Here is a 57,671-nt window from a genome sequence, read left to right as displayed (position 1 = left end):
CTGACAATACTAACAAAGCATTGTTAGGTAATCCTTTATCATTAACTTTTCCTAAGAAACTTGGTAACAAACCGTCACGACCGAAGGCGTAAAGCAATCGTGAACCAGCCAGCATCATACCAATAATTGCTGTAAACATACCGATTAAGGCAACCACTGATAACAAATTAGATGTAAATTCATGACCTGAGTGCAATAATGCCCAGGCAGCAGGAGCGGCATTGTCTTTATACTCTGTATAGTGGAACATACCAACTAATACAAGCGCTACTGTCACGAAAAGGATTGTTGCTACAATTAATGAACCAATGATACCTCGAGGCATGGTCTTTTTGGGATCCTTTGCTTCAGCTGAACTAGCAGCAATTGAATCAAATCCAATGTAGGCTAAGAAAATTTGTGAAGCACCTGCGAATATACCCGACCAACCACCAAAATCAGTGCCTGCCTTATGAGCAGGTATAAATGGTACATAATTACCAGGGTGAATAGCTGTTAAACCAACACCAATAAAGATTAAGATAACTAATACTTTACCAACAACCAGCACATTTTCAACACGAGCCGTCGTGTTTGTTCCGCGCCATAGCAATACTGCGACAATCAAAACCGCAAATAGTGAAGCTATGTCGATGACACCGCCATTTCCAGCAGCAAATGAACCAGCCAAAGCCTTTGGCAATACTAAGTTATGTGAGCCAAGGAATAATTTGAAGTTTGCTGACCACCCTGAAGCCACGAAAGCGACAGCGATGAAATATTCCGCCAAAAGTGCCCAACCGGCAATCCAGCCAAATACTTCACCAAAGACAACGTTTGCCCAAGAATAGGCAGATCCGGCAAATGGTAATGCCGAAGCAAACTCCGCATAAGCAAACGCAGCAAGTCCTGAAACAATTGCCGCAATTACGAATGAAATTGCAACCGCTGGTCCAGCATGGTTAGCTGCAACAATACCTGGTAAGGTAAAGATAGCTGTAGATACGATAGTCCCAATACCTAAAGCTAACATTTCTTTAACACCTAACGTCTTACGTAGATGTCGATCACTAGTGGTAAAACTAGCAGGAGTCGCTTTATGTAGCCACCCTGTTCTTGTTTTTGATTCTGACATATGTTTATCCCTTCAACTCTATAAAAGTTACTTTAATATATTAACATTTTCTAATTTTATTGTCAACGTTTCCCATATAAGGAATGATTATGCCAATCAAATTATTATTTTCGTTGGATTTTGATAATAAAATAGCGTTTCGATAAAGTTTAATAGAATAAATCTGTTACTTACCACCTTTCCAAATTAAAAATGCTATTCCAATCGGAATAGCATTTTTAATTTAAGCAAATACTGACGTTAAAATCAAAATAATAATCAAACCAGTTACGGAAATAATTGTTTCCAAAACAGTCCAAATTTGGAATGTCTGCTTAACTGATAAGTCGAAAAATTCTTTAAAAATCCAAAATCCTGCATCGTTCACGTGTGAAGCTATTAATGACCCGGCACCAATAGCTAACGCTACGAATACTGGCAATAATGTGTTACCAGGATTGGCGGCTAAAATACCCGTAACAATCCCCGCCGCAGTCATACCAGCCACTGTAGCTGAACCAACTGAAACTCGTAAGACTGCCGCAACAGCCCAAGCAAACAACACAATAGCAATCGGGCTCATGGCACCACCAGCTTGGAAAATCGTCGCAATCTTGTCAGACAACCCCGAAGTAACCAAGACACCACGCAAGGCGCCACCACCACCAACAATTAACAAAATTCCAGCAACAGCTGACATTCCTTCGTTCAATGATTTTCCTACTTCAACCATTGTTTTCTTTTGCCAAATACCCATTGTAAAAATAGCAAAAACTAGTGCGATTGTCATAGCTACTGCAGGATTAGCCACAAACTCGACAATTTGATCAATTGTATTTGGGTTCTTTGGCGTTACACCACCTGTGTAAATTAACTTATAAATTGTAGCAATGATCATGAATATCAATGGAAAGACAGAAGTTAGTACGGACAAACCGAACTTTGGTGTCGCATCCAAGTCATACTTTTTTGCGGGTCCAACTGCTTCAATTTCTGTTTTAAATTGAAAAGCATCTGGTGCATATTTTTGTGCTAATTTTGTAAATGCTGGGCCGGCCACAACTGCAGTAATTACTGATACAATCAAACCAAAAATCAACATCATTCCAATATTAGCACCTAAAGCTGAGGCAACAGCTGTTGGCGCCGGCTGTGGTGGCAAAAATCCTTGTGCCGAACTTAAGGCAGCTGTCATTGAGATACCTAAGTAAAGCAATGGCACGCCAGCTTCAATAGCAACAGCAAATACGATTGGAATTAACAACACCATACCAACACCAAAAATCATTGAGATACCAATAATAAACGATGCGATCAATACTGCCCACTGCAGACGCTTAACACCAAACCAATCAATCAATGTTTTGGCAATACGGTATGATCCACCTGCATCAGCGACTAAACGACCAATCATACCACCAAAAATAAAGATTACCGAGTTTGGACCAAGAATATTTCCTACTCCTTCACTACCAAGCACGGCACTTGGTATCTCCATGGGCTTCATGCCAAGCAACAAGGCAAGAATAAAAGCAGTAATAATTAGTGAAACAAATGTGTTTAACTTTAACTTTGCAATCAAAATAAGCAAAATCAAAATTGACACAATCAACATAACAAATTCCATCTACTTGCATTAACGGTCTCTGACCGTTATCTCCTTTTCATTTACAAATACATTCTTCCCCCACTCATACTCAGTAACTATTTACTAAACTATTTTGAATGCTTCCTTTGATAATTAGCAATATTTTGATATTCTGTCTGCAATTGACGAGATAATCGGATAAAGATTGGTGCTAATTCTCGATAGGCTTCAAAGTTTTTTGGCTCAGGAAAATACGTATTAGCTGCCCCAATGTATTTCTCAATCTCATATAAACTATCAATTTTTCCTAGTGCTTTTTGTGCAACAATAACTGCGGCCAGCGCCCCAGATTCAAATGCCTCTGGAACTGTGACAGGTTGTTCAAAAATATCCGCAAACATTTGCCGCCATAGTGGTGAGCGTGCGAAGCCACCCGTTGCTTGGATTGATTTCAAATCACCTACAACTTCTTCGAGTGCCAAGCTAACCATAAATACATTAAAAGTAATACCTTCTAATACTGCGCGTAACATATGTGCACGCGTATGCCCATGATTAAGACCAAAGAACGAGCCTCGCGCATTGGCATCCCAAATTGGTGCACGTTCACCACCTAGGTATGGATGAAAAATCAACCCCTCGGACCCAGCCGGAATACGCTCGGCAATTTCCGTTAACAAATCATAGGAATCTTTTCCAAGTAACGCAGCTGTTGATTTTTCAGCATCAAACATATTATCACGTGCCCAACGGAAGACATCTCCACCATTATTAACAGGACCACCCACAACCCAATTATCTTTATCCAAAGCATAGGTGAACGTACGACCTTTAGGGTCGATAACCGGTTGCTCTGACACGACTCGAATAGCACCTGAAGTACCAATTGTAATTGCCGCAACACCAGGTTTAACTGCGTTAACACCTAGGTTTGAAAGCGGCCCATCACCGGCACCGTAAACAAATGGTGTGTTTGCTGGAAGACCAATCAACGCAGCATATTTTTCAAACATACTTGTTTCGTATTCATAAGGTTCAACTGGTTGTGGCAGCTGTTCTTTACGAACACCAGTTACTGACAAAGCTTGGTCATCCCAATCCAAATTAAAAATGTTGAACAAACCAGTGCCAGAAGCAATAGAAATGTCCATCTTATTTGAACCAAAAAGTCGATAGAATAAGTATTCCTTAATGCCCAAATAATGCGCTGCTTTTTGATAAATATCAGTATGTTCTGATTTTAACCATAATAGCTTGGACAATGGCGCCATTGGATGGATAGGTGTACCGGTATTTTTATAAATTTGTTGGCCTATACCGTTGGCCTTCAATTCTTCGGTGTATTTCACCGCACGCGTATCTGCCCAAGTAATGGCGCGTGTCAATGGGTTCCAATCTTCATCAAATGCAATTAATGAGTGCATTGCTGAACTAAATGATACGGCAGTAATCTGATTACCTTTATTCAAATCAGCTACACGTACAACCTCTGATAATGCGGAAACCAATGCCTCAAAAAGTTCATCAAGATCTTCTTCAGCCATATCAGGCAAATCACGGTACAAAGCATAACTTTTATTCGCACTTGCTACGACAACGTTCTTATCATCAAACAGAACTGCCTTCGTTGATGTCGTGCCGATATCAACTCCTATCATATACTCCATTTGTTTACCTCCAATCGATGTTAAGCGTTTAATATTTTCTCTCCTAAACAGAAAAAGCTCCCTTAAGCGGGAGCTTTGTTCATTAAGCTGAACAGTTTTTCTATTAATTACTTAGCTGCGTCCATTGCGTGACCGCCGAAGCCGTTACGCAAAGCTGAAACAACCTTACCAGTAAATGTGTCATCTTGCAATGAACGGTAACGCATTGCTAATGATAAGTAGATAACTGGTGCAGGTACGTCCAAGTCCAATGATTCTTGAACTGTCCACTTACCTTCACCTGAAGAATGCATACGACCAGCGATAGCATCCAAATGTGGATCCTTGGCGAATTGTTCTTCAGCCAATTCCATCAACCATGAACGGATAACTGATCCGTGGTTCCACAACTTTGAAACAGCTTCATAGTCGTAGTCAAATTGTGAGGCTTCCAATACTTCGAATCCTTCAGCAATTGCTTGCATCATACCGTATTCGATACCATTGTGAACCATCTTCAAGTAGTGACCTGAACCCAAACGACCTGTGTACAAGTAACCATCTTCTTCAGAAATTGACTTAAACAAAGGTTCGATGATCTTCCAAGCTTCGGCATCATCGCCACCAATCATGAAGTTACCACCATTACGGGCACCATTCATTCCACCAGAAGTTCCGGCATCAAAGAACTTAATACCAGCAGCAGATGTGCGCTTGTTTTGTTCCAAGTTATCCTTGTAGTTAGAGTTACCACCATCAATAATGATGTCACCCTTGTCCATCTTCTCAATCAATGTATCGATTGTTGAGTTAGTTGGTACACCAGCTGGCACCATAACCCAAACTGCCTTTGGAGATGGCAACTTTGACAACATATCATCAATGTCAGAAGCAGCTTCAACTGATGCTGAATAGTCAGTTGCTTCCTTAACAAAGTCAGCGTTTAAATCAAACGCAACAACTTCGTGACCGTTATCAACGGCGTTCTTTACCAAGTTCAAGCCCATCTTACCAAGGCCGATCATCGCAAACTTCATGTCTACTTACCTCTTTGTTTTTTGAGTTTTTAATACACTTTTATTATATGAAAATAATTTACACATTGCAACCTTATTATTGAAAATTGTTTTCTAATCTTGTATTATTAGTTTATTGGAGCATTAAAAATGGCAAATAACATCATAGCCCAATTACGGGCACAACGTAAACAATATAATACAACTGAACAAAAATTAATTGATTTCATTATTAATCATGTTAGTGAAGCTCGAGAGGCCAACATTCAGGAAATGTCTGAATTATCAGGTGTTTCTACCGCCACTATTTCACGTTTTGTCAAAAAAATCGGCTTAGAATCATTTCGTGAATTTTCTGTTTCACTAGCAAGTGCTGCCACGCAAATGGCAGCATCTGTCGATTTATTTGGAGAAATAGCTGATACGGATGATACCATTGCGGTTGCTCAAAAAGTTTTTGGCGGTGCAGAAAATGCTTTAGCAGCAACCGTTAGTAACTTAACAGCAACACAGTTGGACGAAGCCACATTAGCTTTAATATCAGCTCGTCGCGTTGGCTTTTTTGGTATCGGTGGATCATCTATTGTTGCTTTTAATGCTTACCATAAGTTCTTGCGTACTCCAATTGACGTCATCGCTCATCCAGATTACGATGTTCAATTAATGCAAGCCGTTAAACTTAATTCAAATGATACTGCAGTTGTTATTTCACATTCCGGTCGAAATAAAGACACACTTCTCATCGCAAAAAAGTTGCACGAACAACATGTTAAAATTATCGCAGTAACTTCATTTAAAGATTCGCCGCTAGCAAAACTAGCGGATCTAGTATTATTATCATTGGCAGAAGAAGTTAATTTCCGAAGTGAATCCATGAGTTCGTTAATCGCACAACTTACAATCATCGATACTTTATTTACTTTAGTTGGTTCACATTTATCGCAAGATACTCAGAGTGTTGTTGATACCATGCGCGATGTTATTGAAGAAACAAGATCACATTAAAAAGGAGCTCAATGAGCTCCTTTTTTTGATATTATTACTTTTCACATAGCATTCGCCAAAGGAAATACTGCTAATTTTTTCCGCCTTCACTGGCCTCAATGGCTTTATCCAAACCAGCTATATCCTGATTCATGCTTCTAAAGTCAGCATTATTAATAGGTAGATGTTGCAAAAAGTTATCAAAAACTTCTAAAGTACCATCGACATCTGTTGCTTCAAAATCTAAAACGTGCCCAGCAAAGGTTAAATCATCTGACAAAAAGTGTAAATGCCACCCTGCTGCGGTTGGACCGCCAAAAACTTTTGGTGCATAATATCCAACTAATGTACCAGTTATGTTGTCTGCTTTGAATTCAGGCTGCTGTTCAGCTACTTGTAACAAGCTTGGATATGGCTTCTCTTGTTTTGTTACAATACGAACCTGAACGTGGGCAAACTCACCATGCAGTTTTAAGGCAGAGAAAACGTTAAATAACTGCTTATCTTTCAAGTTCTGAGTCAAATTACTATATTTTATTTTTTTAAAAGGTAATTTTTGGCTTGCCTCTGGTTGATCAAAATGGATTGATGCAAAAGGTAATGTAATTTGTTTATCAGTAATGTGGTGAACTTTTCCTGTACTATCAGCTTGATAGGCTTCCCCGTTTAGAAAAATAGCTTCGCCGTTGAGACCCTCAAAAGTACCAATGCCAGTGTCCCCATGTTCCAACATTTCAGCGACTGTTATTGTCCCTGACATTTGGCGCGCTACTAATTGTGCTAATGTACCATGTTGATATATTGTTGTCATGTTTTGCCTCACTTCTTACCTATCATTTTAAGTTTATCAGTATAATAATGCAAATAAACCAGAAAAATTGAGCAAATACTTAATTTATTTTGGGATCACTAAGCCTTTTTTTAAAGATACGTTCGAGGGGTAAGCTGATTAAAAATATTGTTGAAATAATGAACAAGATTCCTAAAACTTGAAACATCCTTAAGTGAACGTGTAAAAGTGTCACCGACAAAAGAGTCGCCACCATCGGCTCAATGGTAGATAATAAACTTGCTGTAGTAGGTTTTAATTGGCTCAGGCTCATAACATATAAAGCATATGGTAGTAATGTGCCAGCTATAATAATAAACACCATGATAATCCAGTCTTTAGTGCTCACCTGAGATGGTATATACCAAATGGGATGAAAAAAGTTCTCAGCTGTTCCACCAACCAATAACCCCAAGCAACTACAACCAAGGGTGACTGTTTTTCAAGCAAAGGTTTTGGAATAAGTGTATACGCAGCTAAACCAAATGCAGATAGTATACCCCAAAATAAAGCTTTAGAGTTTACTACTAACTGATTGATGTTGCCATTAGTAATTAACAAAAATACACCAGTTAAGGCAATCAGAATTGACCAAATATCTAAGCGAGAAGGTAGCGTTCTCGTCGCTAAACTCAATAAAATAACAATGATAGTTGGGCCAAGTGATTGCAGAATGGTTGCTGTTGCTGCGTCACCAAAGTATACAGATAAAAAGAAACTGGATTGTGCTAACAAAACACCAACGATACCGTATAAAATAATTAGAACAACATCTTTTTTGTTCAACCATATTTCAAAAACCCGACGGCCTGAAAAACAAAATAATACAATTAACAAAATTATTCCTGACAAGCTCATTCTGACACCAACCAGCCACTCCGGATTAATATTTTGATTACGAAATAAAATACTTGCCAATATGCCACTAATCCCAAATAAAGTCGCACTTAAAACCCCACAAATTATGCCCTGCTTTTTCATCCCAATTGATCCCTTTCGAATACTAGTTATAATTTAGAATAACCTAATCGATGAGATTCGTATACCTATTTTGTCATTATATTCTTTTTTTAATATAAAATAAGCTTTTTATATGTTAGCAAATAATGGTTTCATTAAAATTGGCGCAATGAGCGTAGAAAAAATAATCACCAAGATAAGCTCTCCTGAGACTGCAGCGCTAATGACTTGTGATGATAAACCTATCTGTGTAATGACTAATGCCATTTCCCCTCTCGATACCATACCCGCACCAATAGCTTTTGCAGCTGTATCGTTCAAGCCAGATATTTTAGCTCCAATCCATGATCCAACAAATTTTGTGATAATCGCTAACAAAATAAATAAGACAATCGCTACAATTTTATTGTTCAATTGTCTTATCGAAACATTCAAGCCTATTGATCCAAAGAACATAGGATAAAAAATCCACTGTCCAACCCGATTTGTATTTTCGAATATTTGATCCGCAATCAATGTTTTCCTCAGAAAAATGCCGATAACAAAAGCAATTAATGGTAACAGGCTACTCATATTGAAGCCACCATTACCAATAAATACGGAAAATAAAGTAACGGCTAGCAATGAAATGACATCGTCAATTATGGCGGCTGACAATATTATTGCGCCAACTGCTGATGTTAATTTTTTTTGCTCAGCTAAAACAGCTAATGTAATTGATATTGATGTGGCAGAAAAAACTATACCCGAAAACAAAGAGACTGATACACTATATCCCATTAAAATAAACGCAATTGGAAATGCAATCATCGGAATAACAACACCCATGATTGCTATTAATGATGAAGCTTTGACATATTTTTTCATTGTTTTCATATCTGACGCCAATCCAGAACTTAGCATCAATATAAAAATACCAATTTCAGACAGCACATGAACTAAATGTGTGCTATGAACGACGTTTAAAAAGCTCATGCCCAAGACAATGCCAGCAAGTAATTGACCTATGACCTCTGAAAGGCCTAGTTTTACAGCTACTTTCCCGAAAAATAGAGTTACTGTGATTAATAATAGAACATTTATCATATCGTTTATTTCTCCTAAACAAAAAGAAAAAAGCTTCAAAAATCAACTAGCTCCCCGACTAGTTAACTTCTTGAAGCTTTCGCCCAACCGTTAATAATTTATTATATCCAATACTAGCATGCTTTATCGTGGAACGCAATCAAGTCGGCATCACATCTTCTCAACCGAATAGTTAATTCGACTTGATTCTGACTGTCAGTAGTAATCCAATGAGTGGCACAACAATAAACCAGCGACTTGTCATTAACAACGCATGTACAAATGATGAATTGGCATTAATTGCGGTGATTAAAATAGAAGCAACAACCACACTTCCTGCACCAATGACTTGACGCATCGTAGTAATAATCGCAGTACCATGACTAACTAAATTTTTAGGTAGTGCGTTATTTGCCGCAGTAATTGCGGGCATCATAATGAAAGCATTGCCACCTTCAAGTAACATAGCTGCTATCAAACACGCTATCCACGAATCTGACCCTAAAGTACCCAAAATTGCATACCCTACAAGCATCATTGCCATACCAATATAAACTAATTTTTTTAACCCAATTCTGTTAAGCATCGCCCCTGATCTTGGGTTCAATTGACTTAGAAAAATTGCTGCAGGTACCATGAGTAGTCCTGACCACAATGGGCTAAAATGAAAAACTTTTTGATAAAACAAAGGCATCAGAACCGTTGCAATAATTAGTCCTGAATATGATAATCCCGTTAAAAACATAGCTGGAACATAGCCTCTGTATTTGAGCACCGCTAAATCTAAAAACGGTTGAGGTAATTTTACTTGACGAACGATAAATATGGCTAATAAACTGACACTAATTATTAAAATCAACCACCATGAGAAGTTAATTCCTGATGTTGGAATTATTGAAATGTCATACAAAATGCCGCCAAATCCGAGTAAGGTTATAGCCGAAAACCAATCGAATTCAGATGGTTTCATAGTGTGCGTGTTTTCTATTTTATTTTGCAAAACAATAATCAAAATCAGCAATATGACAAAAAATAACATAAATAAAGCACGCCAAGAAATCCATTGCAGGACAACGCCAGAAATAATCGGACCAACAGCTAAGGCTGAACCCATAACTAAACCAACTACGCCCATAGCTACACCTCGTTGATTTTTATCAGTATTTTCCATGATGACACTTTGAAATGTTGGAAATAAGGCCCCCACCGCTAAACCTTCTAACAACCGACCGATAATAATACCTGTAAAGTTGGGTGTAACCATAGCCAAAAACGTTCCTAGTAAAAAGAGGGCTACAATTCCATTGAGTAATTTACGTAAGGACACATTATCCAAAAGCCAAGGACTTAGCGGCATGACTAGTGTCATTGCAACCATAAAACCTGTTGTTAACCACTGAACAGTGCTCGCGTTAACATTAAAACTTTTCATCAAAATCGGATAAGCCGTTGTCATAGTAGATTGACTAATCGACATGATAAATGCAATCGATAATAACGCAAGTGAAAATGGTGTTAATTTTCTGATGTTTTTAAACATAATACCCCCTCAAACACTTATTTATATTCATTCTAATATAAATAAGTATAAAATTCAACTTTTGACGGATAATTTATAATGATATTATGTTAAAACGTTGCATGCGCTAATTCTTACTTAGTTTTGTTCACATCACCTGTTTTTTCAACAATCAATCTGACGTAATTTCGTGCGCCAAGAGGTCCTTGGTGGACACCATCATCAGCGAACCAATCCGAATGTTTTTTTGCCAAACGATACCAGTCAATAATATGTAGATTTTTATAATCATTATTAGCTTTCGCCAACATATCATTGTTATCTTTCTGCCAAGGTTTACTCTGTACTAAATTATTAATCCAATAAACCTGTCGCTTTGTACCAAAGGTTTTCATCATGCAATCTAAATCTTGTCTTCTAATCTCACCATTTGTTCCTAATCCTACCAAGATGTTCGGTGCCAACTCATCGTTGCGAGCCATTTTTTTCACTAAATTCGGTGCCTCGTAGGCTTGGCGCCCCACCTTTGCGTCGACCACTATCTTGGGATTAATGTCTTGGAGATATGGTGCTGAATCTAACATAACCGAATCACCAATAGCTGTAAATGACATATTCTTGAAGCTCATGTATTGTGCAGCGTTTAAATCATATGTTGCAATTACTTTTTTATCAGCTGCCGACATGTTTTTATTACTTGATCGCTTAGAAGAGTGTTTAGCCGATTTTTGAGCGATTTGATTACTTTTTTTCACCGCCAACTTATTTTTGAGTAATTTCTTTTGTAATTCAGTCTGTGGTTGCGGTTGACCAGCATTTTGACTTGCCAATCCATGACCTATGAAAAACAAAAAAATCAGCGCAGGCGTTAAAATTAAGAAAAATCGATTACGTGATTGCACCAACCAATGACCAACTTGGCGCAGGTTTTCTCCATTACGACGGAACAAATTTTCAACATAGCGGTAGCTCAATTCACTTAGCAACAGAACAAGCGCAATTTCAATCAATATATTCAAAACATTTGGTTGATAATGTGGGATAAATTTTTCGTAAAACACAAAAACTGGTAATTGATATAAGTAGATACTATAGGAACGTTTCCCTAAATAATTTAAAAGTTTGTTATCCAATATTTTGGCATGCCAGGAAGCCGGATGAGCTGTTACAGCAACCAAAACAGTACTTGCTATAGTTAACAAGTACATTAATCCATAATAAGTCGCAGGATGTTGCCCATTCAACCACAATGTTCCTAATCCCCAAAGTAAAAAGGAACAGAATCCCGCAATATTAAGATAGCGTTGCACCTTGCTACTAACATGATTAGAGAGCTTAATCGAGGGCCAAACAAATGCTAGGGCTGTGCCCAATAGGATAGCAAATAGTCGGGTATCCGTGCCATAATATACTCGATTAATAGCAGTAGGATCATACAAAACAGCCATTAATGTTGCACTAATTAATGAAAGCAAAATTAGTACACTAGCAATATTTATTCGCTTCAAACCCAATCGTAAAATAGCCCAAACAACTATCGGCCAAATAAAATAAAATTGTCCCTCTATCGAAAGTGACCATAGATGTGTGAAAGGCGAAGCACCACCAAATTGTTGAAAATAGGACGGTCCATGGCCAATTGCCCAAAAGTTAAAGACATACAATAAATTAGTTTCAACAGTAGGACGTAAATTGTAGACTAACTGATGATCAAAAAGCAAAATCACCGCAGTCACTATCAACATCATGGCTACTAAAGCAGGATACAAACGCTTTAATCTGCGTTTATAAAACTTAAAAATTGCAATCTTGTGATTACGATCAAACTCTTGTATCAATTGATCAGTAATTAAATATCCTGAAATCACAAAAAAAAGTGGCACGCCAAACCAGCCACCGACAAATTTTGTGGGCATTAAGTGAAATAAAATAACACCAATGACAGCTAAAGCACGTAAGCCATCAAATCCCTTGATATAACGTCTTTTTGGACTTTCCATAATTTTGACCGTTATGTTCCCTCAATAATCTCAAATACACGAAATCTACATCATTTCTCTAATTTTACTTTTATTAACGTAACATGTCAAATATTTCAATATTATTTCTTAATTAATTGTTGTTCCTCGTTTTTCAAATGTATGTGGTAACGTAACTTGCATGTTATCCACCACTTCATTATTCATCAATTTAGTTAACATACGCATTGCGACTGCACCAATATCGTACTTAGGTTGACCGATTGATGTTAGAGCAGGACGCGTCACAATTGCAAATTTTGTATCATTTGATGTGATGATTTCAAAATCTTCAGGAACTGACTTCCCTTGATCGCGCATATAATTCATGATTCCTAATGCAACTTCATCATCATGAACAATAGCTGCTGTTGCATTAGTGGCAAAAATTTTATCAGCGATTTGATAGCCAGCAGAATAGTCCTGATGAGAGGCAAATAACAAATCCTCATCAAACTCTTGTCCGGCAGCTTCTAGACCTGCTTGGTAGCCAACTAAGCGATGTTGTTTGTTAATTGCATATTCCATTGGTCCGGTAACTAACGCTACACGTTCATGTCCATTTTTAACTACCATTTCAACCGCTTCTTTAGTAGCTGCAATATAGTCAATGTTAACACTTGGCAAAACCTTTTCAGCATCAATAGAACCAGCTAAAACAACCGGTGCATCAACAGAGGAGATTGTCTTTAAAACTTCACGATCCAATTCATTGCCCATAAAAATAATGCCATCAACTTGCTTGCTGGCAAGATTGTTAATAGCCATTGTTTCACGCACAGGATCTTCATCTGTATTTGTTAGCAAGACATCATAATGATACATATTAGCGACATCATCAATGCCTCGTGCCAGTTCTGAATAGTACATGTCTGTTACGTCTGGCATCACAACACCAATGGTAGTCGTCTTTTTTGAAGCCAGCCCACGTGCTACAGCATTGGGATGGTAACCTAATTCTTCAATCGCATCCAATACTTTACGTTTCGTAGATTCACGGACATTACTGTTGCCATTTACAACTCGCGATACTGTTGCTAGTGATACACCAACTCGACTAGCAACATCATAAATTGTAGCCGTTTGCTTTTTTTGCATAATTTATTCCTCTTTAATACATTTATTATTATTTTTTTTAGAAGTTATCTACACTATTATATCAAATCAGAATCAAATTGCAAACGCTTACAACATTAATTATAAGTGTTTTCACCATTGTTTCACTTTGTTACAAGAAAAGATTCATCATGATGAAAGTGATACAATGTATTTATATAAAATTTCACAGGAGTTAGTGTCATGAATGCAGAAAAAATCAGCGCATTAACTAGCTGGCTGACCAAACAAGAGTTGTCAGGCGCTATCATTACAAATTACCACAGTGTTGCCTATTTAAGCGGTTTTGAATCTGATCCAATAGAACGTGTTTTAGCGCTCGTTCTACTGGAAAATAGTGAACCTTTTTTGTTTGGACCGGCACTGGAAGTCAACAGTATGAAAGAAAGTGGCTGGCGCTATGCTGCTTTTGGCTATGAAGACCATGAAAATCCTTGGTTAAAATTAACTAACCATATTAGAACATTAACCAACGGTAAAAAGTTTGCCATTGAGGCCGATAATCTAACAGTTGCACGTCTTAAATTACTGCAAACCGCCTTTCCTGACGGAGAGTTTTCTATTGACATTACAGATCAAATTAATCAACTTCGCCTAATAAAAACACCAGACGAAATAGCACATATGAAGGCCGCTGGTCGTGATGCGGATCGCGCCTTTGAGATTGGCTTTAACGCTCTAGAGATTGGTATATCAGAGTTAGCCGTTGCCGCTGAATTAGAATATGAACTCAAAAAAGCAGGCGTAGCTAGCATGAGTTTTGAAACGCTAGTTCAATTTGGGGCCCACGCCGCTGACCCACATGGTTCAACATCAACAAATACACTCAATACTGGTGAAATGGCGTTGTTTGATTTAGGAACGATGACTGAAGGATATGCCTCAGATGCCACAAGGACAGTAGCTTTTGGAAACGTGAGCGACGAAGCCAAAAAAATACATGCTATTACGCTCGAAGCACAACTCACGGCCCAATCACAAGCTAAAATTGGTATGACAGCCAGCGAACTGGATGACATCGCACGAAATATCATTACAAAAGCTGGCTATGGTCAATATTTTAATCATCGACTCGGACATGGCTTAGGCTCATCAGTACATGAGTTTCCTTCAATCATGGCGGGAAATGATATGATTCTTGAAGAAGGCATGGTCTTTTCTATTGAACCTGGTATCTACGTTCCAGGTGTTGCTGGTGTCCGTATTGAAGATAGTGGTTATATGAGTAAAGAAGGTTTCATTCCTTATACGCACACAACCAAAGAACTACTACAATTCTGAAATAAATAAAAGACCAATGACTTAAGTCATTGGTCTTTTATTATATAGCATTCATAATTGCTACAACTAGCAATGGTATCATTGTTATACCATTATTCAACATATGAACGGCAATACTATTTTTCAAATCACCAGTTTTTTTGTAAATGTAGGCGAGCACCATCCCCATGCTAGCGTATATCACATAACTTAAGGTGTCGGCGAGATTAGTGGGAATCGTATCCATGTGTGGCAGTGCAAAAACTGCCCCCGACAAAATAATATTTGCCCACCACCAACTTTTGCGGAAAAAATAATTTAAAATAAGCCCACGAAAAACTAATTCTTCAACTACAGGTGCCAAAAACGTACCATAAATTACCATAGCAACCATTGTCACATTTAAATTTGAAGTTAGCTCATTAATAGCCTCTTGATTTTCGGTTGTGGTAACCCCTGTTAGTTGAACCCGTAATTGAGCTAGTATCATCTCGATGGCTATCATAACAAACCACATACCTACTAGCCACCAGAGGCCTCGCCAGTTTCGAATATCTGGTTTGGTAAAGACTGGGCCAGATACATTTTTTCTTAGTAGTCTATAAGCATAGAACCCAATGCCTATATAAAAAATGAACATTGTTGCGGCACACAATATTTGTAAAAATATATTATCTGTTTTTGTAGCAAGGACCAAAGGGATGGGTGCCACAACTATTAAAAATAGCGTAAAAACAACATTGATTATTCTAAGCAGTAAAGATTTTGGTCTTACTTCATTTGTCGTTTCAAGCATCGTCATCCTCATCCAGTGTGCGCTTTTTCTTTTGCCAATACAGCCATACAAAACAAATGTTAAACACGATGAACAAAACAGCAACAAGCGTTATCGTTACCCATAATGGCCAGTTTTGTTGGTCACTCAACAAGAATATTAGGACAAAAAGTGCGAAACTAACAACCGACAGTATGATTCTCGTAATTAAATTACCCATTTATTTTCCTGTATGTTCATTAATGAATTCCGCAACCGCGCCTTCATTATTTGTTTTTGACAATACCAAGTCAGCCATTTCTTTAATTTCCGGTTTAGCATTTGCCACGGCAACACCTACGCCTGCGGCTTTGATTTGAGCTGCATCATTCAAATTATCACCCAACGCAGCAACTTCGTTTCGTGATATTCCCAGCATGTCAGCTAATTCTAATCCGGCAGAACCCTTGTCACTCCCCTTGGGATTGAACTCAACATAACGATTGGAACTGAATGTTGTCAATACCCTATCAGCAAGCTGAGCATTAACCGTGTCAGCAATTTTTTGTAATACATCTGGATCACGATGTTCAAAAATAACTTTCATTATCGTTTTTTCATTCGAAAGAAAATCTAACTTATCGTCGGCCATTTCTTGATATGGCACACTACGTTCTCTCATGTATTGTTCATCATTTTTTGAAATATTATAAATGAATAGTGTATCTATCGTGTAGATGTGTGTATCAATGTCCGCCTGAATCTGGCCAAGAGAGAAAATTTTCTTGGCTAATTCCAAATCCATGCCGTGTTGGACAATAATCTTTTCGCCACCATCTTCATGGATTTCCACGATTGCACCACCGTTGTATGAAACCACGTACTGTTTGTTTTGCTTGTTTAAGCCTAGATCCTTTAATGTACCAAAAACAGACTTATAAGAACGCCCAGTATTAGGAACAAAATAGCTGCCATTTTTCACAAATTTTTGAACAGCAGTGACATTTTGAGAATTAATCGTACCATCATCATCGAGCAACGTTTCATCTAAATCTGAAAGAATCAATTTTATCATTATAATCTCCAATTGTGTTTGTACATTCATTATAACAAAACAGTTTATTTATTCGATAATTTACCAATAAATTTTATCCGTGCTTGACACTGACCACATCGATAGCGTTCAGTTTGAAATCGGCGTTTTCGAATAATATCATGCCCATTTTCACAACGATATAACCACTGACACTTAGGTGATTGTCTTTCACCAATATCAGGTGCATATCGAATACCGCCCACACGCACTAATAATTGTTTAAAATCGCTATCCTTGTGTTGATACCCTTGATGACTTAAATGTAGATGATAGTGTACCAATTCATGCTTGATAATTTTGTTAAAGTCTTCTAATGTAACCATTTTAGGATTGAATTCTAAATCATGTGTTTTCAAAAGATAGCGACCACCTGTTGTTCGTAGATGGCTATTGAATGTTGCATGATGTTGAAATGGACGATCAAAACTATCAAATGATATTTTCTCAACAAGATTTTGTAATTCGTTATCTGTCATTTTAACACATCGTTTCAATTAATATTTTGGCCAACCATACAAAAAGTCCCCAAACAAATAACAACTTGTGAGGACTTACTTTAACAAAAATATATCATGATTCAGTACAATGCCTGCAATCATTAAAACGTATCTATATTGTAAATGTTTGTTAGTCCAATGAATGACACAAAGTATTTAAACATTTAATTTTGGTGTTCAACAATGTAGTCGACTGTCTGTTGCAACGTAACCAAATTTTCAGCATCATCATCAGAAATTTCGACATTAAACATATCTTCTACTTCTAATACCAGCTCAACAAAGTCGATAGAATCCGCATCGATATCTGTCAAAAAATTCAAATCCGGCGTAATGGTATCTCTTTTCACATTAAATCGTTCTGCAATTTCATCCGCCATCATATTATAAATTGCTTCTTTTTCCATTGCCATCAGTAATTACTCCCAGAATCTTTAATCTAAAGAACTATTATACCATAACTTATTCACTAATTTGTGACTGCAATTCATTCTTCGCAGCTTGCAACTCATCCTTATGGTCTGCAATGTATGTTCGAATATCTGGTACTAGATTTTTTTCAATCATTTTTTTAATCTGTCCCATTGTATTAGCAACTGCATTAGCTTTGGCAGAACCATGCGTTTTAACGACAGGCGCATTAACACCTAAGATTACTGCACCACCAGCTTCATTATAGTCCAACTTCTTTTGAATATCTTTGAAAGCTGGCTTTAACAAGAGACCGCCCATCTTACCACGAAGCCCTGTTTGCATAATAGCCTGCTTAATTTGCTTCAACATCATCAATGCAGTGCCTTCCGTTGCTTTCAATGCTGCATTACCCGAAAAGCCATCAGCTACCACTACGTCTGCAGTTCCTTCTAATAATTCACGTGCCTCAACATTACCCAAAAAATTAAAAGATTGTGAGTTTTTCATCAGCTGATGCGCTATTTTATGAACCTCATCCCCTTTATCCTCTTCTGCGCCATTGTTCAATAAACGCACTCGTGCATCATTAATTCCTAAAACATGAGAAGCATAAAAGCTCCCTAATATTCCGTATTGATATAAATGTGAGGCTTTACTTTCAGCATTTGCACCCAAATCCATAAATACAAATTGATCATTTTCACCAGCAAAGCTTGGTAAAGCGGTGGCCAAAGCTGGACGGTCAACACCTTTGATACGACCAATCAAGAAAATAGCACTTGATAGTAGGGCCCCTGTATTTCCAGCACTAAATAAAGCATCGGCATCGCCAGCTTTAACGGCATTTGCGGCACGAACCATTGATGAGTCTTTTTTACGTCGCATTGCTTTAACCGGCTCATCACCCATCTCAATAACTTCAGTTGTGGGAATTAAGGTAATATGTGACCAATCCTTTACAAGTGGCTTAACCTGTTCACTTGTTCCAAAGAGTAAAAATTCAATATCTGGATAACGATCACGAGCTATTTCTACACCCTTGACTATTTCCATCGGTGCGTAATCGCCACCCATTGCATCTATTGCGATTTTCATATTTTTTAAATGTGTCAACTAATATTAGCTGAACACGTTCCTTTCCATTTTTAATCTCTATTCTTACGCCAACACTGCTTAATCTAAGTGCCGATAATGCGCCATTGTTCTTGATAAGTAATCCACTAGTTCCTGATTTTCAGAGGATTTATCCCAATCGTCAGTACTAACCATACTAATTGCTTCTTGCTGAGCGACTTCCATCATTTTCAAGTCTTTAATCGGATCCCCAACGGCAAATTCTGGTACACCAGACTGTTTGGTTCCTAATATATCGCCAGAACCGCGTAGTTCTAGGTCTTTTTGCGCTAAGAGAAAACCATCTGTTGTCTCAACCATTGCATCAAGCCTAGCACGGCCATAATCGGTCTTTGGATCTGCGACTAAAATCGTGTACGATTGTCTCGTACCACGACCAACTCGACCGCGCAATTGGTGTAATTGTGCCAATCCAAATCGATCTGCGTCCATAATTAACATGATACTAGCATTGGGTACATCAACACCCACTTCAATGACTGTAGTAGAAACTAAAACCTGAATTTTGTTTCTTTTAAAGTCGGCCATCAAAGCTTTTTTTTCGTCGTTCGAGAGCCGACCATGAAGTAAGCCAATTGTGTCATTTGGCAGTTCAAGTTGTAATGCTTCATACATTGCTTGCGCATTCTGCACATCTAATGCTTCTGACTCTTCAATCAGAGGCGTCACAACATATGCTTGCGCGCCCTCTGAGAGTTGTTGTTTAAGAAAATTAATTGCCGAGTCAATTTGATTATGACTAATCTTTCGTGTCTGAATTTGCTTGCGACCATTGGGTAGTTGATCAATTATTGATACATCCATTTCTCCATAGGCAGTGATAGATAAGGTACGAGGAATTGGCGTGGCCGTCATTGCTAGTATATCAGGATTCACACCATTTTCACGTAATTTTGCACGTTGATTGACACCAAATCGATGTTGTTCGTCAATCACTGCTAAACCTAGGTGATGAAACATTACATCCGGTTGTAACAACGCATGTGTGCCAACTAAGATATCTATTGTTCCGTCAGCTAAATCTTCTAATAGTTGACGTCGAGCTGCAGCTTTCATACCACTGGTCAATAGTTCAATGCGAATGTCAACGCCTGATTTTTCAAACATTAAAGCTAAATTAATGGCGTGTTGCTGAGCCAAAATTTCAGTCGGCGCCATCAATGCAGCTTGCATTCCTGCGGTGACAACAGCATATAATGCAATTGCTGCAACTACCGTTTTACCAGAACCTACATCACCTTGTAATAAGCGGTTCATGTGAACTGGACGTTTTTGATCTGTCAAAATTTCAGAAACAACTTTTTGTTGTGCCCCCGTCAATGTGAAAGGTAAGCCAGCTTCAAATTTGTTTAGCGCTTTACTATCATAATTAATACCTTCACCGGAAAAGTTCTTATCAGCTAATTTGAGCAATTGTAATCTCATTTGAAATATAAAAAATTCCTCAAAAGCTATACTTCGGCGTGCTAATTTAGCTTGCTCCATGTCAGCGGGAAAATGCATATTTTCAATTTGCGTATTTCTGTCTAGTAAACGGTATTTTTGACGAATTTTATCGGGCACTAACGAGCCAACTGTACCACGTACATCGGCCCACGCAATTTCTATCAAATGACGTATTGTTTTAGCGCTTATTTGTTTTGACGAAGGGTAAATTGGGTCAAGTTCATTGGAAGCCTTGGAGATCACTTTCATTCCTGTCAAGGACGCTTTAGCAGCATCATAAGTACCATAAACAGCAACTTCTTGGCCGACCTCGACATTTTGAGCAATCCATGGCTGATTAAAGAATGATACACGTACATTTTCATGCTCTATCATTAGTCCAAAACGTGTTTGAGATCGTTTGCCAAAACGAGTCACAACAGCGGGTGTACTCACAATTCCCTTAAAAGTAGCCTTTTCTCCATCCAATGTTTCAGAGGGTAGCCGTTCTCCTAAGTCTTCATAACGGAATGGAAAATAATTGATTAAATCCTCAATGGTAAAAATACCAATTTCATGTAACGCATCTAAGCGCTTAGGACCTACACCTGGCAAAATATTCACATTGTCATTTAGGGTTATCATCTTGAATATTATAACATATAAAAAAGTACCGATAGCGTGGCAACAGCAACAGCAGAGCAATGCTATCTATATCATTTCTTGACTTCATTTTAAAAAAAATAGTTGGCAGTGTCTGCCTGTATTTGCTCGTCAAACGCTAACATCAATTCAATGGTTGAAAGACATCAACAATATTTTTCATGTTATCTATTTTTTCACCAAATAGCTTTTTATTCGCTTGCAGGCAAAATCTTCAATCATAACTATTTCTTATATAAAAAACACTGCTAAAATTATAATGTCAGCTTGTTCAATTAAACTAGCATCCATAAAATTTTACAGCGTTTATCATATTTAGAAGGTAGTAACCGGAGTCGAACCGGCGATCACGGTTTTGCAGACCGTTGCCTTACCACTTGGCTACACTACCAAACTTATTTGCGTTGTCACATCAAACAACAACGCTCTTAATTATATATAAAATTGATCAAAATTACAACATTTTGGTTACTTTTCATATACATTGTTACTAATCGGTCTTTAAACACGGTTTTCAGTTAGCCCAACCGATTATCCAAAAGTATTCTTTGTAACTCTTCTTCAATTTCAGGTGTCTTAACCCATTCTTCCCAGCCATCATATTCCAAAGGCAATAGTTTATAGTGTGAATTAATATACTCTTCCACTTTTTCTACGTGAGTGGAGCGTGGTATGTTCACTTTCAAAATCTGAACACTTTGAATAAACCCGTGTTCAGCCGCATACTCAGCACGACCATTATGAGGGATGTTTCCTAGCTCAAAATAAGAACTGCCGTCATTACGTGTGATTCGTTCAATTAAATCAAAAGTTTCTTTCATAATGAATTAATTTTTAATAATGAAGTCTTAGAAGTGGACTTCATTCTCCTTTTCTCATATTTTTGCTTTGTATTTTTACATATCCATGTACAACTAATCGACTAGCTACCCAGATACTCATCAAAATTCCTAGCATACCCAACAACATTGTAACAACTTCCATCATTAATAACTTTGCATTAAAAAACATTGCGATTGAATACCGTAAGCGAATAAACCAGATTAAAAGCGGTAAATTGGCCCCTAAAACCCCAAAGAAAAGTGTGTTAATAGCTGTACCTAATATTTGCCCACCGATAATATGTGCATGCGCATATAGACTTTTTTTGCTCAAATTTGGTGTACGCTCTATAACCTCATTCAAGTCCGCCACAATAGCCATTGCGGCTTCAGCAACAGCCCCTAAAATGGATATAACCATTACAATTACAGCGACCTTTGTGAAAGGAAGACCGACATTCAACGATAAGCCTTCCAGTTCTTCCGAATTTTCGGTTGCAAATCCTTGAAACTGGCCTAAATGCTGAACCAAAATCGCCACTACCATCAAAATTGACACAACTATTAAGCTTGTCTTAAAAGCTGTATTAGTCACAAATTGATTTTCTGCACCTAAATAAATTGCAAGAGCCAAAATAATGACACTCATTAAAGCCGTAACAATGTAAGCATTAAATTGCCAATTGATTAAAATCATTAAAATGAAAATGACGATAAAGTTCAACACCAAGCCTACAAAAGCTTTCATTCCCTGAACACCGCCAACAAATACCATTAAAATAAATAAAATAATTATTAATAATCCAATTGCATTCATTAGTCCACCACCTTGTATCGCTCAGCAATCCAGCCAACCAAAGCACTAGTGACAGGGACAGCTAATACAATGCCGATTCCAGAAATAACTGTCTGTAAAATACCTAGGTTCATAATTTGGTCAAGTATATAGGGCCAATTATTGCCATTTCGTAGCATCAAAAAAACCATCGGCATTGTTTCCGCAATGAAAATCATGAATAGTACATTAATTAATGTACCCATAATATCGCGCCCAACATTCATTCCCGCATGCCAATAATCCTTGAAGTGTCGCTCGATTTTTTCACGACGCAGACCAAATAACGCAGCAACAATATCTGCAGCTTCATCCATAACCGCTCCTAGAACACCAATAATCGTTTGGGCGATAAACAAAGTCACTGGCACTTGCGTTACATACGACATTGTTTCAAAATGAACACCTTCATTACCTGTAATTTTAAGGGCAGCAAACATGATGAACATCGTAAGGACCGTTGATAAAAGAGTTGCCAAAAGCGTAACCACCATCTGAAGGGTTCTGCCCAATACTAATACCAAACTCAGTGAGGCTACAACGATAGCTAAAATACTAAAAATCAAAATGACATTCGGATTTTTAAGATGAACATCTATATATAATGCAATTGCAAAAAGAATCACATTAGCGACAAGGCTGAGGGTTAGCCATGACGTCGCACGCCATTTTCCGTAAATCAATAACAGCCCTAATAGTAAAACAACTAAAGATCCGATGACTGCGTCACGTTTAAGAGATATAATGCGAGAATGTCCCGCATGCCCTGTTAATAATAGCTGGTCTCCAACTTTGTACTTATGTGTCACAGTTTGCGAATCGGTGTATTGATTTGTCAACTTAATGATTTTGTTTCTGTTTAACAGTTTAACCGTTAATTGTTGATGATAAATATTATCTGTATTATTATGCTCATCTGTCGTTTTTTGTTTGGACTGAACTTTGACATGCGTAACCTGCCCTACTGGCTCTTGATACAAAAATGAATCAGATCTCAATAGAAACCAAGCAGCAATTACGGCAATGGCCACAAACCAATAATTTTTTGTTTTTTTTAGGAATATCAATTTTCTAACCGTTTATTTTTTCCTGTCATTTGGACCGGCTTAGCTAGAAACTTCACTCTTTGCATGAGTCTAGCAGCTTTAATAGGTTCATTACCTTCCCTAGTTTGCGACAGATATTGTTCAAACCCATTCGCATCAAAATTAGAGGTAAAAAAAGTTGTTAACTCATTTTGCATACGGTATTCCAAAATAATACCAAGAATCGAATCTCGGCTCCACGCTGTCAACGTATCTGCGCCAACATCGTCAAGAATTAACACAGAAACACTTTTTGCCTTACTTAATAATTCATCCAAAGATTCATTTTTATGATCAAATGTTGCCTTCAAATCACTAATAAATGAAGGGAAATGTAATAACATAACGCCTATGTTATTAACGGCCAATGCGTTAGCAAGAGCCCCCATCATATATGTTTTACCTACGCCAAAATCACCGTATAAATAAATACCTTGAACAAAGTTGTTTTGGACCGTACTAGTTAAGTTTTTTAGAATTTTATTGAGCGAAACAAATGCTTCCGTTTTACCCTGTTCCTCTTGGGCATGATCAATGATTTCCTGCCCGATAGTGCTCCAATCTGCTGAACGAACAGATTTTGGCATTTTGTACAAAGTCAGTTTTTCACGTTGCATTAATTGTTTGCGTGTTTTTTCATCAGCAACATAATGAACTATTGGATAACCTTTTTCAATCGTTAACTGTGGATAATATCCTGGATAGAGAACTTTTCCCCCAGCTGCAATTCTTTTCTTTTGTTGAATGTACTCATACAGATCACCCATTTTAAGTTGAAAAGCATCTGAGTTCAATTCATCTTGATGCTCATTCCAAAAAGAACGTATATCTTGATCCTTTCCAATGGATTCAATAATATCCGATAAATTAGCTTTATTAGCATATTGTTGCTGAAATTGCTTGAGTACTTCAGATAAATTCTGCATATTAATCTCAATTCTTAGTCTTAATATTCAACTTTTTTAGTTCAGCTAAGGCTTCCGCTACTTCATCCACAGAAGTTGCTGGCTTATTTTGGGAAGTATCAGAAGGCATTTTTGGTTCGACACGCGTCACTTTTTTGGTATAGTTTCGCTTTGTAGGGCGACTAGGTTGATATTTTTCAATTGCATCTAGTGCTGCTTCAGCCGAATTCACATGCATTTTCAACCATGAATTAGCAATTGTTTCCGCTGTATCAACATTGACAGTATCACGATTTCGTTTACCCAACTCGTACCAAACCAACATGTTGACAACCTCTGCTTTGAGGCGCACATCTTTGATCATTTTACTGATGAAATAATATTCATTTCGTGTCACAAATCCGCCACCTTTTTTAAACTTAACATCTTCAATAAAGGCATTAGGCGCTAATGTTTTTGCATCTTGAACTAATTGTAACATTTCTCTGGAACGGTTTTGTTGTACTGGCTGTGAGACCACCGGCTCTGCAACGACGGTTGTACGATTCTGACGCATAACTTGCTGCAAAATCTTTTCGTCAACATCATGCGTATCTAATGATATTGCCTGGGAGGTATAGCCAGCCAGCGTCACCTCATCAACACCGTAAATCACGTGCATCGATACTAAGAAATCACGATGTTGTGCTAACTTTTCTATTGTTGTACCTCTCACTAAGCCGGTAAAGTTTTCAAAATTAAAGTCATCTTCTATTTCAATTTTGCCATGACTTGCTTTTACTTCAACTGTTGGTAATGAGGTAGCTGTATCGTGCTTGAAGACCTGTAAAAACTTGGCGGATATATTATCCCCCTTCACGTTTGGTTGTCCTTGTGTAGCATATCGTTTCTGGAGTGTTAAATAACGTTCTTCCCCAACATATTTAAACAATAGTCCGGCCAATAATTTTTCTTTGAAAAAACTGTCAACGTCAAGCGGAGCAAATAATTGATACGTATAAATTTCTCCCAAAGCATCTTCCGTATAGAGTGTCGTCAATAGGCCAACCGCTTCTAAACGACGACGAACCTTAACAAAATCGGGTAAACTGACATTCAGACTATCTAAAATAAAATTATGATCTTCACGTGCATCTAGTCGTGTATTGTAGGGTAATTCTCTTACCAACATATGGTACAATGCATATCCAGTTGCACCAATAAACGGCGTGTATAAATCAAAAGCACGATCTAAATCAGTCAATGTGATTGGTGTGTTTGACTGCACAAAAACACCAGCCTTAGCGTGAAACTCAATTGTGCCATCATTTTGCATCATGCGTTGACGCGATCTCCTTTATTTTTTTGATTAAAACTGTAACTTGTTTCTGTAGCTCTTCGATACGGCCATTATTGTCTATAACATAATCAGCTCTCGCAATTTTCTGCGACATAGGTAACTGTGCCTTTACACGATTACGTGCCTCCATATTACTAAGTTGATCACGATTTTCCAAACGAGATAATTGAATTTCTTCGCTAGCAGTAACAACAATTATTTTGTCCACTAACTTATTTTTATCATAGTCTCGTTCAAATAACAATGGCACATCCAGGACTAATATTGGCACATTTTGTAAACGCCAAAAATTAATTTTATCTGCCATAGCACTGCTAATGGCTGGTTGCATAATATCATTTAATTTTTTTAATTGGGCACCATCTTCAAAGACAATTTGACCAAGCTTACGTCGATCTAATACGCCATTGTCAATTATCCCTGGACCAAACGCTAATTTAATTTTCTCAAGCGTTGGTGTTCCTGGCTCAACAACTTCACGAGCCACTATATCTGCGTCAACAATTGGAAAACCTGCTTGACGCAACAAAGCGCTAACTGTTGATTTCCCTGTAGCAATTCCACCTGTTAAACCAATTGTCAACATTTACTGTTCCTCGCTTACTTCATTATTTAGCTTAAATAACCGACGTGAATAAGCTACCTTAGTAGCATTCAGATAAGGAATAACATAAATGTAAGCCAAGCCAGCTGTCAATATTCCTAATAAATGCCAACCAATAAAACTCAAGTCTAATAAAAATAATTCCCACTTACGGCCATTCATTATTTTTCGGCTACGCGTAATATAATCTGTCAATGCATTGGCTTGTTTTCCAGCATCCAAATCTAGTTTATAACTAAAATACGTTTGAGCGTAGGAATAATGCTTAATCAATCCGGGAATTGTAAACAGCATCGTCCAAAGGAAAGTCAACATGGACTGCACGACGGCTAATAGCAGACTTTGCGGAAATTTACCATTATTAAATATTTGAAAAGTTTGAATGAATGTTGGATTCTTTTTAGGATTATTAAACCAATCAATAATTGTCCAAGAAACAGACCACATAAATGTTAGCCCAGCTGCATCTTGCAATACTGAAACAATTACTTCGCTCGGATTCAGACCCGGAGATGCTGTTGTTGAAGAAACATCAGCGCTAGACATTAGATTGGTGTCTTTGATCATCGCATACACTGTGAAAGTCATCATTGATAAGGTCGTCACTGTCACAATAATCGCGATAATATTAATTTTGATAGCTGTTCCTAGTCGACCCTTCATCAATTTCTTTGCGTCGCGTTTGACGTCAATAATACTTATTGGTTCTTGATTCATATTAATCCTTCTCCACTTGACAAAATGGACAAAATGTCGTGCCACGTTGACCAACTTTTATTTTAACCATTGGCGTATTGCAACGTAAACATGGTTCGCCAGCATGCCCATAAGCCTGTAATTCATTTTGAAACTTGCCCACCTCACCAAAAACATTACTAAAACTATGCACTGTTGTACCGTGATGCTTAATCGCTCGTTTAATTTCTGAAATGATGTTTGCTCTAAGAACACTCAGTTGAACTTCATCTAGTACATTGGCCGGCGTTTTGGGATGAATTTTGCTTTGCCACAGAACCTCATCAGCATAAATATTACCAATACCAGCTATTTGTGTTTGATCCAATAAAAATGTTTTAACAGGCCTTCTAGACTTTGAAAAAATGGCCTTCATATAAGATAAAGTCAGCTGCTCCTCTGTCGGTTCTGGTCCTAATTTGGACAACGAAGGCACTTCTGTGTTTTCAAAACCAGTTGTGGTCAACGCCATGCGCCCAAAGCGTCTCGTGTCATTGTAAAACAAAGCTCGCTTATCAGATAATTCAAAGACAATCTCTGTATGTTTATAAGGGACCGTCTCAAGGGACTCTACTGAATATTGCCCTTCCATTCGTAAGTGCGAAACAATCGTATGATTATTCGCTAAACGTAGTAATAAATATTTACCACGACGATCAATTTGTTTAAATTCTGTGTTCATGACACCGGTGATGAACTGCTGCCCATCACCAGTAATAACTTTTGGGTAAGGTAACTGTACATCAATAATTTTGCTGCCAATAATTAGTTTTTCAAGCCCACGTCTGACTGTTTCAACTTCTGGTAGTTCTGGCATCTTCCCTCCTGCTGTCTTGTAAAACAAGACTAATTGTTTTATAGCTTGATTTTATAAATTTGCCTTGCATTATTTCTATATTACATTATTTTAACACACAGGCACTAAAGCGCACCCAATCAAATATTGTGTGCGCTTTTAACTTTATATCATATTGTCACGCAAATAACCAAGTATCAAGCTAACCCAATCACTTCGTTTTCCCGTTCTTAGCCCACTTTGGTTTTCCCTTATCTTTGGAACTTTTTGCACGTTTCTTATTTTTAACTTTTGTGGTAGGCTCAACTATAACTTCTTTTTTTGTTACCAAAGGAGCGGCACTTGAAGACTTTTTGGCTTTAGAGACAGATGAAACATTATTTGTGTTTGTATCTTTTGTGACAGTCTTTTCTTGGGACTTTATACTTTTTTCAAACAAGTTTTCTGCTTTGTCTAGATTAAAGCTATCCCCTAATTCTCTTTTCAGGTCACGAATGTCATGATCGTTACCAAGATTCAATACACGACCTATTTTTCCCATACGTCCTGTTCGTCCCGTCCTGTGGACATAGGCTTTCTTACGTTGTGGCAATTGTGCGTTCACTACTAATGGCAGATCTTCAATATCTAATCCTCGCGCCGCAACATCAGTTACTAACAATAAAGTTACTTCACCTTTTTTGAATAAACGCAAAGCGTCTGCACGTTGCACTTGGCGCTTGTCATTACTACCGATGCTCATAACACTCACATGAGCGTGTCGCAAGGTAGCTTGCATATTCACTAAAGCACTGATTGTATTAAAGAATACCAAAGCCTGTTGATTATTTCGGGCTAATTGTATTAATACTTTTTCTTTTGCACGTTGATCCACGTACTGGAATTCATGCTTAATAGATACCGGCGCATCTGTTCCTACAGAAATCGGATGCACTTTTTGTTCAAACGTGTCACTGACATAGTTTAGATCCACACCAGAAGTTGCTGAAAACAATCCTAATTGAATATGTGAAGGCAACTTATCTGCTAGCTCCTGTAAACTGTCATGACGTTCCTCAGTTAACATTGCATCAGCCTCATCAAAAATAACGGTTGCAATATGATCTAATTTTAGTACGCCACCGTCTACCATTGTCAGCACACGACCCAAAGTGCCAACTACAATGTGCGGCTTGTCTTTCTTGATTTTATCAGCTTGTCGACGGCCATTTGCGCCACCAATTAAACTAGCTACACTTGCACCAACAACATTCCCCCATTCTCGAGCGACCTGTGTTGTTTGCATGGCCAATTCTTGGCTGGGCGCTAGGATCAATACTTGTGTACGTTTCAAGTTCGTGTCAATACGAGATAAAACTGGTAATACAAAAGCTAATGTCTTACCAGTTCCAGTTGGTGCTAAACCAAATATTGAATCGCCATCCGTCAAGCGTTGCCAAACAGCACTTTGTATAGGCGTTGGTGTATCAAAAGAGGCGTTAAATTTTTCTAAAAGTTCAGGTTTCATTTTATTCCTTTATATCTGCAGGAAACTCAATGCCTGCAGACTGACGCAAGTCAAACAATGTCTGGTTCACTTGCTTCGCCAACTGAAACCACTGACTATATTCAGCGTGATTTTTAGTTGGGTCGTTAATAATATTTGCAAAATCCTGACTCTCACGAATCATGGGATTTTCTTCGGGTACATCTCCTAAATGATTATTGTTTCCTTCACCATCATAATAAGTAACCTTTTCAAGCTCTGCAATATTGCTGACACTAATTGTATCCTTTAATCCATAAAACTCGCTTGGTAAATACGAATTTGAAGTTTTACCGAAGATAACAGTTACATTAAAATTGTCGTAAAATAGATTGGCTACACCACTACCATCGGCCCCGTTGCGTAATAGTCTAGGTAAATACTGTACGGCATTAGGCGCACCATAAACAGCCAACGCTGCGTATATTGGATAGACGCCCAAATCATATAACGCACCAGCACTGAACTCTCTCGTCAGAACATTTGGCTCCTGCCCAGCTAAGTAAGCATCATAACGGGATGAGTACTTTTGATAAACTAGCGTTGCCCCTTGTAACTGATCCATCTTAGCGACTGTTTCCTGAATGGCCTTGAAATTTGGTTGATGAACATGGCGAGCAGCCTCAAATAAACGCACATCTGGATGTGTTGCTAGCAGAGATTCTATTTTTTCAAACTCTGTTGGGTTACTAAACGAAGGTTTTTCAACAATCACGTGAACGCCGGACTGAATGGCTACCTTAGCCTGTTCAAAATGCAAAGCGTTCGGTGACGCTATATAAACCACATCAATATTTTGATATAAATCACTTAAAGTAGTAACTACATCAACATTGTCTGTATCAAGGTCTAATGATGCTAAAAATTTTTCACCACTAGCTTGTGAACGTGAATAGACTGTTGTTAAATCATACGCTTTTGTTTTTATTGCTGCATCAATGAACATTGCCGTGATCCAGCTTGTACCAATAATACCCAATTTAATCATTTGTACACCTCAAATTTTTTTTGCGTGCCATTAAACACTGTCGTTGGCATTTTAATTGCCTTCAACCCTGATCCAATTGTTTGATCTTCATCATATTGAATAAATAAGTTCTTGCTGTCTGTATTTTTTGTATTGTCTTCAATCAACCAATATTTTGTTTTGGAAATTGTGGACGACAACTTCTTTTGAACATTTGGTGTTGTATAAATAATCATGTCATGATTATAGTGCGAAGCTAGTATTTGGACTAGCGATGCTAAACGTTGCTTGGATGTTGCCGTACTAATCTGATCAGCCGTCACTGAAATTGCAATTGGCAGCTCACCAATATTGTTTCCCACATTGTCAATATAGTATTGTGCTTGTGTCGCTGCTGTGACGCTCGCATCATAAACATGAATGGTCCCAACTTTCAAATGGGCTGATTTAGCGCGGGAAAAACTCGATTTATAACCACCATACATGACCGAACTACCAGATGTCGTGCGCATATAAACAAAGCTCACACCATTACTTGCTAGATTATTAAAATCAACATAGTTAGATGTTTGGTTAATTGACACACCCTGCACTGAAAAGCCGCTAGGAATTGTATTTGTTTGTGTCACCACTGGTTTCGCAAAAACCCAGACAGTAAATGAACAAACAATACCAGACAGAATCAATAGCCAAGAAGTAAATGTTAGTAATTTTTTAGTTTTATATTGTGAGGCACTTGCAAATACATTTTCCATACTATTATTATACAAGAAAATAGATACTTACGCCTATTAACATGCCTTACGAAAATGATAAATCAATAACAAAAAACTTGCTAACATGGTGCATTAATGGGAAAATTGACAGACAAACTAAATTTACTCATACGGAGAGAAAACATGTCTTTAGAAACAAAACTCAACAAGTACGCTGAACTCATCGTAAAAAAAGGGGTTAACGTCCAACCAGGACAAACAATAATCCTTTACGCAGCAGTTGACGAAGCTTATTTTGCTCGTAAAATTGTTGCCGAAGCTTATAAAGCAGGTGCTCACGAGGTTGTTATGGAATGGTCAGATCAAACGATCGCCAAAGAATTTCTAAATCATACGTCGCTAGACCGTCTGAAGGAAGTACCAAATTATCAGGTAACTAAAGCAAATGAATTAATGGACAAATACGCCTCCCGCATTTCATTAATTTCACAGGATCCTGATGGTTTGGCTGACGTTGATGCAGAAAGATTAGCTACATTGACAAAAGCCAATCAAAAAGCATTATTCCGCGTTCGTGAAGCAACGATGAAAGATGATATCTCATGGCTTGTTGTGGCAGCAGCTGGTCAAGAATGGGCAGAAAAAGTATTCCCAGATTTAAAAGGACAAGATGCAGTGAACCGCTTGTGGGAAGAAATTCTCAAAGATGTGCGTATTGATGATGATAGTGATGCAGTGGATAACTGGGATCTACACATCAACAAACTCAAAAACAAAGCCGATTGGTTAAACGAACAAAATTTCAAAGAACTACATTACAAAAACGCAAAATCGGCTTTCACAATTGGATTAGCTGAAGGTCATGTCTGGGAGGCTGCTTACTCCCAAGATAAAGCCGGCAACATCTTCATTCCAAACATGCCGACTGAGGAAGTCTTTACAGCACCAGATAACCGTAATATCCATGGTCATGTGGCAGCAACGCTTCCACTGTCTTATCAAGGTAATGTCATTGAAAATATTGAATTAGATTTTGAAGACGGTCGCATTGTCAAAGCACAAGCTACTTCTGGATTAGATGTATTAGAAAAAATCATCAATACTGACGAAGGGTCTAAATCACTAGGTGAAGTTTCTCTAGTACCCGACCCTTCACCAATTGCACAAAGTGGTATTTTATTCTACAATACCCTCTTTGATGAAAATGCTTCCGATCATTTGGCCATCGGTGCTGCTTATGCTTCTAATATTTCAGGTGGAAAAACAGAAAAACCAGAGAATTTAGCGAAGCGCGGATGGAATATTTCAGATGAACATGTTGACTTTATGATTGGATCAAATGATATGGACATTGATGGTGTCACTCAAGATGGTGAGGTTGTACCAGTATTCCGTTCAGGTGATTGGGCATAAGTTCCTGCATCCTGCCCAAACTTCGAATAAGTGATACACTAGGTTAGAGGTTTACGTATGTTTAATAATCTATTAGATAATTGGGATGGTGGCCGACCAAGGTCAAAAAGACTTTATGATCTATTTTTCATTATTTTTATCGCAATTATAGGTCATGTTGATTTTTGGTATTTTCATCCCCAAAGTAGTATAAGATTCCGATTTATGATAATCATTACAACCCTAATTGCATTAATTTATTTACTTCAGTTGCCTCGTTTAACAAATAATTCTAGTGTCCCCTATAAATTATTGTCGCTATACTATTTTTGTTATATCGGCTGCACTTTCGTACTCACTAATACCTTTACAAACAATATTCTAGGCCTTACCTTTTGGCCTCAGTTACTTGTATTTGTGGTCTTTGAAAGCATCCTATTAACACGAACTATAGAAAAACCAGTTTAACATATAGAAAAAGGAACAGGCTAATGTTGCGCCTGTTCCTTTTTAATTATAAAACTTAGTAATAATGTTATCCTTCAGAACCAATCAATTGTGAACCAAGCTCATAGTTATGTGAATAATCTACCGGAATATCAACAACAACAGGTCCTTGTGTTGAAAATGCCTCGTCTAGCACAGTATCAAGGTCATCTGGTGTTTCAACGCGTAAGCCTTTGGCCCCAAAACTTTCAGCATACTTAACCAATTCAATGTTACCAAACTTAACCCCTGCTGACTGGCCGTTGTATTTCATTTCCTCTTGGAACTTGACCATATCGTAATATGCATTATCATTCCAAACGATGTGGACTGTATTTAATCCTAAACGTACTGCTGTTTCTAATTCCATCGCTGAGAAGAAGAAACCACCATCACCAGATACTGATACCGATTTGGCATTAGGACGAACCATTGCTGCCGCTAAAGCCCAAGGTAACCCTACCCCAAGTGTTTGCATGCCATTAGAGATAAGGTAGTGACGCGCAACATAAGACTTGAAATGACGTGCCATCCAAATATAGTGTGAACCGATGTCTGTTGATACTGTCATATCATCTGTCACATGGGCTTGAATCGACTTAATAACATCCAACGGATGGTTCAAATTTCCTTGTGCTGGGGTATAAGAAGGTTCGTCAGATGCTCGTAGATCTGCTTTCAATTTTTTTAGCACTTCTTTGCTAGTGGTTGGCAGTTCATATCCGTTAAGACGTTCTATCAACAAACGTAGGCTCTGTGCTAAGTCCCCGACCAACTGCCGTTGCGGTACAAAATTATTATCAATTTGAACCTGTGTTGTATCCAAAGCGACAATGTTCAGATTGTTTTCTTTGTTCCAGTTACGTGGCTCATATTCAATCGCGTCATAACCCAATGTAATCACTAAATCAGATTGCTTTAGCAGTTTGTCGCCAGTTTGATTACGGAATAGGCCAATACGGCCGAAAAATGTTTCCGGTTCTAATTCACGTGAAATTACACCAGCGCCTTGGAAAGTTTCAACGACTGGAAAAGTTGTTTGTTTCAGTAATTGGTGTAGTGCAGTAACGGTAGCATCATCAGATCCACGTGATCCCACAAGCAACACCGGTAATTTTGCAGCCTTAATTTGTTCAGCTAACCAATCAATATCCTTAATAGCGGCTGCGCCTTGCTGTGCAGGGGTAATTTTAGGAAGTGCTTCAATAGTTACTTGTGCATCGTCTACATCTTGTGGCAATGAAACAAAAGTCGCACCTTTTTTAGCGCCATTAGCGGCTGCAAAAGCATTAGCAATAATTTCTGAAATATTATTTGGATCTTGAATTTCTGAAGCGAGGTTTGTGATCGGACTAAACAATGCAACTGAATTTGTTGATTGATGAGTCAAACGATATAAATCATTTCTCGGTACTTGACCACCAATGGCTACAATAGGATCGCTTTCAGCGGTTGCTGTCATTAATCCAGTAGCTAAGTTGCCGACCCCAGGACCTGAGGTGGCAATAACAACACCTGTTTTTCCTGTTATACGAGCAAATGCTTGTGCCATAAAAGCTGCATTTTGTTCGTGACGTGCAACAACTAATTTAGGTACTCTTTGACCTTCGGCTGGATGTTCTAATGTTTCGAATAAACGATCAATTTTAGCACCTGGAATTCCAAAAACTAAATCAACGCCATGATTGACTAAACTATCAGTAACAATATCTGCACCATATTTTTTATTTGCCATGATTCATTTGCCTCACCTTATCTTAGTATTTTCATCATAGCACTCTTGATTAAATTTGAGTAGCCTTAAAATTGTGAAGATCGCTTATACAACAAGGTATTATTTTCACAAGAACAGATATAGCTCTTTAAAAATTGTAAAAAAAAGGTTCGTCTTGTTGACAAACCTTTTTGAGAATATTTTATTCACTAAATTCAAATACGAAGTCGGAATTATTGATGCGAACATCGTCACCATCTTTAGCTCCAGCTTCACGAAGTTTATCATCAACGCCCATATGACGTAGTTGACGAGCAAATCGCATAATTGTTGCGTCACGCTGAATATTAGTCATTAAGAATAACTTCTCGATTTCAGCACCGCTAAGCAACCAACGTTCTTCATCCGCAATCCACTCGACTGTGAAATCATGTGTTTCCGGTTTGAACGTGTAGCTCTTTTCAGATGTATCATTTTTGGTCTCTGGTCGATAACTTTCAGGCGCGGGTGCTGTAGCTAACATATCTGCTGTTAAACGCATTAAGTCCTTGACACCATCACGTGTGATTGATGATATTGGTACAATTTCTGGTTGGATGGGTAACCCAGAATCAGTAGCAACTTCTTCCCTAAACTTGGCAAGATTTTCTTCAGAGTCAGGCATGTCCATCTTAGTTGGTACAACAATTTGTGGTCGGTTTAAAATCGTTTCATCATATTGTTGTAGCTCATCTAGTATTTTACGATATTGTGTGTAGGGATCTGTTCCCTCAATACCTGACATGTCAACTAGATGCAGAATAACTTTAGTTCGTTCCACATGACGTAAGAATTGGAACCCCAGCCCGATACCTTGAGAAGCCCCTTCAATTAATCCTGGCAAGTCAGCCATAACAAAATCACGATCGTCGTCTAGACGAACCATACCAATGTTTGGTGATAATGTTGTAAAATGATAAGCCGCTACTTTTGGTTTAGCATTTGAAACAACTGACAGGAGCGTTGATTTACCGGCAGAAGGAAATCCAACTAAACCAACATCAGCCAGTACCTTAAGCTCTAGCTTTAGATTCCTAATTTGGCCAGGTTCACCGTTTTCTGACAATTCTGGCGCTGGGTTTGCTGGCGTAGCAAAATGAATATTTCCACGTCCACCACGCCCACCTTTAGCGACCACAAGTTCTTGGCCGTTTTCAAGCATGTCAGCCAATACTTCACCTGTATCAGCGTCGCTAACGGTGGTACCTTGTGGCACCTTAACGACACGGTTATCAGCTGAAGCACCGGTCATCCCTTTCGTGCCACCATTGCCACCTGGTTGAGCTTTAAAATGCCGATTATAACGAAAATCCATTAGTGTGCGCAGGCCTTCATCTACTTTAAAGATGATTGAGCCACCATGACCACCATCACCACCAAAAGGTCCACCCATTGCTACGAATTTTTCATGACGGAATGAAACAATACCGTCACCGCCTTTTCCGGCCTTTACTTCTATTTGTGCTTGATCTACGAATGCCATATCTATATAGAGCGCGAGCAGATATATTCTTTGCTTGTAAACCAAAAAATTAACATTTAACTTAATCGTTTAGCTGACTATCCTGCGGCGCCTTTTCTCCTTTACTGCTCTACAACGAAGAGCTTGCGAATAATTAACACTCTAGTTTAACATATATAAGCCATCTTAGCTATTATCACCTGCCGAGAGCGACAAATGAATCACACGTGCTAATTTTTCATTAATACCAATGTCAACTAAGTCGCTAACACTTGCTGCGGTAATTTTGGGTAACGACCCAAACTCTCGCAAAAGCTTTTGTCTTGTTTTCGGACCAACACCTTGTATCGTGTCTAAACGTGAAGCAAGTGAGTTTTTTGAACGTAACTGACGATGAAAACTAATAGCAAATCGGTGTACCTCTTCTTGTACGCGTTGTATTAAAAAGAAACCCTCTGACTGTTTGTCAAGAGTAACTATCTGATTAGTCACACCATCGATTAGATCAGCCGTCTTATGCTTATCATTTTTAACCATTGCGGCAATTGGTATATTTGTTAACCCAAGCTCATCCTCTAACACTTCTTGCGCCGCATGCAATTGAATTTCGCCGCCATCCATTAAAATTAAATCAGGAAAATCGCCGTCTTCCTTTAATAGACGAGAATATCTGCGACGAATAACCTCTTGCGTTTCTGCCCATTCATTTGCATGATCTGTCGATTTAATTTTATATTTACGGTACTCTGTTTTATTAGGGATCCCATCGTCAAAAACAACCATGGCACTGACAATCTCAACTCCTTGTGTATGAGAGTGATCGAATGCTTCAATTCGATGACCCATAGGTATTTGAAGTGCATCAGTAATTTCCTTCATTGCCCCAGTCGTTTTTCGCTCATTCAATTGCATTAGTCGGAATTTTTCCTCTAACACAATACGAGCATTTTTAGCAGCTAAATCAAGTAACTCCCGTTTTTCACCACGCACAGGAATTCTAACTGGAACCTCTAGAACAGCAGAAAGTGCTTTTGTATCAATACCTTTTGGTACCAAAACTTCGCGTGGCTTTTGAATGTTTTTTTGCGAATAAAATTGCTGAATAAAACTGGAAACTTCTTCATCAGCCTCACCAACAATGGAAAACGTTCGCTTAAATTGACGAATCAAACGGGCTTGCCGTAGAAAGAATACCTCAACGGTCATCCAGCCCTTATCCATATAATAATTGAATAGGTCTCTTGGTGTAGTGTCTTTTGATAGCACACGTTGGCTCTCAACAGTTTCGTCGATATACTTTAACTGATCACGTAAATCTGCAGCCCGTTCGAATTCCAATGACGATGCTGCAACTTGCATTTTTTCAGCTATTTGTTTCTTGACAATCTTTGTATCACCATCAAGAAACTTTTTGATGCGGCTGATCTGATCATTGTATTCTTGAACAGGAACATCACGGAAACAAGCGCCCAGACATTGACCCATATTATAGTACAAGCACGGTCTACCTTGTGGTCCGTTACAGCGGCGCAATGGATAGTTCTTCTCTAGAAACCTTAGCGTTTCTTGGGCAGCATAGACGTTTGGGTATGGTCCAAAATAAAAACCACCGTCTTTTTTTACCTCATTGACTAAAGCCATTTTTGGATTACGTTCTTTTGTAATCTTGATATAAGGATATCCTGTACCATACTTCAAACGAATATTGTAGTATGGTTTATACTTCTTGATCAATTCGTTTTCTAACAAAAAAGCTTCTTTATCAGAATTTGTCACGATGAAATCAAAATCAACTATTTTGGATACTAATTCGGCTGTCTTTCCGTCATGATCTTGCTTAAAGTATGAACGAACACGATTTTTTAGATTTTTTGCCTTACCAACATAAATAATTTTGCCATTCTGGTCTTTCATCTGATATGAACCAGGCTCACTGGGTAATAAAATTAATTTTTGTTCGATATGTTGTGTTGTATTTGCTAACATGTTTTCATTATACCTTGTCTGTCAAGTTTGTCAGCTCCCAAAATCTTAATTAAAAAATACCCCATTTACACGAAAAGTGTTAAAGGGATATTTTATCTAACTAAAAAATGCTATGAATCAACTATTTTTAATTGAGGCAGCCACGAAGTCATGATACAAGCCTTCGGGACGATCTGGCCTTGACAAAAATTCTGGATGATATTGCGCTGCGATAAAGAAATCATTCTTAGGATACTCAATAACTTCCATCAAACGGTTATCAGGGGATGTTGCTGAGAATAACATACCCGCCTTTTCAAATTCTTCACGATATTGTGTATTGAATTCATAACGATGACGATGACGTTGTTCGATTTCTGATTGATTCCCATAAGCCTTGGCTGTCAATGTGCCAGGTAATAGCATTGCTGGATATAATCCCAGACGTAGCGTACCACCTAGGTTTTCGACGTTGGCTTGATCTTTCATCAAATCAATAATTGGCGCTGAAGTATTAGGATTTAATTCTGTCGAATTCGCGTCCTTATAACCTAAAACATGACGAGCAAATTCGATTGATGCTAGTTGCATACCCAAGCAAATGCCTAAGAAAGGAATATTGTTTTCACGCGCATAACGAATGGCTTGAATCTTACCTTCAGTACCACGTTCACCAAATCCGCCAGGTACAATCACACCATCAGCACCTGCTAACAATTCAGCAACGTTCTCTGGTGTAACATTTTCTGATTTCACATGATTAATCTTGACATCGGCATCTTGGGCATAACCTGCATGCTTCAAGGCTTCGTTAACAGAGATATAAGCATCAGGCAAATCAGTATATTTACCAACCAAAGTCACGTTAACTGTCTTCTTAGGATGCTTAATTAATTCAACCATCTTTGACCAATCAGACATTTCTGCCTTTGGCGCATCAAGCTTTAACTTATTTAATACAACATCATCCATGCCCTGTGCTTGCAGATTTAACGGAATCTCATAAAGAGTTTCTACATCACGAGATTCAATAACTGCATTTTCATTAACATCGGTAAATGTTGATATCTTTTGCTTCAAATTCTCTTCTAGAGGACGTTGTGTACGCAAGACAATCATGTCAGGTTGAATACCTAACGAACGTAATTGTGCTACAGAATGTTGTGTTGGCTTTGTCTTGGCTTCACCAGCCGCAGCTAAGTAGATAATCAAACTAGTATGAATATAGAAAACATTTTCACTACCCAAATCCGACTTCATTTGGCGTAATGCTTCTACAAATGGCAAACTTTCAATATCACCAACTGTTCCACCAACTTCAACAATCACGACATCGGCATCAGTTGATTCAGCAGCTTTTTGCATTTTTTCTTTAATGGCATTTGTGATATGAGGAATCACTTGTACAGTACCACCATTATAATCACCACGACGTTCCTTTGCCAAAACCTCAGAATAAATACGCCCTGTTGTCACGTTAGAATACATGTTTGTATTAATATCCATGAAACGCTCATAGTGCCCCATATCCAAATCAGTTTCTAAACCATCGCCAGTAACAAATGTTTCCCCGTGTTGATATGGTGACATTGTACCGGGATCAATATTAATGTATGGATCTAATTTTTGAATAGCTAATTTCAATCCACGGTTTTTGAGCAATCGACCTAATGATGCTGCAACTATTCCTTTACCAAGAGATGAAACAACACCACCGGTAACAAAAATATACTTCACTTGTTTATCTGCCATAATGCCTCCTCATAATTCAAACGCGCATTGGCTTAACACGTTTTATTGCGACAACTAGGGGTAAAAATAAAATAGAAAAGCCCCCAAGATCAACTTGGGAGCTTTTAACGTCTGTCCCATTAACGGGAGCCCTAATATATATTACAGAGTTGCTGTAGATTTGTCAAATAAATATTGAAATTATTTTTAACTTTGGGTTGAGGAAAAGGTGCTCAGTCAATATTCCTTACCATTAACATTGAGTTTGGTAATTTCGCCTGAGGATATTGTGAGTTTTTCGCCAGCGGATGTCACTAAAATTAATGCACCTTGATCGCTTATTTCAACCGCTTTTCCATGAATTTTTTGACCAGCATATTGAACTACAACTTCGTGTCCCAAGACAATATTGTGCGCCCTATATTCAGGCAAATACTTTCCTGTCTGATATTGATTAATCATGTCAGCAAATTCATCAACCAACTTTGCAATCATCATGTTTCGTGAAAAAACTAAATCCGAAACGATGCCACCAACTTTTTTATCCAACTGATCAGGTAAATTTGTGGGTTGAATTAAATTTAAACCGATACCGACAACCAAAGATGTCAAACTTTGCGACTCTATGTCGAGAACACCTTCTGTTAAAATACCGCCAACTTTCTTATCATTAAAGATTAAGTCATTAACCCATTTAAAGGAGAGTTGATATCCTAAGGATGATGCAATAACGTGTCGAACAATTACTGCTGTAGCGGTGGTCAGTAGTCCTGGCTCTAACACCCTATCATTCATCACCGGTAACGCAATGGATAAATACAACCCTGTTTTTTCCGGTGCAACGAAAGAGCGTCTAAAGCGGCCGTATGCGGCATTTTGTTGATCGGCAATGATAACAGTTGGGTGAACTATCTTCCCAGCCGCTAGGGCTTCCTTAGCATATGAATTTGATGAATCTAATTGATCAAATACCTGAATGTCCCAATTAGTGGCAATCAGCGCCTTAATAGCTGGTACGCTCAAAACGCCTGTTTCTTCATAGCGATAGCCTTTTCTATGTTGACTATCGATTTGATGCCCGTCTTCATTTAGTTTCTGAACTGCTTTCCAAATAGCCGCGCGGCTCACACCTAATCGATTAGCTAACGTCTCGCCACTTAAATATTCACCTTCGTGTTTCAGAAAGTATTTTAAAAGCTGATCAGTTGTTTTCATAGTTTTAGTTTAGCAGAAATAGGTATTTTTGTGCAATGCACATTGCGCGTTAAACAAATGATGGCACTTGGGACACTGATAGTGAGCATGTAGATATTGTGCGGGTGTCATTTGATGCAAACAAACGCCACAGCAGACGGCCGTCTCTTCAGTATCTAGAGAAACTGGCACGAATGGATGCGTATTTAATGCATCATGACATAAGTAACAAGCATAGTATTTTCGACATTTAGCGCAACGATTAGCCACCACATCGACATCCGTATGCCAATGCTTGCAACGGCCTTGTTGATCTAAATTTATTCCTTTAATCACAATGTCAAACGTCTTTTATGCAAGATAATGCCAATAATACTTGCCAAGACAGCTTTGATAGTATCTCCCGGCAAGAAGGCTGCTTGATAAATCAACGCTTTATTTAATGACATGTGTGCCACTATATTTAATCCAATCGCACCAGATACAAGAATGAACAACATTCCAAAAATGAGTAATGTTATCAAAAGTGTTAAAAAACTAAGCTTGTTGTTCTTCTCTAACCATTCTGTTACCCAACCAATTAAAAATGCAGCAACTGGATAAGAAAATAAATACCCTGCTGTTGGTCCAATGAACACAACAAATCCGCCCGAACCACCGCTTAAAATAGGTAATCCAAGGGCTGCTAGAATCAAGAACCCAAGAACTGTGAAGAATCCGTATTTTTTTCCAAGAATAACACCCGCCAACATAATACCCATATTTTGCAAAATAATTGGGGCCGGTATGAATCCTAATGGAATCCCTGGAATAGCGCCCATTACAATAATTACTGCTAATAAAATAGCCGAAGCCGAAAGGGCTTTTGTTTTCATAATATTCTCCTTTAGTAAACCATGTTAATTATTTTAGTTTACTAAAATGGTATTGTCAAGTTAACAGCAAATAAAAAACGCTCAAAGCGTTTTCGATGAACTTACTTCACTATTTCGTCGGTGACTCTTTCTTGTTGCAAAAAATACAATTGACATGATCACTAAGAATCCAAGGCCTATAAACAACGGCACTCGTGTATCTGGATTAAATACCATAAATACTAGTGTTACCAATAACATCAAAATCGCAAAATAGTTAGTATATGGTGCGAATGGCATTTTAAAAGGATGATTCACCATTTGACTAGCATTTTCTTTTCTAAACTTTATCTGGCTCCACAAGATAACAAACCAAGGTACCATGCCTGGTAATGTACTTGCTGAATAAACTAATACGAAAATACTTGAACTACCGTGCCAAAATAAAGGTAATACGGCGTTTAAAATAATCCCTAGTAGGATACCACCTGAAATTGCTAGTACTGGTAATGTGGGTACACGGTGCTTTGATAATTTCAAAAATTTTGGTGAGAGCTCTTTGCCAATTGCCAATGTGTAAAGCATCCGACTAGACGAAAAGATTCCTGAGTTCAAAGCTGACATAGCTGCTGTCATCATCACAAAATTGATAATTCCAGCAGCAGCTGTGATACCTACTCGTGAAAATGTTTCGACGAATGGGGAGCCGACTTGATCTAATTCGTTCCAAGGATAAATAGTAATGATAACAAATATGGCACCAATGTAAAAAATCAATATACGCGCCACAATTGATTTAATTGATTTTACAATAGCTACTTGTGGATTATCCGCTTCTCCAGCAGTTATACCAATTATCTCAATCGCCTGGTATGATGTGATAACTATTGACAGTGCAAAGAAAAATCCTTTAACACCACCAGCAAAGAACGGTCCATACGTCCAAAGGTTTGAAAAACCAATCGGTTGCCAATGATTACCAAAACCCAACACAATAACCAACAAGCCTAAAATAATCATAAATATGATAGTAACCACTTTAATCAACGAAAACCATGTTTCCATTTCACCATATGCTTTAACAGTCACTAGGTTCGCGGCTGTTAGCATAGCCAATACTACCACCCCAGTGACCCAACCAGGAATGTGCGGGAACCAATAATCTAAATACATTCCGACAGCAATCGTCTCACTGACACCAACCGTGAGCCATTGGAAAACATTTGCCCAAACGGTCAAATATCCAGCAACCGGATGAATATATTTTGTTGCATAATTAGCAAATGACCCAACTGACGGATCGACATAAAGCATTTCACCTAAAGCACGCATCACTAGGTACAAAACCAATCCCGCTATCGCGTAGGCTAATAATACCGACACACCAGTCCATTTGATTGTGGCTGATGATCCCATAAACAGGCCAACACCAATTGTGCCGCCAAGCGCAATCATTTGCATCTGTCGAGATGATAAATCTCTGCTTAGTTCTCTATTCTGTTTCTCTGCCATGACAGTTTCCTTTTCTTTAAAACGAATAAAAAAAGCGTCCTTAGAATCTTAAATCTAAGGGCGCTTTTTGCACGGTACCACCTCATGAATAGTTCAAGATAAAGCTTAAGCAAAAATAATTAATTCCTTATTAGCTGCGCTTCATCTTAACTCTTTCATCAGGTTAACGACCAATGACTCCGGTCATACTTTCACTCGTGCTACTCGTATGTCACTTCCAAGGTAGTTTTCCAAACAGCATTGCGTCATTTTCACCAGCCATGACGTCTCTCAAACAACAACTATTAGTACTCTTCCTCTTCAACGTTTTTACCTATAATACACTATATTGGCTTATTTTGCAAAGTCAATTTTAACCAGTATTTAAAACACATTTCCCCCCTATATATCCTAATTGATATACAAAAAAAGAACTGTTCTGAACGAACAATTCTTTTTAAATGGATTATCCCAAAGGTCGCCAACTTTACGTCAGTGCTCCCGCTCGGATTCGAACCGAGGACCTTGGGATTAAAAATCCCCTACTCTAACCAACTGAGTTACAGGAGCATTTCTTATGCCTTAGCACATTTATATATAATACAGACTTTCCAAACAAAAAGCAACCCTTTTTTTCAATTTAAATTACTTTTTTTGATTGGCGTTTATCATTTAACTGAAAAGGCATTCAAATAGCCGTTGTCACTTACAAAAATTAAAATTTTTTGTTAATATTATAGAAAAAAACTACCCAGCAGGTAGTTTTCATTCTAGATTATTTTTCTTGGTCGCCATCGCTCAGATCATCAAGATCATCGCCGCCAGATAACTCTGTCATATTGGCATCAATTGATTCATCATCTGATAAATCGATTTCATTACTCTCATCATCGCTTTCAACTTCAACTTCAGTTTCTTCGTCGTCAGTCTCTGTATCATCATCAGTAACCGTACCAAAGTCTTCGTCTTCAGGATCATCGTCATTATAATCAATAACATCATCATCTGAAGCATTATCAGCAAATACATTAACCTTCTTTTTTGCTGACTTCTTACGCTTAGGAGCGTCTTCTTCATCGTCAAGCTCATGGATAGATTCGTCGATTGCATCAACTGGATACCACGCACGCAAAGCCCATTCATTATTTCCAAGTGAAATGAATGAACCGTCAGTGTTCAAATCTGTATAAAATTGTGAAAGACGTGATTTAAACGTCTCTGCATCAACTTCCAAAAATTCCTGGATTTCTTGAACTAATGAACTAAAAGGCATCGCTTCTTTATGTTCTGTCAAAATGGCTGTTGCAATTTCAACCAATGCAAATTCTTCTTTAGGGTGATTGCCTAATGTTGTAAGTGACATGTTCTACGTCCTTTCGGGGGTTTCTAACTAATCTAGCATACTAGATTTGGGCATAAATTGCAACCGAATTTCATATTGCCCAACAATTTGTTGCATAGCATAAAGAACATAGTCAATCGCAACTTCACCATGCGTTTCTTCGTGATCTATGTTTAGCGCCATTAATGTGGTCAGTGTTTCCAACTGCATCTGCCCAGTTGGTGTTTGATACAAAGCAGGGATACGCTGTGATTTAACAAAAGAGAACTTTGTTAAAATGTCACCTGATCGATTCATACGTACACGGTTCTCTTCAAACTTAAACATAATTTGTGTTTTTTGATTCTCAATTACTTCTGTATATCGTAAATAAAGTGTATCGTTTTTCAAAAAAAGTTGTCCATTTGTATGAAATTCGAATTCTTCAAGATCATTTTCTTGACGAATTTTCGTTTTTAGATGAATTTCAACATCTATTTGGTCTTTAATTGCCATAATTTACCCCTATTTTAATCTAAAATCTATTATAATATAAGAAACGGCAAAAGGGCTTACTATGTTAAAAGAAAAATTACCTAAAGAAAAAGTACTGCGTGATCCAATCCATAACTTCATACATGTTGAAGATCCTATTATTTTAGATCTCATCAATACACCTGAATTTCAAAGGTTGCGCCGTGTAAAACAATTAGGTATAACAAGTTCTGTTTTTCATGGAGCAGAACATTCTCGCTTTGGCCATTCAGTCGGCGTCTATGAACTTGCTCGTCGTATCACGGAACGCTTTGAACAGTATTACAGTGATGTTTGGGACCCGAAAGAACGCCTACTAACGCTAGTAGCCGCACTGCTTCATGACATTGGTCATGGCGCCTTCTCGCATACCTTTGAACACTTATTTCATACAGATCACGAGGCGATGACTCGTGAGATTATTACGGGTGATACAGAAATCCACCGCGTCTTGGCTCAAGTTTCACCAGACTTTCCAAACAAAGTTGCCAGTGTTATCGCGAAAACTTATGAAAATCCACAAGTCGTTCAACTAATTTCTAGTCAAATCGATGTTGACCGAATGGATTATTTGCTACGTGATGCCTATTTTACTGGTACAAAATATGGTGAATTCGATATTGATCGAATATTACGTACTATGCAACCAACCCCTGATGGCATTGCCTTTGACATTGCTGGTATGCATGCCGTTGAGGATTATATTGTTTCACGTTATCAAATGTATTTACAAGTTTACTTCCACCCAGTATCTCGTGGCATGGAAGTCTTGCTAGAACATTTACTACAACGCGCACAAGAACTGTATCGCTCTAATACAACTAGCGAGTTTGCGGAAAATGATTTTGTTGGTCCGCTACTAGCGCCTTTATTTAGCGACAAAAAACTAACTTTATCTGAATATTTAAAGCTCGATGATAATGTTTTTATGACCTATATTAATATTTGGCAATCACATTCTGATCCCATTTTGTCTGATTTATCACAACGTTTCATGGGACGTCGCCCACTAAAATCAATGGAAATCACCGACGAAACGGCCCCACTGCTTGAAGAACTCGAGCAACTTGTGGATAATGCTGGATTTAATCCTAGATTTTACACGGCGCGTAATAATGCCTATGACTTGCCTTATGATGATTACAAACCAAATGTCGCCAAGCCCAGGACACAAATTGACTTTTTGTTAGCCGATGGTTCACATCGTGAATTATCAGATATGTCCACATTAGTTGCAGCTATTAAAGGTAAGGCCTCCATAGATCAGCGCTTCTTTTTCCCAAAGGAAATGCTCAATATTGAACCAGACGAGTTATTCGCAGATACGTTCAAAAAATTCCGTAGTTTTATTCGTAACAATGCATTAACTACACCAAATCCAGAATCCTAAAGGTTCAACATGATTCCATTATACTTTAAAATATATCAGCAGATTAAAGATGACATTCGTGACCATACTTACCCCGCTGGTTCTTTTCTACCCAGCGAAAATGAGTTGGTGACTCAATTTCAAACATCTCGCGATACAATCCGTAAAGCGCTCGCAAAATTAGACGAAGAAGGACTTATTCAAAAACAGCGTGGTAAGGGGTCACAAGTCATTTCTCATCAGTTACGTCACTTTCCAATCAGTGGGCTCACCAGTTTTCATGAATTGGAAGAGCTGCAACACTTCCATGTTGTTACTGAGGTTCCTGTATTCGAACATTTTACCGTCACAAAAAAGACTCAGAAAACAACTTTATTTCCTGTTGGCACCCCTTTATATCATATTGTTCGTGTTCGCATTATCGACGGTATCTATAGTGTTATTGACGAAGATTATATTCGTGCAGACATTGTTCCTGGCCTCACTAAAGACATAGCTAAGCATTCTATTTATGCTTATATTGAGAATACCCTACACTTGTCGGTTGCCTATGCTGAAAAAACAATTACTGCCGAACTAGTTACAGCAATGGATCGCAAATTATTGGTCGGCTTGCCTGAGGACGAAAATCGATTAATCCAAGTTGAAAGCCAAGGTCACTTAACTGACACAACATATTTTCAACGCACTATTGCAAGACATAGACCTGATCAATTTCAGTTTAATGAATTTGCACGACGACAAACAACTTAAAACAACTGCTCAAATACTAAGTACTTGAGCAGTTGTTTTTTATTTAGTAAGCAATTGCAAAACTTTCATAGGGTTTCAAAAGCATTGTCCCCGAAACAGGTTGCGCTGGATAGTTAGTAACCAACACTTGACCATTTTTAACAATCTCATCAGAAATAGATATTGACACTGGCGTTTCACCAAAATGTGTAACAACCAAAATATGTTTTCCTGCTACTTGTCGTTCAAAGGCAATGATTTCTTCAGATTCCTCATACTTTGGTGTATAGTCACCATCAGCAATCACTTCATTTTCTTGACGTAAACGAATCAAATTTTGGTAAAATGCATACAAACTGTCAGCTGATTTTTCATCTTGAGCAACATTAATTTGTTCGTAATTCGCATTTTGTAGCCATGGCTCATGCGTTGAAAAACCAGCATAATCCTCATTGCGCCATTGCATTGGAACACGTGAGTTATCGCGTGATTTTGTTTGAACAATTTCAAAAGCTTGTTGTTTCGTCAACCCCTGCTCCAATAGCATTTGATAAGCATTTTTACTTTCAACATCAACATACGTTTCAATTTTATGATACGTTGGATCAATCATGCCAATTTCTTCGCCCATATACACATATGGTGTGCCTCGGTTTAAATGAACAAGCATAGCCAACATTTTGGCACCGACACGATAATATTTTGGTGTTTTAATGAAACGGTTTATTGCCCGTGGTTGATCGTGATTGTTCCAGAACCAAGCTGGCCAACCGTGATTCTCCATTAATCCTTGACTCCACTCATGCCAAATATGACGCAATGATTCAAAATCATAAGGCACTTTTGTCCACTTGTTACCATGATCATAATCAACTTTTAGATGATGAAAGTTGAATCCCATGCTTAACGCCTTGTTATCAGGATTTGTATATGCAGCTGTATTTTGCACTGTAGTTGAACTTAATTCACCTACAGTAATGACATCAGGATATTTCCCAAAAGTGGCTGCGTTCATCTCCTGTATATAGTCTTGGACGATTGGTGTATCAGTATATAAAAACTTTCCGCCGTTATCAGTTTCATCATCAACTAGTACTTCAGATTTACCGATTACATTAATCACATCAAATCGGAAACCACGAACCCCCTTTGCTAACCAAAAATTTAAAACATCATAGAGCTCTTGACGAACTGCTGGATTATGCCAATTTAAATCAGCTTGTGTTGGATCATATAAGTGAAGGTAAGCTAAATTAGTATCACCAAATTTAGCCCACGCCGAACCACCAAACTTCGATACCCAGTTAGTTGGCTCATGTCCATCATCACGGTAAGGTCGCAAGTAATAATAATCTTGATACTTTTGATCACCTGCAAGCGCTTTTTGGAACCAAGTATGATCAGTTGAGGTGTGATTGAATACCATATCCAACATAATACCCATATGGTATGTTTTAGCTTCTTTGACCAAGTTCTCAAAATCAGTCATCGTACCAAATAATGGATCAATCGCCGTATAATTACTTATGTCATAGCCATTATCATTTTGTGGGGATGGAAACACTGGGTTCAACCATATCATGGTAACTCCCAGCTTTGCCAAGTAGGGCAGCCTTTGAATGATACCAGGCAAATCACCTACACCATCCCCATTACTGTCTTGAAACGATTTGGGATAAACCTGGTAAACAACATGTTTTCCTAATTCAGTCATAATCTTCTATCCCTCACTTTGAAATGGCATCTTTGAAGACGTTCTTCTTTTCAACTTGTGCGGCTGCTTGTTCCGTGTCGCTGTCTTTAAATCCCCATAGATAAACTGCTACAAACGAAACGGCAATTGTTGCTGCTGAGGCAATAAGGAAAATCAATAAGTTATTGGGGTTATCCTTTGGAGAAGCAAATGATGGGAAACCAATTAATGAGCCGGTGAAACCATACATATGAAGATTGAATAGTCCGGCAATCAAACCACCTGTGGCACCACCTAAGTTAGCCATCCAGAACACTCGACCATATTTCAAATTAATACCATACATCGCAGGCTCAGTAATTCCAGCAAAGGCTGACAACGCACCAGCACCGGCCAAACCTTTCAAGTTAGCAATCTTAGTTTTTGCAAAGACTGCTAATGCACCAGCACCTTGTGCAATCATTGTGAAGTTAACCAGCGCATTCAATTGTGACTGCCCTGTTTGCGCAATTTCGTTAGCAATTAGTGGCACAACCATCCAATGCAATCCGAAAATAACTAATACTTGATACAAACCTCCGATAACCAAACCAGATAATGCGTAGTTAAAGTTAAGCAACGCATTAATAGCAACAGATATACCGGATGAAATCATTGTAATTGCGGGTCCCATGATTACTAATACAACAGAACCAACAATAAATATAGTGATTAAAGGTTGGAAGATTGATCGAATTGAAACTGGCAAATGGTCCTTTAGCCAATTCCCAATGGGACGTGCCAACCAAGCTGCAAAAATAATTGGGAAAATTGAATAAGCATAGTTAGGAATTGTAATTGGTAAACCAAAGAAATGTGCGTTGATTGGCATACCTAACAACACACCTGAAGCCTTTGCTGCTGATAACCCAATCATTTCTGGTTTAACTAACAGCGCACCAATCGCCGCCACAACCAAAGGATCTGATTTTAACTGCTGCGCTGCTGTAAATCCGACTAACACTGGTAAAAAGTAAAATGGTGCCATCGCCATCGACTGAATAATCGTAAACGTATCTGACTTGGTACTAATTAAACCAAGCAAATTTGGATCTGACAATAAAGTCAGAAATCCATTTAACATACCACCTGCTGCTAATAATCCAATCACCGGAATCATTGATCCAGTGATTGTACCAATTAGCGTTTGGAATGCACCTTTAAACCAGTCAAGTACATTTTTTGGCTTTTGCTCTTTGGCTTTTGTTGCTTCTACTGCTGCATTCGTTGCTTCGTTGTCCACTACACTTGATCCTAGATGCTCGACAACCTTATCGTAGACGTCAGCAACTGCTGGTCCGATAACTACTTGATACTGTCCCAACGCGCTGTTATAGACGGCACCAGCTATTCCTGGTACTTTTGACATTTCTTCTGTATTGGCCTTAGTTTCATCATTTAAATAGAAACGCAAGCGTGTAATACAATGTATCACTTTATCAACATTGTCCTTACCGCCTACATTTTTAATGATGTCTTGAGCCATGCCTTCATAGTCTTCCTTAGCCATAATTAGTCTCTCCTTGCCTTAGCACTACCCAACTGTTGTCCTGCAACTGCTGGTCCATAATGAACTGTGATTGATTCTAATTTATCTGCTGTATTTGTAATCAACACTAGCGTTGTTTTTGGAAGACCAGCTTCTTCCACTTGCTCCCAGTTGACTGTTACCAGGTCATCACCTGCATCAACAATATCGCCTTCTTTCACTGCCGTTGTAAATGGTTTGCCATTTAAAGAAACGGTATCGATACCTATATGCACTAACAGCTCTAGGTCGTCAAAGCGTTTTAAACCAACAGCATGACCTTGAACCATCGTCACCTTCCCAGAAACCGGGGAAACAATTTTTGAAGCATTAGGTTCGACTGCATATCCATCACCCATCATTTTCTGTGCAAAAACAGGATCCGAAACCTTGTCTAAAGGAATTACTTCACCGGTTACTGGTGCGTAAACGTGCTCATCTTCGCTTATTTTTTTCCCAAATCCAAACATAGCCTTCTCCTTTAATCAAACAACTTGTACGTACTAGTTACTACCTTAAGGATAACACAATTTGACAATTATGTAAACGGTTACAATCGAAAACATGAAGCCCTATCTTAATTACAAGATAAAACTTCATGTTTTATAGTTATTTTTTACAAGTGAATGGTACATCTAGCGAACTTTTTGATAAATCTATAGTGTACGCGATGGATTGGTTTCCACGAATTGTCATTTCAAAATCTGTCGCATATATAATTAATCCCAATTGATGTCCTGGTCTCATTTTGTAGTAGGTTGGTTGTAACTCAAAATGTAAATCGACATATTGATTGGGCCATAAGTCATCATTTTGACGAGGACTTGTCCGATTCTGTAGATTAATATGACCAATAGTAATCATCTTGTAAGCAGATTTTTCGGATTCAAACGACATCAAATCTGTCGGACTAAAATTCACACCACGGTCAATCACCACTCCTTGGTTAGTAGGTGTTTCTTTGAGATATGTGTCATTCCCATAGTCGACAACCATTGCACTGATCAATCCTATATTCTGTGATGATTTCACTCGCAGGTTTAATAAGATTTCCCCATCTACTGTTCGTTCGCTCGTATAAGTTTCGCTCTTAAATATCTGATTTGTTGGCAATTTTCCAGTAATCGTGTCGTCACGCCATTTATCAAAATGCTCGCAGTAATAAGCGAACTGATTTTCAGGTAACCAATCCTTAAAATTGAGTTCACCGCTATTTTGATTGGTGGTAAGCACATTATTACCAATATAGTACTTACCCTTTTTGCTTGCTCCCCACTCATCTAGGACATGCCAAGCATCTTCTGTAGTGTTGTCTTGCCATGTAACGGTAGGTAATATTTCGTTAGCTTTGACATCTTTATCCAATAATTTCTCAGTCAACCAAAGATTCATCTGATCTGAAAAATCCAAAGAGCGATTGTTGTTGATATAGATATGTTGGCCTTGGTGTAAATATATTTTTTTAACGTTTGGTAAATCGCGGAGTGCTGACCATAATTGATAAACTTGCCGTGGTTTAACATTCCAATCGTTTAGACCATGAACCATTATCATATCCACTTTAATATTCTTGACTTGATTTAAATAATTACGTGTATCCCAGTAGTAGTCATAATTGCCATTTACACGGTCAGTGAACTTTTCAGTATTCGCTTGAAAATCATCCCACTGTTTTTTAGTTTTTAACCAGTCAGCTGGATCTTTTATCCGTGAATATACTAATTCGGCTAATACATCCATATCTTCACCTGGAAAGCCACCGGGTGCGACAACCAGACCATTGTCTCTGTAATATTGATACCAATTAGAGATAGCAGCCTCCGAAATAACCGTTTTTAAACCAGAAACTCCTGTGGTGGCAACTGCCGTAGCCAAAGTTCCCAAATAAGAGCGTCCCGTCATAGCAATATTGTGATTTGACCAATTAGCTACAATGGCAATATTACTTGTGCGATCAGTAAAGGCCACTCTATTACCAGCTAACCATTCAACAACATTTTTCATTGATTCAACTTGCTCGGGAGATCCAGTATCCTGCATACCATCAGAATGACGTGTGCCAATACCTGCAGCGTAAACAACTGCATAGCCACGAGACAAAAAATACTGATTCAAATCAACCGGTTTCCCTGCTTCTTGAGTAAAAATCACAGAAGCTTCTTCAGCGTAACCATTAATTTGACGTGCAAGCGGTTTTGCCACAGTCTCTTCCATCTGATTCAAATTACTCAGGACTGATTGATGCGTGTCCTTTCTTGTTAACGGTACGTTAACGTCATGAACCTTGGCGTCGTTTCCTTTTTCGTTTAAACCTTGATAATAAGGTGATGCTGTAAATAGAACCGGTAATTTTTCATTTGTATTTGGTCTTATAATATCTACTTGGACTAAATCAAATCGCCCGTCATTATCAGTATCAACAGAAGTTTCCACCCAAACCGACTCACGGATTAAATCGTTTGTATTATAGGTTGGCAAAGACTTACCATTAAAGAGTAGGCGATGATTATTAGATTCAAAATATCCTTGGCTTGCCAGCTCATCAATAAATAACAAACCATTATTTGTGTGGCTGTTTAGCAACTCATACCATGCGTGACGTAAATTATTTACCGTCGCTATTGGTAAACCTAATTGCCGAAATGTAGCCACCCCATTATATCCGTTACCCGCCAAGGCCTCCGTAAATCCTAGCAGTTGGGCAGCAATACAATAAAAGACGGCTTGTGTGAGTGGTTGCTTTGTTTCTAAGAAAAGAAAAATATTTTGCTCATCGGTGGCGAGATGTTCCCGTAACCAGTCATTTTGGGCTTCATAAGTTTTATAATTTGTCAAAGCACGTCGCAATAGTGTTTCAAAGTCTTCACTATTAAAACCAACAGCTCTTAGCTCTTCTAATTCGGTTGCTGAATCAACAGCAATTCGACCATATTGATTAATCATAATACACCTTTTATTGTTTTTATCTCATTATACGACAAAAGCACTCATCTGCGGACGAGTGCCTGACAAAGTTTATAATAAGTGTGCTTCTGCCAATAATTCTTCTAACCAAGTACCTTTAATTTTCTTAAGTCCAACTTTTTGTATTAGTTTAGGAATTGGCAAATCCATTTCGCTCAGTGGCTTTTTATCATTCATATAGTACATAGCTCGCAATAATTCTCTAATATCGTAGATTGAATTAAAGACTTCTGGTACACCACGCTCAACATCTAGCAAGCTATATACAGCCTCCATAGCAGTCCGTACTGAATATTCCGTAGTAAAGACTGTATCTCGCGAAGGTGACTCAGCAAAGTTTCCAATAAATGCCAAATTGACAGAGCCATCCGGAATTACTTTTGGACGATCACCCATGACACGTGGCATAAAATAACTTGTAATAAACGGCATGTACACTGGAACAGTGTTAATTGATTCTTGCTGTGCTAATTGATTAATTTTACTTTTAGGGACACCTAGGTGGTACAAAAATTCTTGTGTAATTTCTTGACCAGAAGACTCTACAATAGTCCTCTTAACATAGTTACCAGGAACATCAGAATATAGTCCGTAAATCCAAACTGTTGTTTCATTGGGCTTTTGTTGCTTAAAATGTGGTTGACGATGGACAGCAAAACTCATCAACCAGTTTGAATCGGTAATGGTTACAATGCCACCGGTATTGATTTTACCGTCATGCAGATCCCTCTTGGTAAGTCGTTCAATATAGGGATCAATTTCAGTATTTTAATTGTTGCTGTTGCTGAAACAAACCAACTTTTTGCTGGTAAGTTTTGATAAAACACACTTGGATGACCAAATTCGTCTGATTGTTCAGCTAATTTTTCCCACAAACGCCACGACCCACCGGGTTCGTTTGTCACTGGCGCTGGTTCAAAATGGCTCCCATAGGTCGTACTTTCAGTAATGGAACCGTTCGTTATGAAAACTAAATCATTTGCTGTAAGCTGTTTAGTTTCTGGCTTCCCTGCAACAGTGAGCTGTAACTCCTTGACAACTTTATTGCCGTGATCAAAATTCACCATGACATTATCAACCGTAGAATCAAACTGTACGTCAACACCATGATCTTCGAGATACTTGATCAAAGGCAAGACCATCGAATCATATTGATTATATTTATTGAACTTCAATGCAGAAAAATCCGGTAACCCATCAATATGGTGAATGAAGCGCATTGCATAACGTCTCATCTCGATTGCTGAATGCCACTTTTCAAAAGCAAACATTGTTGCCCAATATATCCAAAAATTGCTTTTGAAAAAGTCTTCTGAAAAATAATCTTCAATCGTCGTTGTGCCTAATTTTGCTTCAGGCGTCATAATCAATTTAATAATTTCTTCAGATGATTTACCTAACGTATAGTCACCGTCGTTTGGCACACGATTTCCACGATCGTAAATCAACCGACAATTTGATGAATTAGGATCATCCTTATCCAGCCAATAATACTCATCAAGGTAAGAGGCTCCAGGGATTTCCAATGATGGCACTGAGCGATATAAATCCCATAAACACTCAAAATGATTTTCCATTTCACGTCCGCCACGTGTGACAAAACCAACATTAGGTCGTTGAATACCATCCAATGAACCACCAGCCAGTGGGAGTTCTTCAAATATATGAATTGACTCTCCCTTCATATGACCGTCACGAATAAGAAATACTGCAGTAGCCAATCCTGCTAGCCCCGAACCGACAATATATGCTGATTTCTGATCTACGTTCTTCGGCTTGCGTGGTGTTGCAAATGCTTCATAATTACCATTGCTATAATACATCGTGATCCCCTTTCTAATAGAAAACGCTTTCAATACAACCCCATTCTACTCTAAGTCGGTATTAATTAGCAATTCAAAAGGATTACCACAAAATGATTTATATCAAAAAAGCAAACATATAACCGTTTGCTTTTTAACTAGTTTATTTTATAGCCTCAGAAATGGCTTTATTCACACCATCCTTTTCAGCTGCGATTAAATCAACACGGCTTGAGATTACTTTAATGTCCATAGTAATTTCCCGTGTTAATCCAGGCGTATTCAACTTAGGTTCAAAGAACGCCTTAAATTCAGCCAGTCGCTCTGGTGTATGGAACACAACGGCAATAACAGTAATATACATCGTAAATTCCATGTCACCACCGATCGTGTCTTCTAGCCACTGCCACTGCTCACGAACCCAATCCCAGACTAACTGCTGACTTTTATCATTAACTAGCAAGCCATAGACCCAACCACGGAGGTCTTGCGGTTTAATCGTGTCAGCGTCCTTTAGCTGATCAATCAATTTTACAATTAAATCTGGCTTTGGGGTACTAGTTAAGGCCGAACGTAAGTCAGCTTTGTAATTAGCATCAGAGGATTTTCGGTAAGTAGTTAACAGTTGTTCAAACAATGACGTGTTGCCAAAGTGCTTCAATTCATTGGCGAGTACAAAGTGACGAATATCAGCAGATAGGTTTTGTAGATTATCACTGTTTTTCTCAAATAATTCATGAGCCGTTGCAATTGTATCAGGATTTTCTGCATACAAAGAAGCATTCAAAACATAAGGACGTGTGAGCTGATTGTCGTATGATTCACCGCTTTGACCGGCCCAGCCCAAGCGTTTTACTTGTTTTCTACTTAGTTCATCATAGAATTTCTTCAAAGCTTTTTCTTCAGCTGAATTTGGTATAACAAATTTCTTCAAGTCTGAAAGAATACTATATAGTGCTGCATTAACCAACATGGCATCTTTGTGCGCAAAATTGACCAGCAGTGGCACGATATCAGCATAGGTAATTTGCCTACCATCAGCTAGCAAATGTAGATCCTGAAGAATTTGTCTTTGCGAAATATTATCCAATTCATCAAGATGTTCTAAAATATCTTTTAGTAATTGGGCATCATATTTAACAACAAAATGCGAATCATTACCGTCATTCAGCCTAAAAGGTGTACCAACTGATTCACGTAATTGAGCATAATCACCAATCACTACACGCTTACTGGCTAGTATTTGGGGTGCCACATCATAGTTACTGTTTAAGGGTATTTGCCACTGACGGTCACTTTCTTCGTATTCACCAATGAAAAACTGTTCTTGAGATAGGGTTAACTGGCCATCAATAACTTTTGCTGAAACCACTGGATATCCTGGTTGTTCCAACCAAGAATCCATCACTGCTTTAATATTTTGACCTGAAGCTTCACCCAAAGCCTCCCACAAATCAGCTCCTGCTGCGTTTGCATAGCGATGACGAGCAAAGTATCTTTTTAGTCCTTCACGTAAGGCCTTATCCCCAATCAAAGAACGAACCATCACCAACAGTCTTGCCCCTTTGGCATAAACAATTGCTGGATCAAATAAAGCATCAATATCAGCTGGGTGTTCTACTTGAGTGTGGACTGATTGTACGCCATCTGTGCTATCTCTCTTCAATGCTGAAACAACATCACTTGTTTGGAAGCTTTCCCAAATGTGCCAATCAGGCTCAATGGCATCAATTGCCACATACTCCATCATATTAGCAAAGCTTTCATTGAGCCACAAATCATCCCACCATTTCATCGTGACTAAGTCGCCAAACCATTGATGCGCTAATTCGTGAGCAATAACTGTGGCAACAATTTGTTTGGTATTCAATGCTGAATTTTCAGGATCAAGCAATACATAAGCTTCACGATAAGTTACTAATCCCCAGTTTTCCATTGCTCCTGCAGAGAAATCAG

The 57,671-nt window shown here is 38.2% G+C and carries 49 protein-coding genes, 2 tRNA genes and 1 pseudogene (2 of these 52 only partly in view); 5 read left to right on the top strand and 47 right to left on the bottom strand.

What is annotated here, in order from left to right:
• The 4 genes from HFP47_RS01385 to gnd all read right to left on the bottom strand — a co-directional run.
• Positions 1 to 1,114, bottom strand: the 5' portion of a protein-coding gene (locus tag HFP47_RS01385) for an APC family permease (protein ID WP_011679380.1). It extends 317 nt beyond the left edge of the window; the window shows 1,114 of its 1,431 coding nt (coding positions 1-1,114); the start codon lies at positions 1,112 to 1,114; its stop codon lies beyond the left edge, outside the window.
• 223 nt (positions 1,115 to 1,337) lie between these two features.
• Complete coding sequence (locus HFP47_RS01380; RefSeq protein WP_025267858.1) at positions 1,338 to 2,720, bottom strand: gluconate:H+ symporter; 1,383 nt, start codon at positions 2,718 to 2,720, stop codon at positions 1,338 to 1,340.
• Positions 2,721 to 2,809: 89 nt separating this feature from the next.
• Positions 2,810 to 4,348, bottom strand: a complete 1,539-nt coding sequence (gntK, locus tag HFP47_RS01375) for a gluconokinase (RefSeq protein ID WP_042252751.1) — start codon at positions 4,346 to 4,348, stop codon at positions 2,810 to 2,812.
• Between the two features lie 107 nt (positions 4,349 to 4,455).
• The gene (gene gnd / locus HFP47_RS01370) at positions 4,456 to 5,364 is read right to left on the bottom strand and encodes a phosphogluconate dehydrogenase (NAD(+)-dependent, decarboxylating) (RefSeq protein ID WP_011679377.1); all 909 of its coding nucleotides are present in this window, start codon (positions 5,362 to 5,364) and stop codon (positions 4,456 to 4,458) included.
• Positions 5,365 to 5,493: 129 nt separating this feature from the next.
• Here gnd and HFP47_RS01365 point away from each other — a divergent pair, with 129 nt between their 5' ends.
• Positions 5,494 to 6,348 carry a MurR/RpiR family transcriptional regulator gene (locus tag HFP47_RS01365; protein ID WP_004164526.1) on the top strand — a complete coding sequence of 285 codons (855 nt, stop codon included), beginning with the start codon at positions 5,494 to 5,496 and terminating at the stop codon, positions 6,346 to 6,348.
• Positions 6,349 to 6,418: 70 nt separating this feature from the next.
• Here HFP47_RS01365 and budA read toward each other — a convergent pair whose 3' ends face one another.
• The 7 genes from budA to ccpA form a co-directional block, all read right to left on the bottom strand.
• On the bottom strand, positions 6,419 to 7,138 hold the full coding sequence (budA, locus tag HFP47_RS01360; RefSeq protein ID WP_179875942.1) for an acetolactate decarboxylase: 720 nt from the start codon (positions 7,136 to 7,138) through the stop codon (positions 6,419 to 6,421).
• A gap of 79 nt (positions 7,139 to 7,217) precedes the next feature.
• Positions 7,218 to 7,562, bottom strand: a complete 345-nt coding sequence (locus HFP47_RS10480; RefSeq protein ID WP_257229681.1) for an EamA family transporter — start codon at positions 7,560 to 7,562, stop codon at positions 7,218 to 7,220.
• Positions 7,502 to 8,137 carry a DMT family transporter gene (locus HFP47_RS01355; protein WP_257229680.1) on the bottom strand — a complete coding sequence of 212 codons (636 nt, stop codon included), beginning with the start codon at positions 8,135 to 8,137 and terminating at the stop codon, positions 7,502 to 7,504. Before HFP47_RS01355 ends, HFP47_RS10480 begins: the two co-directional genes overlap by 61 nt.
• Before the next feature lie 108 nt (positions 8,138 to 8,245).
• Positions 8,246 to 9,202, bottom strand: a complete 957-nt coding sequence (locus tag HFP47_RS01350; RefSeq protein WP_050884026.1) for a cation:proton antiporter — start codon at positions 9,200 to 9,202, stop codon at positions 8,246 to 8,248.
• A 172-nt stretch (positions 9,203 to 9,374) separates the two neighbouring features.
• A complete protein-coding gene (locus tag HFP47_RS01345; RefSeq protein ID WP_050884027.1) occupies positions 9,375 to 10,721 on the bottom strand; it encodes an MFS transporter in 1,347 nt (448 codons plus the stop codon).
• A gap of 113 nt (positions 10,722 to 10,834) precedes the next feature.
• Positions 10,835 to 12,700, bottom strand: coding sequence for an acyltransferase family protein (locus HFP47_RS01340; RefSeq protein ID WP_179875941.1), 1,866 nt, complete (start codon positions 12,698 to 12,700; stop codon positions 10,835 to 10,837).
• A 108-nt stretch (positions 12,701 to 12,808) separates the two neighbouring features.
• Positions 12,809 to 13,816, bottom strand: a complete 1,008-nt coding sequence (ccpA, locus tag HFP47_RS01335) for a catabolite control protein A (protein ID WP_011679371.1) — start codon at positions 13,814 to 13,816, stop codon at positions 12,809 to 12,811.
• Between the two features lie 201 nt (positions 13,817 to 14,017).
• On the opposite strand from ccpA, the gene HFP47_RS01330 reads away from it, so the two are divergent.
• Entirely contained in the window at positions 14,018 to 15,115 is a 1,098-nt protein-coding gene (locus tag HFP47_RS01330; protein WP_036090144.1) for an aminopeptidase P family protein, read from the top strand.
• 40 nt (positions 15,116 to 15,155) lie between these two features.
• Here HFP47_RS01330 and HFP47_RS01325 read toward each other — a convergent pair whose 3' ends face one another.
• The 19 genes from HFP47_RS01325 to HFP47_RS01235 form a co-directional block, all read right to left on the bottom strand.
• Positions 15,156 to 15,890: a CPBP family intramembrane glutamic endopeptidase gene (locus HFP47_RS01325; protein ID WP_042250694.1), complete on the bottom strand. Its 735-nt coding sequence runs from the start codon at positions 15,888 to 15,890 to the stop codon at positions 15,156 to 15,158.
• Positions 15,883 to 16,089 carry a hypothetical protein gene (locus tag HFP47_RS01320; protein ID WP_011679369.1) on the bottom strand — a complete coding sequence of 69 codons (207 nt, stop codon included), beginning with the start codon at positions 16,087 to 16,089 and terminating at the stop codon, positions 15,883 to 15,885. Before HFP47_RS01320 ends, HFP47_RS01325 begins: the two co-directional genes overlap by 8 nt.
• Entirely contained in the window at positions 16,090 to 16,923 is an 834-nt protein-coding gene (locus HFP47_RS01315; protein WP_179875940.1) for a Cof-type HAD-IIB family hydrolase, read from the bottom strand. It lies immediately after the preceding gene.
• 44 nt (positions 16,924 to 16,967) lie between these two features.
• Positions 16,968 to 17,420: a SprT family protein gene (locus tag HFP47_RS01310; protein WP_179875939.1), complete on the bottom strand. Its 453-nt coding sequence runs from the start codon at positions 17,418 to 17,420 to the stop codon at positions 16,968 to 16,970.
• Between the two features lie 185 nt (positions 17,421 to 17,605).
• Positions 17,606 to 17,854 carry an acyl carrier protein gene (gene acpP / locus HFP47_RS01305; RefSeq protein ID WP_010284595.1) on the bottom strand — a complete coding sequence of 83 codons (249 nt, stop codon included), beginning with the start codon at positions 17,852 to 17,854 and terminating at the stop codon, positions 17,606 to 17,608.
• Between the two features lie 49 nt (positions 17,855 to 17,903).
• Positions 17,904 to 18,950 (bottom strand): phosphate acyltransferase PlsX, encoded by a 1,047-nt coding sequence (plsX, locus tag HFP47_RS01300; protein WP_025267848.1) that lies wholly within the window; start codon positions 18,948 to 18,950, stop codon positions 17,904 to 17,906.
• A 78-nt stretch (positions 18,951 to 19,028) separates the two neighbouring features.
• Positions 19,029 to 21,059 carry an ATP-dependent DNA helicase RecG gene (gene recG / locus HFP47_RS01295; protein ID WP_179875938.1) on the bottom strand — a complete coding sequence of 677 codons (2,031 nt, stop codon included), beginning with the start codon at positions 21,057 to 21,059 and terminating at the stop codon, positions 19,029 to 19,031.
• 338 nt (positions 21,060 to 21,397) lie between these two features.
• Positions 21,398 to 21,468, bottom strand: a tRNA-Cys gene (locus HFP47_RS01290).
• 127 nt (positions 21,469 to 21,595) lie between these two features.
• Entirely contained in the window at positions 21,596 to 21,898 is a 303-nt protein-coding gene (locus HFP47_RS01285) for a hypothetical protein (RefSeq protein ID WP_010289461.1), read from the bottom strand.
• A 40-nt stretch (positions 21,899 to 21,938) separates the two neighbouring features.
• Positions 21,939 to 22,715, bottom strand: coding sequence for a YibE/F family protein (locus HFP47_RS01280; protein WP_011679365.1), 777 nt, complete (start codon positions 22,713 to 22,715; stop codon positions 21,939 to 21,941).
• Entirely contained in the window at positions 22,715 to 23,800 is a 1,086-nt protein-coding gene (locus tag HFP47_RS01275; RefSeq protein WP_179875937.1) for a YibE/F family protein, read from the bottom strand. The genes HFP47_RS01280 and HFP47_RS01275 overlap by 1 nt, the downstream gene beginning before the upstream one ends.
• Positions 23,797 to 24,744: a primosomal protein DnaI gene (dnaI, locus tag HFP47_RS01270; protein ID WP_179875936.1), complete on the bottom strand. Its 948-nt coding sequence runs from the start codon at positions 24,742 to 24,744 to the stop codon at positions 23,797 to 23,799. The genes HFP47_RS01275 and dnaI overlap by 4 nt, the downstream gene beginning before the upstream one ends.
• 7 nt (positions 24,745 to 24,751) lie before the next feature.
• Positions 24,752 to 26,041, bottom strand: a complete 1,290-nt coding sequence (locus tag HFP47_RS01265; protein WP_042250718.1) for a DnaD domain protein — start codon at positions 26,039 to 26,041, stop codon at positions 24,752 to 24,754.
• On the bottom strand, positions 26,028 to 26,648 hold the full coding sequence (gene coaE, locus HFP47_RS01260) for a dephospho-CoA kinase (RefSeq protein WP_140682454.1): 621 nt from the start codon (positions 26,646 to 26,648) through the stop codon (positions 26,028 to 26,030). The genes HFP47_RS01265 and coaE overlap by 14 nt, the downstream gene beginning before the upstream one ends.
• A complete protein-coding gene (locus tag HFP47_RS01255; protein ID WP_179875935.1) occupies positions 26,649 to 27,383 on the bottom strand; it encodes a DUF975 family protein in 735 nt (244 codons plus the stop codon). It lies immediately after the preceding gene.
• A 1-nt stretch (position 27,384) separates the two neighbouring features.
• Positions 27,385 to 28,218: a bifunctional DNA-formamidopyrimidine glycosylase/DNA-(apurinic or apyrimidinic site) lyase gene (mutM, locus tag HFP47_RS01250; protein ID WP_014324388.1), complete on the bottom strand. Its 834-nt coding sequence runs from the start codon at positions 28,216 to 28,218 to the stop codon at positions 27,385 to 27,387.
• Positions 28,219 to 28,408: 190 nt separating this feature from the next.
• Positions 28,409 to 29,704 (bottom strand): DEAD/DEAH box helicase, encoded by a 1,296-nt coding sequence (locus tag HFP47_RS01245; protein ID WP_179875934.1) that lies wholly within the window; start codon positions 29,702 to 29,704, stop codon positions 28,409 to 28,411.
• Between the two features lies 1 nt (position 29,705).
• Positions 29,706 to 30,710 (bottom strand): Gfo/Idh/MocA family protein, encoded by a 1,005-nt coding sequence (locus HFP47_RS01240; protein WP_084014717.1) that lies wholly within the window; start codon positions 30,708 to 30,710, stop codon positions 29,706 to 29,708.
• On the bottom strand, positions 30,707 to 31,444 hold the full coding sequence (locus HFP47_RS01235) for a GH25 family lysozyme (RefSeq protein ID WP_179875933.1): 738 nt from the start codon (positions 31,442 to 31,444) through the stop codon (positions 30,707 to 30,709). The genes HFP47_RS01240 and HFP47_RS01235 overlap by 4 nt, the downstream gene beginning before the upstream one ends.
• Positions 31,445 to 31,588: 144 nt before the next feature.
• Between HFP47_RS01235 and HFP47_RS01230 the strand changes: the two genes are divergently transcribed.
• Complete coding sequence (locus HFP47_RS01230) at positions 31,589 to 32,818, top strand: aminopeptidase (protein ID WP_011679355.1); 1,230 nt, start codon at positions 31,589 to 31,591, stop codon at positions 32,816 to 32,818.
• Between the two features lie 514 nt (positions 32,819 to 33,332).
• Here the strand turns inward: HFP47_RS01230 and alsS are convergent.
• The 11 genes from alsS to HFP47_RS01180 all read right to left on the bottom strand — a co-directional run bounded on the left by alsS (position 33,333) and on the right by HFP47_RS01180 (position 45,570).
• Positions 33,333 to 35,018, bottom strand: coding sequence for an acetolactate synthase AlsS (gene alsS, locus HFP47_RS01225; protein WP_179875932.1), 1,686 nt, complete (start codon positions 35,016 to 35,018; stop codon positions 33,333 to 33,335).
• Positions 35,019 to 35,199: 181 nt separating this feature from the next.
• Positions 35,200 to 36,519: a GTPase ObgE gene (obgE, locus tag HFP47_RS01220; protein ID WP_014324382.1), complete on the bottom strand. Its 1,320-nt coding sequence runs from the start codon at positions 36,517 to 36,519 to the stop codon at positions 35,200 to 35,202.
• A gap of 165 nt (positions 36,520 to 36,684) precedes the next feature.
• The gene (gene uvrC / locus HFP47_RS01215) at positions 36,685 to 38,484 is read right to left on the bottom strand and encodes an excinuclease ABC subunit UvrC (protein ID WP_042250745.1); all 1,800 of its coding nucleotides are present in this window, start codon (positions 38,482 to 38,484) and stop codon (positions 36,685 to 36,687) included.
• Positions 38,485 to 38,601: 117 nt separating this feature from the next.
• Positions 38,602 to 40,215, bottom strand: coding sequence for a CTP synthase (locus HFP47_RS01210; RefSeq protein ID WP_014324381.1), 1,614 nt, complete (start codon positions 40,213 to 40,215; stop codon positions 38,602 to 38,604).
• Positions 40,216 to 40,431: 216 nt separating this feature from the next.
• Positions 40,432 to 41,409: a biotin--[acetyl-CoA-carboxylase] ligase gene (locus HFP47_RS01205; protein WP_042250749.1), complete on the bottom strand. Its 978-nt coding sequence runs from the start codon at positions 41,407 to 41,409 to the stop codon at positions 40,432 to 40,434.
• Positions 41,410 to 41,418: 9 nt separating this feature from the next.
• Complete coding sequence (locus HFP47_RS10475) at positions 41,419 to 41,724, bottom strand: CHY zinc finger protein (RefSeq protein WP_014324379.1); 306 nt, start codon at positions 41,722 to 41,724, stop codon at positions 41,419 to 41,421.
• On the bottom strand, positions 41,721 to 42,263 hold the full coding sequence (locus HFP47_RS01200; protein ID WP_011679348.1) for a biotin transporter BioY: 543 nt from the start codon (positions 42,261 to 42,263) through the stop codon (positions 41,721 to 41,723). The genes HFP47_RS10475 and HFP47_RS01200 overlap by 4 nt, the downstream gene beginning before the upstream one ends.
• An 81-nt stretch (positions 42,264 to 42,344) precedes the next feature.
• On the bottom strand, positions 42,345 to 43,754 hold the full coding sequence (locus tag HFP47_RS01195) for an amino acid permease (RefSeq protein ID WP_179875931.1): 1,410 nt from the start codon (positions 43,752 to 43,754) through the stop codon (positions 42,345 to 42,347).
• A gap of 475 nt (positions 43,755 to 44,229) precedes the next feature.
• Positions 44,230 to 44,303: transfer RNA gene (locus tag HFP47_RS01190), tRNA-Lys, on the bottom strand.
• A 205-nt stretch (positions 44,304 to 44,508) separates the two neighbouring features.
• Positions 44,509 to 45,096 (bottom strand): DNA-directed RNA polymerase subunit delta, encoded by a 588-nt coding sequence (rpoE, locus tag HFP47_RS01185; protein ID WP_011679347.1) that lies wholly within the window; start codon positions 45,094 to 45,096, stop codon positions 44,509 to 44,511.
• 27 nt (positions 45,097 to 45,123) lie between these two features.
• Positions 45,124 to 45,570: a DUF1934 domain-containing protein gene (locus tag HFP47_RS01180; RefSeq protein WP_004164570.1), complete on the bottom strand. Its 447-nt coding sequence runs from the start codon at positions 45,568 to 45,570 to the stop codon at positions 45,124 to 45,126.
• 61 nt (positions 45,571 to 45,631) lie between these two features.
• On the opposite strand from HFP47_RS01180, the gene HFP47_RS01175 reads away from it, so the two are divergent.
• Both HFP47_RS01175 and treR read left to right on the top strand, forming a co-directional pair.
• A complete protein-coding gene (locus HFP47_RS01175) occupies positions 45,632 to 46,978 on the top strand; it encodes an HD domain-containing protein (protein ID WP_014324376.1) in 1,347 nt (448 codons plus the stop codon).
• 9 nt (positions 46,979 to 46,987) lie between these two features.
• A complete protein-coding gene (gene treR / locus HFP47_RS01170; RefSeq protein ID WP_096638969.1) occupies positions 46,988 to 47,710 on the top strand; it encodes a trehalose operon repressor in 723 nt (240 codons plus the stop codon).
• 43 nt (positions 47,711 to 47,753) lie between these two features.
• Here the strand turns inward: treR and HFP47_RS01165 are convergent, their stop codons facing one another.
• The 6 genes and pseudogenes from HFP47_RS01165 to HFP47_RS01140 all read right to left on the bottom strand — a co-directional run.
• The gene (locus HFP47_RS01165) at positions 47,754 to 49,403 is read right to left on the bottom strand and encodes an alpha,alpha-phosphotrehalase (protein WP_096638968.1); all 1,650 of its coding nucleotides are present in this window, start codon (positions 49,401 to 49,403) and stop codon (positions 47,754 to 47,756) included.
• Positions 49,404 to 49,416: 13 nt separating this feature from the next.
• Complete coding sequence (locus HFP47_RS01160) at positions 49,417 to 50,931, bottom strand: PTS transporter subunit EIIC (RefSeq protein ID WP_042250766.1); 1,515 nt, start codon at positions 50,929 to 50,931, stop codon at positions 49,417 to 49,419.
• A 2-nt stretch (positions 50,932 to 50,933) separates the two neighbouring features.
• A complete protein-coding gene (locus HFP47_RS01155; protein ID WP_010284928.1) occupies positions 50,934 to 51,419 on the bottom strand; it encodes a PTS glucose transporter subunit IIA in 486 nt (161 codons plus the stop codon).
• A 139-nt stretch (positions 51,420 to 51,558) separates the two neighbouring features.
• Positions 51,559 to 53,892, bottom strand: coding sequence for a Xaa-Pro dipeptidyl-peptidase (locus HFP47_RS01150; protein WP_179875930.1), 2,334 nt, complete (start codon positions 53,890 to 53,892; stop codon positions 51,559 to 51,561).
• A gap of 72 nt (positions 53,893 to 53,964) precedes the next feature.
• A pseudogene (locus HFP47_RS01145) lies at positions 53,965 to 55,736 on the bottom strand (oleate hydratase).
• Positions 55,737 to 55,878: 142 nt separating this feature from the next.
• On the bottom strand, positions 55,879 to 57,671 hold the 3' portion of the coding sequence (locus tag HFP47_RS01140; protein ID WP_096638967.1) for a M1 family metallopeptidase. The gene runs 742 nt beyond the window's last position; only the last 1,793 of its 2,535 coding nucleotides appear in the window; its start codon lies beyond the right edge, outside the window; its stop codon occupies positions 55,879 to 55,881.

The sequence above is a fragment of the Leuconostoc sp. DB-1 genome (assembly GCF_013414845.1).
Classification (GTDB): Bacteria; Bacillota; Bacilli; order Lactobacillales; family Lactobacillaceae; genus Leuconostoc; species Leuconostoc mesenteroides.
Note: the sequence above shows the minus strand (reverse complement) of the source record. Positions and strands in the feature narration are given on the sequence as shown.

Coding starts and splice junctions, on each gene's coding strand:
- HFP47_RS01380 (WP_025267858.1), bottom strand. CDS start 2,720: ATGGAATTTGTTATGTTGATTGTGTCAATTTTGATTTTGCTTATTTTG.
- gntK (WP_042252751.1), bottom strand. CDS start 4,348: ATGGAGTATATGATAGGAGTTGATATCGGCACGACATCAACGAAGGCA.
- gnd (WP_011679377.1), bottom strand. CDS start 5,364: ATGAAGTTTGCGATGATCGGCCTTGGTAAGATGGGCTTGAACTTGGTA.
- HFP47_RS01365 (WP_004164526.1), top strand. CDS start 5,494: ATGGCAAATAACATCATAGCCCAATTACGGGCACAACGTAAACAATAT.
- budA (WP_179875942.1), bottom strand. CDS start 7,138: ATGACAACAATATATCAACATGGTACATTAGCACAATTAGTAGCGCGC.
- HFP47_RS01355 (WP_257229680.1), bottom strand. CDS start 8,137: ATGAAAAAGCAGGGCATAATTTGTGGGGTTTTAAGTGCGACTTTATTT.
- HFP47_RS01350 (WP_050884026.1), bottom strand. CDS start 9,202: ATGATAAATGTTCTATTATTAATCACAGTAACTCTATTTTTCGGGAAA.
- HFP47_RS01345 (WP_050884027.1), bottom strand. CDS start 10,721: ATGTTTAAAAACATCAGAAAATTAACACCATTTTCACTTGCGTTATTA.
- HFP47_RS01340 (WP_179875941.1), bottom strand. CDS start 12,700: ATGGAAAGTCCAAAAAGACGTTATATCAAGGGATTTGATGGCTTACGT.
- ccpA (WP_011679371.1), bottom strand. CDS start 13,816: ATGCAAAAAAAGCAAACGGCTACAATTTATGATGTTGCTAGTCGAGTT.
- HFP47_RS01330 (WP_036090144.1), top strand. CDS start 14,018: ATGAATGCAGAAAAAATCAGCGCATTAACTAGCTGGCTGACCAAACAA.
- HFP47_RS01325 (WP_042250694.1), bottom strand. CDS start 15,890: ATGCTTGAAACGACAAATGAAGTAAGACCAAAATCTTTACTGCTTAGA.
- HFP47_RS01320 (WP_011679369.1), bottom strand. CDS start 16,089: ATGGGTAATTTAATTACGAGAATCATACTGTCGGTTGTTAGTTTCGCA.
- HFP47_RS01315 (WP_179875940.1), bottom strand. CDS start 16,923: ATGATAAAATTGATTCTTTCAGATTTAGATGAAACGTTGCTCGATGAT.
- HFP47_RS01310 (WP_179875939.1), bottom strand. CDS start 17,420: ATGACAGATAACGAATTACAAAATCTTGTTGAGAAAATATCATTTGAT.
- acpP (WP_010284595.1), bottom strand. CDS start 17,854: ATGGCAATGGAAAAAGAAGCAATTTATAATATGATGGCGGATGAAATT.
- plsX (WP_025267848.1), bottom strand. CDS start 18,950: ATGAAAATCGCAATAGATGCAATGGGTGGCGATTACGCACCGATGGAA.
- recG (WP_179875938.1), bottom strand. CDS start 21,059: ATGATAACCCTAAATGACAATGTGAATATTTTGCCAGGTGTAGGTCCT.
- HFP47_RS01285 (WP_010289461.1), bottom strand. CDS start 21,898: ATGAAAGAAACTTTTGATTTAATTGAACGAATCACACGTAATGACGGC.
- HFP47_RS01280 (WP_011679365.1), bottom strand. CDS start 22,715: ATGAATGCAATTGGATTATTAATAATTATTTTATTTATTTTAATGGTA.
- dnaI (WP_179875936.1), bottom strand. CDS start 24,744: ATGCAGAATTTATCTGAAGTACTCAAGCAATTTCAGCAACAATATGCT.
- HFP47_RS01265 (WP_042250718.1), bottom strand. CDS start 26,041: ATGATGCAAAATGATGGCACAATTGAGTTTCACGCTAAGGCTGGTGTT.
- coaE (WP_140682454.1), bottom strand. CDS start 26,648: ATGTTGACAATTGGTTTAACAGGTGGAATTGCTACAGGGAAATCAACA.
- HFP47_RS01255 (WP_179875935.1), bottom strand. CDS start 27,383: ATGAATCAAGAACCAATAAGTATTATTGACGTCAAACGCGACGCAAAG.
- mutM (WP_014324388.1), bottom strand. CDS start 28,218: ATGCCAGAACTACCAGAAGTTGAAACAGTCAGACGTGGGCTTGAAAAA.
- HFP47_RS01245 (WP_179875934.1), bottom strand. CDS start 29,704: ATGAAACCTGAACTTTTAGAAAAATTTAACGCCTCTTTTGATACACCA.
- HFP47_RS01240 (WP_084014717.1), bottom strand. CDS start 30,710: ATGATTAAATTGGGTATTATTGGTACAAGCTGGATCACGGCAATGTTC.
- HFP47_RS01235 (WP_179875933.1), bottom strand. CDS start 31,444: ATGGAAAATGTATTTGCAAGTGCCTCACAATATAAAACTAAAAAATTA.
- HFP47_RS01230 (WP_011679355.1), top strand. CDS start 31,589: ATGTCTTTAGAAACAAAACTCAACAAGTACGCTGAACTCATCGTAAAA.
- alsS (WP_179875932.1), bottom strand. CDS start 35,018: ATGGCAAATAAAAAATATGGTGCAGATATTGTTACTGATAGTTTAGTC.
- obgE (WP_014324382.1), bottom strand. CDS start 36,519: ATGGCATTCGTAGATCAAGCACAAATAGAAGTAAAGGCCGGAAAAGGC.
- uvrC (WP_042250745.1), bottom strand. CDS start 38,484: ATGTTAGCAAATACAACACAACATATCGAACAAAAATTAATTTTATTA.
- HFP47_RS01210 (WP_014324381.1), bottom strand. CDS start 40,215: ATGGCAGATAAACAAGTGAAGTATATTTTTGTTACCGGTGGTGTTGTT.
- HFP47_RS01205 (WP_042250749.1), bottom strand. CDS start 41,409: ATGAAAACAACTGATCAGCTTTTAAAATACTTTCTGAAACACGAAGGT.
- HFP47_RS01200 (WP_011679348.1), bottom strand. CDS start 42,263: ATGAAAACAAAAGCCCTTTCGGCTTCGGCTATTTTATTAGCAGTAATT.
- HFP47_RS01195 (WP_179875931.1), bottom strand. CDS start 43,754: ATGGCAGAGAAACAGAATAGAGAACTAAGCAGAGATTTATCATCTCGA.
- rpoE (WP_011679347.1), bottom strand. CDS start 45,096: ATGTCACTTACAACATTAGGCAATCACCCTAAAGAAGAATTTGCATTG.
- HFP47_RS01180 (WP_004164570.1), bottom strand. CDS start 45,570: ATGGCAATTAAAGACCAAATAGATGTTGAAATTCATCTAAAAACGAAA.
- HFP47_RS01175 (WP_014324376.1), top strand. CDS start 45,632: ATGTTAAAAGAAAAATTACCTAAAGAAAAAGTACTGCGTGATCCAATC.
- treR (WP_096638969.1), top strand. CDS start 46,988: ATGATTCCATTATACTTTAAAATATATCAGCAGATTAAAGATGACATT.
- HFP47_RS01165 (WP_096638968.1), bottom strand. CDS start 49,403: ATGACTGAATTAGGAAAACATGTTGTTTACCAGGTTTATCCCAAATCG.
- HFP47_RS01160 (WP_042250766.1), bottom strand. CDS start 50,931: ATGGCTAAGGAAGACTATGAAGGCATGGCTCAAGACATCATTAAAAAT.
- HFP47_RS01155 (WP_010284928.1), bottom strand. CDS start 51,419: ATGTTTGGATTTGGGAAAAAAATAAGCGAAGATGAGCACGTTTACGCA.
- HFP47_RS01150 (WP_179875930.1), bottom strand. CDS start 53,892: ATGATTAATCAATATGGTCGAATTGCTGTTGATTCAGCAACCGAATTA.